Below are 57547 nucleotides of genomic sequence, written 5' to 3'. Positions count from 1 at the left end.
GTGAGGAATATTAACCCTGAATCTTTAACCAACTCACTAGTCAAGTTAAACCACCTGACTTAATCATTATTAGTAATATACTGTTTTAAAATTAAAAATGTTTTGCAGCTTCACTATAATTAATCTAATGGCATTAAACCAAGCAATGGTGAATATACGGATTATGCTAGCATTATTATAAAGCACATTTAATGATTATAAGCAGTGGCCTAATCACTATAGGACCTTATACCTGTCCCATATATCCTTAAGAAGAGTACCCCTCCTTATCTCACGTTTTGCAGTACTCTCCTTATTCACCTTCTCCATAGCCCTATTAATGACCTCGCTCATTACTTCCCTAGGCACAATAACTACGCCATTAATGTCACCGAACACTAAGTCACCTACCTTAACCTTCACATTACCTACAGTTACTTCAACCCCATGGCTCTTAAACTCACCCCTACCCTTAATGTCGTATGGTGTATGGCCTATTGCGAATACTGGGAATCCCATTCTTAAAACCTGGTTGACATCCCTAATTAGACCATGTGCAATAACACCCCTAGCGCCTCTAGCCATTGCCGCAGTACTCGTTAATTCACCCCATACAGCAGCCTTACCTCTAACATTCTCATTAACCTCAATAACTATTACTGAGTCCTCTGGAACTGCATCAACAGCTTCAATAAGTCCCCTATAAGGGTTATTGGGGTCGAAGTCATTGGCTTCACTAACGTACATTGGGTATGCGTAGCCCGCAACCACGTATTCGGGGTTAATTGGAAGTATGTTACTTGGTAATGCGTGATTATAGATGCCTAACTCATCTAAGATATCTGAAATAACCGGGGAGTAAAGTACCCTACTTAAGTAATCGAGGTTCATTAGGATTCACCTGGCTTAGCTTTACATTGCTCATTTTTAAGCATCCCACGCTTACATGGATTTACCCAATTTTAAACACAATGTCACCCTTAAAAAGGCTTAAGGGTCAGTTATGCTGGTAATTCATGGGGAAGGTGGTAATAGTTGATCATCCCCTGGCTCAGGATATATTAACGACGCTTAGGGATAAGGGGACTGGTCAAATTGAGTTTAGGAAGGGATTGGTTAGGCTTGGCAGGTTAATAGGTTATGAGATAATTAAGTCCTTTGAGACTTACAGTGTGGAGGTTGAGACTCCCCTCGGGGTTAAGGCTAGGGGGGTTAGGATTAAGGACGTTGATAAGGTCATCATAGTTCAGGTACTTAGGGCAGCTATGCCCATGGTTGAGGGTCTCCTTAAGGCTTTCCCAGCCGCCAGAATAGGTGTGGTTAGTGCAAGGAGGGTTGAGAATACTCATGTGCCTGGATCAATGGAGTTTCAAATAGACATTGGGTACTACAGGATACCTGAAATACACAGTGATGATACGTTAATTGTTGTTGACCCAATGCTGGCCACTGGATCAACAATATTATCCACCCTAGACATAGTGTATAGGCATGGGAAACCTAAGAGAACCATAACCGTGCACGTAATAGGCACTAGGTACGCCATAGAGAGGATCCTTGCCAAGTACCCTAACATTGATGTTTACCTAGTTGCCGTTGACCCGGAGTTAAATGAGAGGGGGTTCATTGTACCGGGGCTAGGGGATGCTGGAGATAGGGCTTACGGTGAAGCCTAAGACCTCCAACTCCCTCCCTTCTTACCCCCAGCCTCAAGGAAGGCTTCCACCGACTGCGCTATCCTCATGCCGTGAGACAGCGCCTTACCAATTAACGTTGGGCCATTCGTGACGTCGCCAGCAGCAAAGACACCAAGCCTAGTTGTCCTACCCTGGGCGTCAGTGTCTATAGTGCCATTGTGCCTTAACTTCACGCCACAGCACTCCTTCCTCATGGGTGGTGTTGGTATTTCACCAACCGCCGATATTAAAGTATCTATACTGAGTGTGAACTCAGAGCCAGGTATTGGCTCTGGGGCAGGTCTACCTGAGGCATCCGGTTTACCCAGCCTCATTTTAATCATCTTAACGGCCTCAACGTACTCCTTACCATTAACCTCCACCGGTAGTGTTAATTCAAGGAGCTTAACACCCCTCTGAATTAACCTATTTATCTCAGCCTTACCGGCAGGGGCCTCGTTTATAGTTCTCCTGTAGGATAAGTAAACCTCCTTAGCCCCCTCTAATTGAGACTCTATAGCAGCATCAACAGCTGTTAAACCAGCCCCAACCACCATGGACCTTAACCCAGTTTTGAAGACTTCAGACTTAGGTAAGTAACCGTGCTGGCTTGCGTATATTCTAAATAAGTAATCAAGGGCTAGGTATGATCCCTTAAGGTCCTCCCCGGGGATTTTAAGTTTCCTGGATTCCCACGTCCCCGTTGCTATTATTAAGGCATCATACTTATCTATTAACTCCTCTAGATGTATCTTACTCTTAACAAACTGGTCGCCCTCAATCCTGTACTCATCATCGCAAATAACCTTAACATTACTGAAGAAGTTAACGCCCAGTTCCCTGAGCTCCCTCACGCCGGCCCTAATGTTATTCCAAGGCAGTCTCCAGTTAGGTATGGCGAATAATGTCATTCCGCCTGGTTCAGGCATTCTATCGTAAACATCAACATCATAACCCTTGCATATTAAGTAACCAGCGGCACCTAGGCCCGCTGGCCCAGCCCCAATTATAGCTACTTTACCTTGCCTCTTACTGATCTTCTGGCCTGGGCTACACTTCAATGCAAACTTCATGAATTAGGCTCTGTTCCGCTATTTTTAATGTTTTTCACACGGCTTTTAACTTCAGCTCATGTTCATTTTATATACCTAGATGCATCATCCCTTTTCCTCAACTTGAATCCCCCTTGAGGCACAGGCCAGCTTACCGGCTTCACTAGGGTTAGTTACGTAAATTATCCTGGATGTCCTCCTATCATCAACGTAATCAGGGAAGGCTAATTCAAGCCTATCTGTTGGGAAACCTGTACCCTTAAGAACTATTGTTGGTTTACCCATGGCGTACGCCAAGAGCACCTCCATTATTGTTCCAGCAGCACCACCGAGCGCTATTACTGAGTCACTGCTCCTAACCAATACAACAGACCTTTCCCTAAACTCCATACCAGTCCTCACCACTACAGCGTCCTTAGGGGCCTCAATGTGTTCGTTCTCAATAGGTAGTATTAACACAACCCTTAATCCCCTTGAAATAGCCTCATCAGCGGCAACCTTCATTAAGCCCCAATAGCCACCTAGGAGTACTGTGGGTCTGCATTGGGTTAAGGAATCCATAACCTCCTTAACAGCCTTAACGTGCTCACCCCTGTATTCACCACTATGGGCTGCGATGGCTACCTGCATGCTACGTTAAGTAAATGGGTGGTATAAAGCATTGCTCCTCATTTTAAATCATCCGCGTCCTCTTAACATCAGATTTATTAAGGTGGAGACACAAGTGGATGATGTAGTAATGGTTGAAGAGAAGATACTGGTGCTTTGCGTAGATAGGGATAATGATGTTGGGGATAGGCTTGGTGTTAAGACTCCAGTTATCGGTAGGGATGAAGTCCTTAAGGTTGGGATAGACTTCATAGTCAGGTACCCGGATGACTCAGACGCAAACGCCATATTTGGGGCTATTAGGGTTTACGATAGTTTAAAGCCAATATACGGTAGTAACATAGAGGTGGCTTTAGTTACTGGGAGTAGTGATAGTGATGTTGAAGCTGACTTGAAGGTTATGGCTGAGTTAGATAAGGTTCTGAGCGTCTTCAACGCTGACGGCATAATACTGGTTTCAGACGGCCCCTCCGATGAAGTTGTGCTGCCCCTCATACAATCAAGGAGAACAGTAATATCGGTTAAGAGGATTGTTGTTAAGCAGACTAGGAGCGTTGAGGACTTCGCCGTACTAACTAGGTATTACCTTAGGAAGGCATTCCTTGAGCCAGGGTGGAGGCAATATACCCTTGGCTTACCTGGGTTAGTGGTTATGCTTTATGGGATATGGCTCTTGATTCCCCAAGCAATTAAGCCCATGATAGCTTCATCAATATCACTATTGATTGGCATCACGCTACTCTTCATAGCCTTCAACGCCTATAGGCCGCTTATCTTATTCATAAGGCGTTATGAGGCAACATTCTTTACGATACTAGTAACTGCAGTTATACTAGCCATGTATCTGAACGTCTACTCACCCATACTGAGGAGTAACCCATACCCACTCTTAATAGGGAAGCCATTAACCTTACCTGAAATTATAGGTATAATGTATGGTGCATTAGTGGCAGTTCTGGTTATTGAGACTTATTCGAAAACCCACAGGGTACCTTATGGTCATATAGCCTCAATATCATTGATATCACCCTTAACTGGGTTATCCTCCATAATAGTGCCTGGCTTTAACATAACATCACTCATACTGTTCCTCATAGTCTACGTGCTAATCAACATATTGGTGCTGGCGGTCATATTCGTGATTAGGAGACATATGAGGAGGATTAGTATTGAACGTTGAAATGAAGGCCTTCATTAAACTAAAGAGATTAATGGGTATTGAGTTAGCGTGCCTAGAATTAAGGACGTTGGTTAAGTTAAGTGGATTAAGAGTAAGTAATGTTGAATGCGGGGATGGTTGGGCTAAGGTGACTACTGATGGTGAACCTGAGCGATTGATAGGCGTTATTAATAGGGCGGCCTTAGTTAAGGAGATGATGATTAATAAGGTTAAGTATAAACCTACCCTAATTAAGGCGGTTTTAAGCAGCATTAGGGTTGATTTACCTCACCTGAATCCACTTCACGCACTACTTATGATTAACTTAACGGGCGTCGCTGATGGCCCAATAATTGACCCATTCGCTGGAGTAGGCACGATACCTAGGATTGCTGAGGAACTAGGCATACGTGCAATTGGGTGTGATGTGAGGAGTGTGAGTGACATTACCTGCAATGCACTAATGATGCCTATTAGGCCTGGTTCAATTAAGGCAGTGGTAACTGATCCCCCCTTCAATAGAGTGTTTAGAACAGGTTCAAGGCTCAGTAGCCTCTACATCAGATTCCTTAAATCAGCCACTGAGGTGTTGGCTAATGGTGGAAGCATTGTAATGACGCTTCCCTCGTATTTACTGGATATTGTCATTGATGAGGCTGGTTCACTAGGTTTAAATGCGTACTGCATAGGTGTTGACCATGTTCATGGCGCATTATCAAGATTCATAGTATGTTTAAGTAAATATAATGACTAAGCCTAATGCCTAGGGTAAAAGAATAAAAACAGCCCCCACATTAGGCTTAGTGCTTTTAAGTAATAGTGAGGTTGATGATGAGGCTGAGCTAAGACGATGAGTGAGTGTTTATGAGCCTACTGATCAACATGAAGGTTACCTTTCAATTAAAGCATGGTTCTCCTGGGAGAAAACCTTAAAATCACTTACCTAAAAAACCATGAAGCCCCGGTAGCTCAGCCTGGTTGGAGCGCCCAGGGGGTTACTTACCCCCGCGTAGGCCTTGTAGGTTAAAATCCAGGTGAGCGGGAGGTCCCGGGTTCGAATCCCGGCCGGGGCTCTATTACTGCATTCAACTACATGGGTATATTACGTATTAGGTTAGGCAAGGTTTTTAACTACTTAACCTCTTAATTACTGTGGAGTCTATTGTTGGCCCCATTGTTGATAAGGCTTTGGAGACTGTACTTAAGAAGATTGAGGATGGTAAGAAATTGAGTATTGAGGATTTAGTGGTCTTAATGATTGGGATGTTTCGTGAAACTAATAGGCGTATTGATGAGGCAAATAAGAGACTAGATGCCATTACTGATGCATTAAATAAACGCATTGATGCACTTGATGCTAAAATTGACGTTAAAATTAACGATGTTTATAGGAGGATTGATGAAACGAATAAGAGGATTGATGAGATCCTAAGGCTAATGGGGGATATGGAGGAACGCATTAATAAGCGCATGGATTCATTAAATGCTAGGATTAATGACATTGATAAGTCATTAAATGCCAAGATTGATGACATTGGTAAGTCATTAAGTGCCAGAATTGATGAAGTTAGTAGAAGGGTGGAGGATACTAATAGGAGGATTGATGAGACAAATAAGAGGATTGATGAAGTTCTAAAGCTAATAGGAGGCATGGAGGAACGCATTAACAGGCGTATAGATGAAACTAATAAGAGAATAGATACATTATTAGAAGCAATAGCAAAAAGTGGTCACTAAGATGCAGATAATCAATGATCTTAGGGATGCTCTTAAAGGCAAATAAGACGAGTAATTAACTAATGAGAGGTATTGTTACTTAGATTCTTAAGCAGCACGGTTAGGTAGAGGGTGCGATCCTTAATGTACCAATTCATGGTTACCGTACCATTGAATACTGAAAGTGAGTTAGGCGAAGGTAGGGTAAGCCCTGTGAAGCAGGGTAAACCGAGATTCATATTACATGGTGGAGCCCATGCAAAGGCAACTATCATTGATTTATTATGGAGAGTTAAGTTAAATATCATACTATATCCGGGATACATGGTTGCTGTACCGTTAGAGGAAACAGTGTACCCTGTACCATTATAAATGAAGTCTACTTGAAGTTGACTGAGAGAGAAGGCCTTAGGTATTGAGCATAGTGAGAACGTTGCTGAATTTTGGGTTATGTTTAAGTAATGTGGGCAATTATATTTAGTTAAGATTTAGATTTTGATTATAAGTAGTGCGAGTACTTGGAGACATGGTGATGGCTGAAACTTTAATCCATTGAGGAGCACCCAAGTGTAGTGCTAATAATATCATAATAATGATAATCATTATCCAGACCTTCACGTTCCTTAACCTCACCAATTCAGTTAATATTTTATTATTTTTTAAGATTTTCTATAGTGTTCGCATTAAGGTTCAATTCACTACATTATTTGCATTTAATAGTTAGGAATAATAGGAAAATAAACTATGATAGAATTCAGCTCATTACTAATCCCTATATAAACATCAATATAAAGGATTCTCAGTATCGCCATTAATTATTATCAATCGTTGGAATCCTTTGCAGACTTTATTAAATTACTTATGTGCTCAGCATACCTGCTTGTTACATATGTTATTAAGCCCATGTTAGCATCCCTATTAGTAACCACTATGAGTAGTAAGTCACCATAAATGTGCTCAATGTAAAGTACGTAACCACTATAGCTTACTATTATGTACTCAACATCACCTAGCTTAGTCTCACTACTAATCTTCTGCATATGGTTAATGGCCAAGGCACATAATGCTGATAGTGAATCAACATCCAGGTTAATTACAGACTTATATGCTATTGGTAAACCATTAATATCCGATATCACCACACTTACCACATCCCCCTCCATATCCCTCAGGTAAGACTCAAGTAAGTCATTAAGTTCATTAACTAGGCCCTTTCCCTGCTTCACTAAGGTATTACTGATACTAACTTTAATTACTTTTGGATAGATTTAACTTAAAAGCATTATTAAGCCTCCTGCCTAAGTAACTGAAACTAATTCTTGAATTCACTATTCTTAGTTTACCAGACTTCATTTACTTGAGGAGTGAGCTTTAAGTATAATGATAAAAACGAGCGACAAGTCTCACCCTTCTACTGTATTCATCATTCCCCATTCTTCCTCTGTCTGTAATATTTTTACGTAATTACTCATTAATTTTTAATTACGTTTAATCCTTTAATGCAAGGTAAGCTAAAATTCATGGACTCTTAATTGGAGGGTGCCGTTGTGGGGCTTGTGAGTGGGTATTGGGGAAGGCACCCAATGAAACCCCGCGTCCCCGAGGGGGAGGAGTAATGAGGCCAAGTAACTACTAACCACAATGAAGACCGAACTCTTACTTCGTCCTTATACTGAAAGAGCGTTTAGGGATTTAAAATCATACAGTATCAAATAGGTATCATAAGCATTCATAAGGCTCATATCATGCGTATGTGTGCCATTAATGCCACTATGAGGAATATTAAGGCTAGCGATGAGCTTATACCCAGTATTAGCTTATTGTTAATTACCAGGGATATTATTGCTGTGATTGAGGATACTCCTAGTATTATCCAGGAGAGCGCCTCAGTGCCTCTAATTCTTAAAGTACGCCTAACAGCCTTCTTCACCTGTCTATTAACTGGAGGTTGCTGGCTCTTCCCCCTCTTATTCCTCTCATTGATGAAGAAGGGTGGTTTAGTCTCCTGTATCGCATTCGGGAATACTACCTTTAAAACCTCAACTACGTCACCTCTAAGTCCCTGGAATTCCCCCCTCTTAATCATTAATGGGTCTACGTTAAGGTTCCTTAAAATATCCTCAACAGCCTTAACAACTTCCTCCTCACTGCAGCCTTGGTTGAGGAGGTTATACACTATTGAGGACACTCTCCTAACTAGGCTTAAGTCGCTTATAACATCCCTGAACTTAGTATACCATAGTCTAAAATCCTCGGCCTCAAGCCTAATGCTTACTGGGTCACAGCCCCTCTTATTGTTGGCCACAAGCATCAATAATGTTAACGCTTTTAAAGGTTATTACTATTACATTAAAAATCCTTTCTCTATGACTGGGGTAAGGCTTGAGATACTTTTGCCCCAAGTACTTACCCCTTATGTTCACTGTGAGGTTTAGGGCTTATGCTAGTGCTTAGGCGTTAGGGTATTGAAGGTTCAGTTAGAGTAGTGGAGCAAGCACCCTCATGCTTAAGGGGTGGAGTAACTAACTACTGGTACCTGCGTGATGGTATTTGAAGACGTAAATCTCAGCCATAATGTAGTTGGCTATGAAGCCGAATATAACTCCTATTATGTATGCTACGTAACCGTTCACGCCGAGAACGTAGTGAAGCAGGTTCGTCACAGCATATGTTACAGCTGTTCCGGTTAAACTGGCTACATGGTACTTACCTAACCCCACCCAGTAACCCACTGACCTGTCCTTAAAAGTCCACACCTTGTTTAGGGTAAAGTTATTAACAACCCCCGCCTCAATGGCTGGTATTAGGGATATGAAGTATGCTAACCCAAGCATCCTCCAGAATACGTGAAGCACAAGCTCCGATACGAATAAGCCTATTACACCAACAATGGCAAACTTAATAGGTCTATAACCACTTAGGGAAAGTAGGCTTAATGATATTGAGGCAATCTGCTTAACGTAGTTTATTATTTGCTTAGTGCCTAACTTAGATGAGCCAGCCTCCCTAGTCCTAAAAACGTAGGGAACCTCCGCAATCCTCCTAACCCTGCAGAGGGCAAGTATGTCGAGCAGGATCTTGTAGTCGCCGTGGGGCTTACCTAGACATACGGCACTCCTCTTCACTGCGAAGAAACCTGAGACAGGATCCTTAACATCCCTGGCTGTAGGCACCAGTATGTGGGCTAAGGTAACTGCTCCACGGCTTATTATCCTCCTCAGGAGGGGCCAATTACCGGCTATCCCACCACCCTTAATGTACCTAGACGCAACCGCTACATCAGCCCCGTTGGAGACGGCCTCAATTAGCTTCGGTACTACAGATGGTGGGTGCTGTAGGTCAGCATCCATCACCACAATTATGCCTCCTCTACTAGCCCTTATACCATCTATTACCGCGCTTGATAAGCCAAGTCTCCTACCCCTCTCAATAACCTTAAGGTTAACCCCAAGCCTCCTAGCAGTCTCCTCGGCAACCTTAACAGTACCGTCAGTTGACCCATCATCAACAATTATCACCTCATAATTAATACCCTTAATGTTGCTGGCTAATTCCTCAATGAGTCTACCTACATTATCAGCCTCATTAAGCGTCGGTACTACTATTGACGCATCAATTGAGTCACTCATCCTCAACTCCATCAGCAATAGGCAAGGGTACTTTAATAGTTTTTCCTTAAACCAATACTCATAAATAGTTTAACATAAACTATATTGACTCCTCAACAAGTAAGAGTTAAAAAGCTCACCACACATTCAAACCGGGCCAGGCCTGGAGGGGCGCCACCCCTCCCCCTCTCAATGAGGGCCGTAGGTAAACGGAGGCCGAAACTCCACTCCGCTACTGGTTAGTCCAGTGTCGGGCCATGGGCACCGCCATGAAGGCCAGCCCCCTGAGACGTCCACTACCCACGCCTACAGCCGTAGGGCTGTGGGTAGTGGGGCTCCGGTGAACCGGGTTAGGCCCGGGAGGGAGCGGCCCTAAGCCGGGGTGGGCGTGTTCAGGGGTCTACTGGCCCGAGCATGGGCCTATGGCTACGGCTGAGGCTAATCAGTAGTGGGGTGGGGGTTGGGCCCATGTTAATCCTAATCCCTCCAGTTAAAGAATGCGGCCGTATGTTTCTAAGCCAGTAAGCGTGAAGTTTAATGACATATACTTTGGCAATAAAGCAGGTTTAATTACTCACCTTAACTAATATGTGGGCTTCGCTTTTTGTCTTAGCGATATCATTAAGTCTAGTGAAGTATATTGCTAAGGGTCTGTAGGCTAAATGTGACCATTTCGCAAACGGCACCTCCAGTACTAGTAGTGGTGTCACGAAGCCTAAGTGAATGGTGTATATTACGTATGTTTCCAGGGGTAGGTTAAGGTACTTGAACACATCAATAAGTATGCCTGAAACTATGGTGAGGTATAGTAATGTTAGGAAGAGCCAATCAGTTGAGTGGGAGTATTGCCTTACCAATGTGTTCTTCCTTATACGGCCATAGATTCCGTAACCTGCCCCTACTATTAATGCTGCAGATGCTAAATACCCACCTAACCTTACTGGGTTATATATTGGGTAAATAATGTTTGTTTGAAATAGAGGTAAGAAAACCACCACTAGTATGAATATTGTCGCGTAACCGTACACGATCAATACATGCATAATCCAGTTTATGGTGTTTCTACTACACTTCAGCATCCTAACTTGGGTAAGGAAATGCGGTACCACTGTCCTTATGAACTCCTTTATATGCACTAAGAAAGGAATACCCTTAGCTGAAACTGTGAATCTATACATCCTGTAAATGTTAGCCAATAAAAGACCCGAAAGCACCACTAGTATCACTAGGTCACCTAACTCAACTAGGTGTGTTGGTAGGAAGGAGTCTAGGTCAACTTTTGAGAGAACTATTGGCCCATGAAGGAGGTAAATAACTGAAACTGTGAGAGCGAAGAGTAGTGCAGCTGAAATGAATTCAATGAACCTTGATTTATAGAGTCTCTTCGAGAATCCAGTTTGATCATAACGAGTTGTCAAGTACCTTCTCGTAGCCATCATGAAGCCCGCTGGGTCCGCACCCCTTGGGCATGATTGTGTACACTCGCCACAGTAATAACATAGCCAAGGCTCAGTACTTGAGACAAGCTTATCTTCAAGACCGAGGATTGCGTACCTTATTATCTTCCTTGGGAACTCATGCCCCTCTTGGACTAAGGGACAGGTTACTGTACAAATGCCACAACTATAGCAAGCCGATATATCGAATGCCCCAAGCTCCTTCAACTCATTTATTAATTTAGGATTTACCTTAGCCATGAGTCTCACCCTTCAGTCTATACCTGTAATAACCATCATCAGTCTTTTCGGTTGGTTCAATCAAGCCGTACTTGAACATTGTCATAAGGTGCCAGAGGACTACATTCTCTGGTATACTCATCTTTAGGGAAATATCCTTGACTGTTAATTCCCCATACTTTCTTAGGCAATTAATTATTTTACTTCTTATAGTCGTTACTTCCCTAACGTACTCCGTAAGCTCCTTAGGTGGCTGAATCCCCATCTCCTTCTTTAATTTATCTATCGTAAGCTCTCTCCTAGACATAGAAACCACCTGCCGCCTTTATCATATCCTCAATCTGCACGTTTCTAAGACCCTTAAGTTGAATGGCACCACTTGGGCACACGGCCGCACAAGCCCCGCAACCCTTACAAAGCGCTTCATTTACCCACGCCTTCTTACCACCTGCATAATCCTTAATTACGATAGCACCATATGGGCATTCGCTTATGCATAATCCAGAACCCTTACATTTATCCTGGTCAACAAAAGCAACAAATGGTTCCAACTCAGTGTATCCCTTCAGGACAAGTGACATAGCTTTCGCCGCAGCTGCTGATGCGGACGCTAAGGTTTCACTAATACCACGTGGTGCCTGCGCAGTGCCTGCAATAAATATTCCATTTAGCATTGTCTCCACAGGCCTAAGTTTAGGATGAATCTCCTGGAGAAATCCATCAGTGCCTTTAGATATTTTCATTTTCTCTGCAATATTCACTGTACCATCTGATGGTTCCATGCCCGTAACAAGGACTACTAAATCAACAGGTAACTCTATTTCCATGTGTTCAGTTAAAACATCCTTAACCTTAACAATAGGCTTATCATTAACATATGCGATCTGTGGTTCACCTTCATCAACATCATACTTTACGAAAACCTGCCCCTGCCTACTCGTTTCCTCATACAATAACTCATTTATACCGTAAGACCTAACATCCCTAACTATATGATATATCTTAACATCCTTCAAAAGCTCCTTAATAGCTACCGCGACATCTAGCGCGGCTATACAGCAATACCTAGAGCAGTACTCATTCACACTCTTGCCCTCCTCCCTCCTTTGCCTACTTCCCACGCAGTAAATGAATGCTATACTCCTCGGTCTCTTACCATTAATAATTACATCACCGTATTTATTAATCATCCCCACTAACTCTTGGAGAGTAATTACGTCAGGCGATCCATACTCATACTCACCCTTTTGAGACTTATATGGTTTAAACCCAGTGGCTACGATTATTGCGCCAACTCTTAGATGAACAGTCTGCGGCTTCTGAGAGAAATCAATCTTATCACACACCTTAGTACACAAACTGCATTTATCACATAATGCAATATCTATCGCTGGTATTTCAGGGTAAGCGCCATTGAACGGAGGAAGCATTATTGCAGTCCTCTCGGAGACCTCATAGCTAAACTCATCCTGGGTCTTCCTTGGACATGCCCTTCTAAGTTCCTCAACCTCTTGTTCGTCACACTTGCCCTTAAAATAACGTGGATTCACCTTAATAGTAACGTCAAAGTTGCCTACATACCCTGACACATCCTCCACCTCAGCGTTAGTGTATATTGACACGTTGCTCATCATCCTAAGCTTTTGTGTAAGTTCTCTAACTATTTCAATGGCTGTTTTCTCATAAGGGAAAACCTTAATTTTACCGATTTTGGCAGCATTGCCGCCGAGAAATGGGGTACGTTCAACAAGGTGCACAGTAATGCCAGATTCAGCTAAATCTAAGGCAGCCCTTAACCCAGCTATGCCCCCTCCAATTACAAGTACTGACTGTTCACACCTTACCCTTACCTTACTAAGTGGCTCAGCATGCCTAAGGTAGGCTATAGCCATTCTAACTTGCCTTATAGCCTTATTCGTGGCTTCTTCTTTATCATTCTCATGAACCCATGAGCACTCCTCCCTAATATCAACATGGTAATACATATACGGATTACCACCAGCCCTCGCTATTGCGGCCTTGAATGTCGCCTCATGAAGTCTTGGGGAACATGAGGCAACAACCACCGCATTTACCCTACCACTTCTTACGTCATCCTCGATCAATTTCTGACCAGCTTCAGAGCACATGAACATGAAATCCTTAGCAATAACTACATCCTTTTCCTTACGTACCTCCTCAACAACCCTCTTTACATTAACAACGTCAGAAATATTGCCACCGCAATGGCATACGTATACACCGATCCTAATCTTGTTATTTCTCTCCATCGCTGACCACTTCTACTGTCGTCATTCTTTCCTGCTTAAGCAATCTTAGATAAGCTGCGCATCTCGCTGCGGCTGATGCCGCCTCCAATATGGTATCAGGAATATCCTTAGGTCCCGTTGCGCAACCTGCCGCGAAAATGCCCTCTATGTTCGTCTGAGTAGGTGCCGATGGATCCGTTATTATAAATCCCAGTGCATCAACGGTTAATTTTGCACCATGAATTATTGAAACAACATCATTACTGCTTGGTAATAGGCCCACGGATAAAACCACTAAGTCATGTTCTGCGGACTTCACCTTTCCATCATCAATATCTTCATAAATCACCTTAACATTACCGTTAGGCAATCCCTCAATCTTAGCCACCCTACTGCGCACGAACCTAACACCCATTGCTTTAGCCTTCTGGTAAAATTCCTCGAAACCTTTACCGTAAGCCCTTATGTCCATGCAGTATATTGTTACATCAGCCAATGGTACTGCCCCTAAGATTAACTGAGCCTGCTTTATCGAATACATGCAGCAAACTTGAGAACACCTGGGGTTCCCCACAGTCTTATCCCTAGAACCAACACAGAGCACATACCCAATACTACTTGGTTCCTTACCATCGGATGGCCTTAAAACAGAATTAAATGGCCTTGTGGGGGATAATAGTCTCTCCATTTGCATTGCCGTTATTACGTTAGGTACCTTACCATAACCATAGGATTCCTTCCTCTCCGCAGGAAAAAGTCTGTAACCAGTAGTTATTATTAATGCGTGTGTCTTAACCCTATAGATCTTAGGCTTCTGAGTGAAGTCAATGGCTCCTGCGGGGCACACCCTTTCACATTGCCCACAGAAAATGCAGTTATCCACATCTACTACAGTTATCTTTGGGACGGCAGTATCAAAGGGTATGTATGCTGCCTTCCTCCCCCTAAGGCCATAATCCAACTCTCTTGGTATAACTACAGGGCATACGTCCTCGCATTTACCGCATCCAGTACATAAGGCATCATTAACAAACCTGGGTTTCTTCAGAACTGTGACTTCAAAATCACCCCTTCCCTTAACATCAATACTGGTAACCTCTGAGTAGGTCCATAATTCTATGTTAGGGTGATGAGCAGCGGCCGCCATTTTCGGAGTTGATATGCAACTAGCACAGTCAAGAGTTGGGAATACCTTACTTAGTAAAAGCATTTTACCACCTACAGTTGTCTCCTTCTCAACTAAGAGAACCTTATAATCCATTTCCGCTAAATCAAGTGCCGCCTCTATGCCCGCTATGCCACCACCTATTACTACAACATCGTAGTTAAGTGGCTCATTCACGATTTCAGCCTTCTCAAGGATCTTCCTAAACAAGTCATTCCCCACGGTAGCTCACCTTAATGGGGCCTAGTTTCATTAACCTAGAGTAAAAGTCGTTCATTAATCTAGAGAAGGCTTCCCCACATACTGAGCAAATGGCGGCCATTCTAACTCTATCGGGTTCAATACCCCTATTGCTTAATAATTCTTGAGCCTCCCTAACATGCTTCGCAGTCCTGTCTGTGCAATCACTTAAGTATGGGCAATCAGTACCATCGGCAGCAATGAATACGCCATCGAAGCCGCTTTCAATCGCTATTAGTATCCACTCTGGCCTTATCATGGAGGAACATGGAACTTTGATAATGGTTGTTTGAGCTGGGTAACTCAAGTGCATTAAGCCGGCTGAGCATATTCCAGGGTCTGAAATAATGTTTGTAGCGAAAATAAGAACCTGCGGTTTTGATTCTTTACTAGTCAATACTCAATCACCTACTTAATCACTTCATTCTCCTCACGAATATTCTCCAGTACCCAGGCTCCTCTATTGTGCCTAGGTATACATGCCCCATCTTCTTAGCCCAAAGGGGTAAGTCCCTTTTTGTACCAGGATCTGATGAGAGAGTTTCCAGTATTCCCCCAACTGGTACTTCAGTTATAGCCTGCTTAGCCGCCAGGAGAGGACCTGGGCAAGACATGCCCCTAGCGTCTACTGTCTTGTTTGGTTTAAGTTTCCTAAGCTCCTCGGGACTTAATTCACCCTTTATCTCATTCATGCCCATCACCTACACGAATAGCGTTATGTCGGCTTCTGACATTTTATCCACCCATTCACCCACACCTATTATGTCATCAACTAGATCAACGAAGTCCTCTTTCTTAGCCTTCCATATTGCAGCCGCCGTGGAGCACACATAAATTTTTAAGTTGCCCATCCTCTTAGCCTCCCTTAATAAATCAAACCATGATGGTAATTTCAATTCCTGCAACCTCTTAGCAACCTCAGAACTCAGGTTTTGAAATTCGCTAAAGTTCATGTTCTTCTGTATAACATCCTTCCTAAAGGAATATGCACCCCATAATTGAAGGAATAATTCAACCTCCATACCCATGGCCACTGCACCAGAAACAAGGATAGCCAACCCAGTTAACCTATCTATACTGCCTGAGAATACGGCTACAGCCATTTTCTTCCTTTTCTCGCCCATAGTATCACTATACCTTTTAGTTCATGAATAGTTAAAATCTTTTATTTCACACTTGATGTGCAATAAGAAAAATATTGTGAGAAAATGCTAGATTACTTTAAAATGCAATTAGTCGTAATTGGTAATTATTTTATAACTGCAAGTGTTCAACGTAACTTCATTTTATAAGGCTTATTACCTAAAACCGTAATGTACTAATAATGAGGTAAGGGTTATAGCTTCATCAAGATTAAGGCACTGAGCCATAGGTTTTTAAAGCGTGCAGCGTCTCAATGCTGGTCTAATGATTAATACTAAGGTGAGTAGGTACTTACCGTACGTGGGTTGGAGGCCTCTTCAAGCTAAGATTGCCGACTTCATATACAGTAATTTAGGGGAGGGTAGGGGTGTTGTGATTGAGGCACCCACTGGTGTGGGTAAGACTGCAGCTGCCTTGGCCGCGGCCTTAGCCTATAGTGAGGGTGAGCCTATTAAGGTTATTTACATGATTAGGACTAATAACCAGGCAATAGCCCCAATGAGGGAGTTGAGTAAGTTACTTAAGGTTAAGGGGCTCTTCATACCCTACGTCCTAGTTAGGAATAGGGCGAGGATGTGTTGCATATCATCAACGTCCAAGTTACCCTATAGGGACTTCCTAATGGAGTGTAATTACCTTAAGAGGACTGGGGAATGTAGGTATTATATTAAGTTGAGGGAGAGTGGAATTGACCATAGCCTATTCATGGATACTGTGGCTGGGTTGGAATCACCAGGTGAGTACGTTAAGTCAATATGTAAGCTTGGCGTATGCCCATATGATGCCTCAAGGATGCTCATCAGCGATGCAAAGTTAATAATCCTATCCTACTACTACTTATTCTCCCTAAACGCCCCTGAGGTTGTTGACCTAGACCTTAAGTCATCGATACTAATCATTGATGAGGCGCACAACCTCCCCTACGCAGTACTGGATCTAAACACCCAATACCTCACCGAGGCCATGGTTAAGGCCGCGGTAGTTGATGTTAGGAGGTTCGTAAGCGACATTAACGTTAAAGCGGGGGCATTAAGGGCATTAGCATCAATAAGGGCCCTCTTCAGGGACCTCTTCATAGGCGTTACCGAGCAGGGTGAGCGTAGGGTTGACTCAACCAAGGTCTTGGAGTACTTCAATGACGTTGATTACTTAAGTGAAGCCTCTGGTGAGGTTTTAGCCAGTAAAAGGAGTAGGGGTATTCTTCTGGCTGGTACACCCTTAAGTGACATAATTGATTTCTACAAGTCAGTGGTTAAGATGCCTAAGGATAAGGCCCTCTTCCTATCTATTGGTAATGATGGTAGGGCCATTGTAAGCAGGTTAATGGATCCATCGGTAGCAGCCTCTGGGGTTTTGAATAATGCCCATAGTTTCATAGTCATGAGTGGTACAATGCCCCCTACGAGGCTCTTCACAAGCCTACTGGGTGTTAAGGTTAAGGTTAGTGAGTTAAGGATTGGATTAACCGAGTACGTTAAGTCCTCTAACGTTAAGGCTGTGGTTTACGGTGAAGTAACCACAAAGTATACTGAAAGGAGTGAGGAACAGTACAGTAGGATTGCGCAGGCATTGATAAGTGTTTATGATGCCGTGAACCACAGTGTTCTAGCAGTCTTCCCATCATACGACACGCTTAAGGCCACTAGGAAGTACATTAAGCATGGGGTTGACTTAGTGGTTGAAATAGGTACAACAACCATAGAGGATGTGTTAGGGTCGATTAAAGTTAACCCACATAAGTTAATACTGGCGGTTGCCGGAGGTAAGCTTGTTGAGGGTATTGAGTTCAGGTTCAATGACATCAACTACATAGATGCAGTGGCAATAATTGGTGTACCTTACCCTGAGCCGAATGATTTCATGAATGGGTTAGTTGATGTTGTTAAGTCTAGGGCCAACTACGATGATGCGTGGCACGCAGTCTACACTTGGCAAGCCTTAGTTAAGGTTAAGCAGGCCATAGGTAGGGGGCTTAGGTCCGATAAGGATAGGGTCTTTATAATACTCATGGATTATAGGTTCAAGGATAATCCAATAATATGGAGGGAAATGACGAATTACTTACCTAACATTGAGGTTACCTCAAGTGAGGAGGAACTCGTAAGAATGCTTAAGGAGTTCACCAGTAATAACCTTAGCAAGTAGCATTAACCAGGCATTATGTCTAGTCATTAATCCTACTTAAGCAGGCTGAGGGGCTGAGCCTAACACCAAGGCACTCATCCTTAACCTCAACAAGTAACACATCCCTCTTATGCTCAATGAGGAACCTAACCATTGCGCTTGCTAACTTAAACCTAGAGTTAAGCCAAACTAGCCTACTCACCAATTTACTACTAGACACTAGTATAGGTGTACTTAAACCCCTGCCACCCCTGGATAACACTACTATGGGCCTATTGAAGGAGCTTAAGGCCCAGAGGGCTTCAGCATAGGTTTCCGGGCTTAAGTAGGGTTGACTCCCCCTAATCAGCATTATGGGTGGTTTTACGTTAACCTCAATGCATGCCTTCAGTAATCCCCTGGATGATACGTAGTTGTAGTCAACGTAGGTTGCTAAGGCCACTAACCCAGGGATTCTAGCACCCTTCAGTGGGCCACAGAACACTACATTATTTAACCCAGCCTTAGTTAGGCTGCGTTCCATGTAGCCTATTACCTTACCTAGTAATTCACCATCATTAACTGGTGGTATAACCACTATTGCAGTGACCATGCTAATGCCCACTTAGCCTCTCAAGCATTGCTATTATGCTTGAGTAGAGGACCTCCCACTGGGTTATGGGTGTTACATTAACGTTGCTTAGGTCTGAGCCTGGTTCAGTAATGTAAATCTTCACGTTACGCTGCCTCAATATGCGGTAGGATGGGTAGCATACTGAGCCATGAGCTGCAATAACCACGTTAGCGCCAAGCTCCACACACCTCTTAGCCACCGTGGGCCTTTTACTTGGGCTGAGTAGCGCTGGGTTATCCTCAACGTGTATTATATTCCTACTAGTGTCCATTAGTATGAGCTTCGTAGCCTTAGAGAAGACCTCAACCCTGTAGTCATCATTAACGGTAGTGCACACTATCATCAGGGAGGGATTGAGCTTGGATTTATAAACACTGCATTAGTTTATTTAAAATCAAGAGCAGTAATGAGTAATAGGACTGTTAGGTTTAGGGGTGTTGACGTTAGGATTGAGGTCATTGAATTACTCAGCTTAATAAGGAAGCATGGTTCATTAAGTAAGGCGGCTAAACTACTCAACATACCCTACTCCACAGCCTTCAGGATGATTAAGGAGACTGAAGCCACCTTATCGGAAGCCCTAATAGAGGGCGTTAGAGGTGGTTCCAGGGGTGGGTACAGTAGGTTAACTAGGCTTGGGGAGGAGCTTCTACTAACCTTCAATGAAGGTGGCTTAGAGGGTGGGTTGACCGTGGCGAGTAGCCATGATGAACTCCTCTCCTACATCCTAGATGATCACGCCCAGGTGACTTGGGTTGGTTCAATGAATGGCTTATCAATGCTCCTGGTTAATAAGGCCCAGGTGGCTGGGATACACTTATCGTCGATATATGGCAGCAACCTTAAGCTACTCAGCATGTTAGGTGTACTAGATGATGTTGCATTAGTGAGGGGTTACGTTAGGGTTATTGGAATTGGGTATAGTGGGGGGTTAGGTTCATTGAGCCTAAGGGACATTGCTGAGAGAATTAGGAGAGGTGAGTTAACCATGGTTAAGAGGAATCCTGGTTCAGGAACTAGGCTGCTTAGTGAACTATGGCTTAGGAGAATGGGTGTGCTTAACCCGAGGTCACTTAATGTTGTTGCCTGGACTCACGATGACGTGGCCAAGGCAATACTCAGGGGTGAGGCGGACTATGGTTTCATAACCCAGTACCATGCGGAGAAGTGGGGCTTAAACTTCATTAAGGTTATTCAGGAGGACTTCGATATAGTGGTTAGGAGGGATTCAATTAATGAGGCTGAGGGTCTCCTTAAGGAATTGAGGAGGTTGAGGGGACTTAACGTTAAGGGTTATGTAATCAATAGTGATGTTGGTGAAATTATTGCGTAATTAACGTGAGTAACATAATTAATTACTGTCTCTATATTAACTACTAGGGGTTAAGTTTAAAAACAATAAAATATAATACTATCATGAAGGCCTCAGAGCTAATAACCCGCAAAAGCCCAGTAGTGATTAAGGTTGGTTCCCCAGTTATGGACGCTGTGAGACTTATGGCTGAGAACAACGTGGGCCTAGTAGTCATAGTTGATTCACCTGAGAACAAGAGGGTTTTGGGTGTGATTAGTGAGAGGGATGTTATCAGGGCGTTAGCCAAGGGGGTTGATGTGAGTAAGGCCACTGTGGAGCAGGTGGGGACAATGGGCAACATAGTATCAGTTAAGTACTACGATTACATAACCACTGTGGCTCAATTAATGAATGAGAGGCAGGTTAGGCACGTGGTGGTTGTTGATGATAACAACAGGGTTATTAGCGTAATATCTATTAGGGATCTATTAAGAGAAAAGGAAGTTGTTAATGCACTAGCTAAAATCCGCCCCCACCCACCGGTTAGGGAATAAGTTAAATTAGTAACGTCTCCTTCAAGCATTAATGGTACTAGCGCTTAATCTCATGCTTGTTGACGCAGCCCTGGAGCCAATACCCATTGAGTTGAGGAATGATGAAGCAGTAATTAGGGTAGCGAGGAGGTTAGGCAGGGATCCAGACCACATGCCCCTGGATAAGGCACTCCACTTCAGAGCCATGGGTAGGCTCAGGAATAAGGAAGTTAGGGGTAGGCCGGATATAGTCCACAAGTTCCTCCTAGATTCATTAAACAGCCTACTGGCAGCCAAGGGAATGCTAACGGTTCACATACATACAATAAACGGTAAAGTAATAGAGGTGGCTCCAGGGGAGAGGCCCCCTCAAAACTACATAAACTTCCTTGGCCTAATGGAGCAGCTATTCAAGTACGGCTCAGTACCACCAGGCGGTAAGTGGTTGCTTAGGATCGTTGATACTACGTTGGCTGAGTTAGTTAAATCCATGAATGCGCCATTAACAATACTGCTGGAGAGGGATGGTGAACCCATAAGGATCCTTGAACTGGCGGACCTATTAACCAGAAACAGTGGTGTAGTAGTCATGGTTAGTGGAATACCCAGAGGAAGCGTAAGTAGTGAGGTCAGGATGCTTGCAGACAGGGTCTATAGCTTAGCTAATGGAGAACCATTAACCACAAGTCACGTGGTAAACTTGGTTTTGGCAGCTATGGAGATTAAGATTGGGCTAGTTTAATTCATGAATACTTTCTTCCCATTAGTAAGATTAAGAGATCAACAAATACTACTTAATTCATTAACCTAGTCATCTTAATTATTATAACATTAACCTAATGTAATAGGAGCTATGGCTTATTCCGCCTTAGAAGGTAATCTTTGAACATTGTCTTCATCTCCGTATTAGTGTAGTTTTCTTTTTTGTGATTTATTATCTTCACTCCTGCTATCCATTCAATAGTAGGCCATAGAGATCATTAGTTAGAGGTAAGTAAACTTAACTAGTAGCGATTTTAGCTAAACTAGGCAATACTTTATTAATTTAAAACAGTTATTATGCATAGAGATTAGTTACCTCGATTACAGGAGGGATCCCAAGGCGTATGTATATGCTAAAGTGCTTGACGGCCTAGTTGAGGCCAGGTTAGCCCTTGAGATGCTGAATAAGGATCTACTTCAAAACGCCTCAGCTAAGGTCATCATGAGCAGTAAGTCCATTATTAGTTCATTAATTGTTAAGAATATTGATAAGATAGTTGAGGGTAAGGATACTAGGGAAAGGGATTGGTACGAGAATGTGGGCTACTCAGCATCAACCACTGGACTCATAGGAATATCTAGGGATTTAAGGAAACTAGGCATTGATGTGAAGCTCATTGTAAGGATGGTGCTCTCCCTGCATAGATTCTCATACAATGGCCTAGACCCAAACCTTGTTGATTACAGGAACCTAAACGAGGTTAAGGAGGACTTAGTGGAGGTGCTTAAGTAGATATCAAATGTAAAGGATTTATTTAGGGATATTTGGGATGAGGAATTAGAGAATGAGGCTAGCGAATTAAGGGAATTAATCAACGCGAATCCGCCTCACCACAGCATGTGAAGTAATCGCATAAGGCATATTCACTAATGCTTATTCAATTACTCTCAACAGGAGGCAATAGGGTTCTAAGTCAATAAGGTGATTACTGATATTGAGTTCAATTCACATAGCCTTAGACCCAGGCGCAGTTAAGTCTAGTTGAGATACATTATATTGTAGAGTTAACGCTAATAAATGGCGAGGAAATTACCAATAGGGGAAACGCTATCTACTAAGGGAACTGTGGATAAATTAGTGTCAATAGTGAGGAGGATGGTGCCTGAGCATGGTAGGAGTACCTATGGTGAACCTGAACGGGTATCTAAAGGGGCTGTGGGCATAATGGATGTTGTATTAAAGAGCCCCGGGCTTAATTAGATAGGTGCATTAACTTACATTGATTTTAGGGTGCTTTGGGCCTAGGCCTTCATTTAATGTAACCCGCCAGCTTCCTAAGCATGTACGGTAGGATTCCACCATGCCTATAGTACTCAACCTCAACCTCATTATCAAGCCTAGCTACGGCTTCAACCTCCTTAACGCTTCCATCAGACTTAGTTATCCTTATTGTCAGCTTCTTCCTTGGTTCAAGTCCCTCCTCAATGCCAATAATGTCCACAGTCTCATTACCCGTTAAGCCCAGGTTCTTCCAGCTAACACCCTCAGGTAGTTGAATTGGCAACACACCCATGTCCACTAGGTTACTTCTGTGGATTCTCTCAAAGCTCTCAGCGATGACTGCCTTGACGCCAAGGAGTAACGTTGCCTTAGCTGCCCAATCCCTACTACTCCCTGAACCATACTGCTTACCAGCAAAGACAACTAGTGGAATCCCCTCACTCTGGTATTGGACTGCCGCATCGTAAACAGTCATTACTTTACCATCAGGCCAATGCACAGTGTATCCACCGTCCCTATTAACCATGAGGTTCCTGAGCTTAATGTTACTGAAGCCTCCCCTAACCATGACCTCGTGGTTACCCCTCCTGGAGCCGTACGTGTTGAACTCCTCTGGCTTAACCCCCCTCTCCATGAGGTATTTGGCTGCTGGGCTATCTAATGGTATTGAGCCTGCTGGGGAAATGTGGTCAGTGGTTATCTTATCTCCGAGGAGTAGCAGTATCCTAGCGCCCTTAATATCCCTCAGTGGCGCAGGTTCCGGGGCCACATTATCGAAGAATGGTGGTTTCCTTATGTAGGTTGATGACGGGTCCCACTGGTAAAGTACACCACTGGGTGCCTTAAGCCCCTCCCAGAATTCATCACCCTTGTACACATCCTCGTATTTCCTCCTGAACATTTCAGGAACTATCGTGTTCCTGATTATTGAATTAATCTCACTTACACTTGGCCATACATCCCGTAGGTAGACTGGCCTGCCATTAGGGTCATAACCAAGTGGTTCATTATCGAAGTCAATATCCACCCTACCAGCTAAGGCGTAGGCAACTACGAGCATTGGTGATGCTAAGTAGGCTGCCTTAACCAGTGGGTGTATCCTACCCTCATAGTTCCTATTACCGCTTAAGACCGCAACTGTGTAGATGTCATTCTCCCTAATAGCCTTAGCTATGGGTTCAGGTAATGGACCAGTATTACCTATGCACACTGTGCAACCGTACCCAGTCACGTGGAAGCCTAGGGCCTCTAGGTAAGGCATTAATCCTGCTGTTGTTAAGTAATCTGTAACAACCCTTGAACCTGGGGCTAGGCTAGTCTTAACCCAGGGCTTGGTCCTAAGGCCCTTCTCCACTGCCTTCTTGGCTATTAAGCCCGCCCCAATGAGTACTGTTGGGTTACTGGTATTAGTGCAGCTTGTTATTGCAGCTATAACAACAGCGCCGTCGCTTAACCTAACGTTTTCATCATTAAGGTTAACCAGGGTGCTTTTCTTTCCACCCCTACTGTTGGCGTATTCATCAATAAGCTTAGACACCGTTGCCTTAGCCGCCTTAAGGGGTATCTTCTCATCAGGGTTCCTTGGCCCAGCTATTGCTGGTTCAACCTCACTTAAGTCAAACTGGTAACTCTCACTGAACATGGGTTCATAATCCTCAGTGTAGAATAAGCCCACGTGCCTCAGGTACTCCTCAACAAGCTTAACGTGAGCCTCGTCCCTACCTGTTAACCTAAGGTAGCTTAGGGTTAATTCATCCACTGGGAATAAGCCAGTGGTTGCACCGTACTCTGGGGCCATATTGGACACGGTAGCCCTATCCCAGGCAGGTAGAGCCTTAATTCCTGGACCATAGTACTCAACTATCTTACCCACCACGTTCCTCTTCCTTAGGAATTCAGTAATGTTGAGGACAATATCGGTTGCAGTAACACCTTCCCTGGGCTCACCCACTAACCTAACCCCAACCACCTGGGGTACTGTTATGTAGTGGGGTTGACCAAGCATGACGGCCTCAGCCTCAATACCACCCACACCCCAGCCTAGTACACCAATGCCACTTACCATGGTTGTGTGGCTATCTGTACCAAGCACAGTATCTGGGTAAGCTGAGGCATTGTTCTGGCTAACGAAAACCACCTTGGCCAAGTACTCTATATTGACTTGGTGTATTATGCCTCTACCAGGGGGTACCACCTTGAAGTTGTTGAAGGCTGATTGAGCCCACTTAAGGAAGACGTACCTCTCCCTATTCCTCTCAAACTCAAGCTTCATGTTTAACCTTAAGGCATCAGCCGCACCAAAGTAGTCAACCTGAACAGAGTGGTCAATAACCAGGTCCACTGGGATTAGTGGGTTAACTAACCTAGGGTCCTTACCCAGCTTAGCTACTGCATCCCTCATTGCGGCTAAGTCAGCTACAAGTGGGACACCGGTGAAGTCCTGTAGTATCAACCTGGCGGGTATGAAGGGTATTTCCTTAGGGTACTGGGCCTTAGGATCCCACTTGAGCAGGGACTCCACGTCCTCAGCCTTAACAACCTTATCATCGTAATTCCTAACCACACTCTCCAGAAGTATCCTAATGCTTATGGGTAGTTTAGAAACCCTAAACCCTATTTCCTCGAACTTACTTATGTTCCAGATGCTTAATTTACCGATTGGTGAACTCCACTGCTCCTTAATATGCTCAAGGTCCTTAGCGCTGATGCTCATAGGGGCCTTAGCCTTAGGTACTTAAAAAATTACTGGCCCTAAGGTTGATTCAACAGTAAACTAATTGAAATTCTCCAGGCAATCGGCACTAGGTGATTAGTGACCTTATTCATTATTTTCACGCTCCCAGTACCTTAAGTAATACTTATTGATTAACCCAGGGTAATCAGCATAATGAACTCCACACGGAGGGTAAGGCACATGGATAGTGGGGCGGTTTCAGTATTAGCCACTACATACGTTTTATCATTAATATCCTTAATAATGCTTAATGCCTCATTCAATCCACTTAAGGCTACGTTAGTGTTCATGCTTATGCTGTTTAATGCCTTAAGCCTAACAAAGGTTCATTTAAGATTAATATCAAGGCCAAGGCCACTTGACTACGCGCTACTCATCATTAATGCACTACCTTACTCCTACCTACTCTACATTAAGTACGGGTTACTGTGGGTTACACCCTCAATTGGCTTACTTCTAATTTTCGTAATTGAGACCCTTAGGGGGAAGGGTAGGGGTGCGGTGGCTAATGTAGCTGGTACAGTACTTATGGCTTCTGTTTACTTACCCTGGTACATAATGATGGGTGGTTCACTTCATCCTGTGGTTTTCTACATTGACATAGTTTGGTTAACTTACCACGCCTTCTCATCAACGTACGTTGAAGGCAAGTTACCCTTCAGGTTAATTAAGCCCTGGGTCTCCTCATTGGTTTGGTTCACGTCACTAGTATTAGTGACTTACGTAGTAATAGGTTACCTTGACGCCAGTGTTTACTACTTCATACCGCTTATTGAACCCACCATAAGGGCCATACATGCCCTATGGGAGGATAAGCTTAATCCTAGTGAAGTTAGGTTAAGGATTAGGAGGATAGGGTGGGGTGGTCTTGCTGAATCCTTACTGCTTCTACTACTCCTGGTGCTAATTCCTCCTACAGCTTAAGGCCTTGTTACCCTTAGGGTAATGAACACAGTAGAGCCATTGCTCCTTAAACCCTTGCTTAGGTTTACCATGGTCTTAAAGTTTCATGGTATTAATGTTTATAATTCGAAGGAATCCAGGTTTAAGTATGGATATAGGCATAATTAGGCCGTATGAGGTTGAGTTTAATCAACCTGATATTGAGGACCTTGAACAAGCCGTGAGGGAATTTGGCCATAGGGTTAAGAGGGTTTACGTTAACATGGCTAGCGTTAGGTTAAGTAAGGGCAGTGTAAGTGTTTACCAGGCTATAGGGAGGGGTGTCAGGGAACCTGTCTCAATTGATGGTGGTGTGCTTAGGCACCTTGGTCTCATTAGGGACTTTGAACAGCTACTTCATAGGGTTTGGGTCGTGAGGGCTATTGAAAGCATGGGGGTTTACGTGGTTAATAGTGCAATGAATTGGCTAGTAGCCAGTGATAAGTTAGCGGCATTAATGATACTTGCTAAGAATGGCTTACCGGTTCCTGAAACTGAGTCGAGTGAAAACATGTTCATGGCGTATGACGCAGTGAAGAGGTTTAATGAGGCGGTTATCAAGGAGTTAAGGGGTTCAATGGGCTATGGGGTATTTAAGGTGAATGACCCTGACGTAGCAATGAACATATTCAGCTACCTGCTTAACTTCAGTAAACCAATGTATGTTCAAAAGTTCCTGGAGAAGAAGGGGAATGGGGACTATAGGGTAGTGGTTGTGGGTGGTCAGGTAATTGGTTCAATATTCAGGAGGGGAATAGGGTGGAAGAGTAATGTTGCCCAGGGCGCTAAGCCTGAAGCCGTCAACCCCAGCAGCGAGTTATCGGAATTAGCCGTAAAAACCTGCGAGGTTCTAGGCCTTGGCTACGCTGGGGTTGATGTGGCTGAAACCAATGAAGGATACTTCATACTTGAGGTTAATCCATCAATGTCCTGGCAAGGCTTTAAGGAAGCCACAGGAATAAACCCAGCGAGGCACATAATTAAGCATGTTATTGATAATGTTAAAAAGTGAATTAACGCCCATTCGGTTTCTAAACTATTAACCTTAAAGCTAGGGGCCGCTTCATCATTCCTGGTGCAAGATTTAATCACTAAGTATACTGAATGATACATCTGGTATTGGAGGTTAGCAGTAATGCCAAGCAGAATGGTGCTTATCTTCACTAAAAGTTGAGGTGATCGAAGGGATAGGAGATGGGTATGAAGGAAAAAAGCTGAGTTTATTTGTTTTTAATTAGGATTGGGTGATTACTTCTTCTGCTGTCCACCCTCCTTCTTCTCTTCTGTGGTCTTCTTCTTCTTCGCCACCTAAACCACCGGCTATGCTTAATCCACAGCGCTGAGATTTAAAAGTAACCTTTGCTTTTCTTGGTAGAATCTATGTGAGTGAAAACTCTTTCGATCATTAGTCTCCTCATTAATTTATTTACTACGGATGGTTGATTAATGGTGGGTAGTAATGTGAGTTCAAGGTGATTTCAACATAGGATTATCAGCTAGGATGGTGTGAAAAAGTCTCTAAATCTAAATACAGTACTCCTGCAATTTTACCAAAGTAAAGTAATCATCAGCATTATGGTTCATGAGAGCTTAAAAAGCGTTCCCTTAATTCAGCATTAATGGGAATAGTGATTAAACTAACGGGTAGGGTGTTCAATAGTGAGGAGTTAGTAAGTAAGTATGCTGATATTATAGCGGAGGAGGCAGGTAAGGGAGTTGTGGTGGTGACTGGGGGTGGTGATGTAGCTAGGAGGTACATTGAAATGGCTAGAAAGTTAACTGGACGGGAGGCTGCAGCCGACATGTTAGGCATTTGGGCAAGTAGGTTAAACGCGCTACTAATGATGTATACACTACTGGCTAGGGGTGTTAACGTTTACTTAAGCATACCTGAAACCCTTCAGGAGCTTGGTAGAGCATATTCATCATCCAAGGTCATTGTAATGGGTGGGTTGCAGCCTGGTCAATCAACAACAATGGTATCAGTACTAGCGGCTGAGTACTTAGGCATAGGCACAGTGGTGAATTGCTCCAACATTGATGCCCTCTACACTGATGATCCATCTAAAAACCCCAATGCTGTTAAGATTGGGAGAGCTAAGTTAAGTGAAGTTGAGGGTATATTAAGTAGGGAGGGTGTTAGGTCATTTGCAGGAACCTATGAGCTTATAGATGAATGGGCGTTACAAATAATGAAGAGGAGTAACGTATCAATGGTAATATTAGATAGCAGGGATCCAGGGAAGTTAATTAAGTACTTAAGATACGGCACCATTGATGGAACATTAATAACACCTTGAATTAAGTATGCTTAAAAAACCATCTGGGAAAGGTATTTTAAGCCTCAGCTACTGAAAAGGTGGAGGTGGTTAAGCCTGTCGTATGAGGAGGACTTAAGCGAATTCGAGATTGAACAGAAGAAGAAAACCATGGGTAATAACCCCAAGCAGAAGTGGATAAATAGGATAGTAGCCTCCATACAGCGTTACTACAAGAAGTGCCCGCACTACGATTTTAAGACTGGAACATGCCTAATAATGGATAGTGATAACCCAAAGTGCCCAAGGGATGGTAGGTATGAGGGTTGCCCAATATTAGAGGAGTTTCTAGGTAAAAAGTACGATTACTATAAGGCTAAGGGAATTAACCCACCCTATGACTTCAGGGACTTGGCATTAGCGTAGGTTAGTAAATAGTGAACCTAAGCCTATAGTTAATTCCCTCTAGGTTTATTAAAAAACTAAGATTAAGTACCCGTTATTTATGAACATTGATAAATCAGCATGATGATCCTCATCACCGATTAACCTAATCCTAATCGCACTTAACTTATCCTTGAATATTTAAGTGAGGTGGTGAGGCGCAGTATCCACAGGCCCCATATATTACTCCCTCATTCTGGGCAGTCTCATACGCAGGCCTTAAACCCTTATAGGGGCTGTCGGCTATGGGTATCTTAGAGCCTAGTCCATCAAAGTAGACCACTACATCATGCCCTAGTCGTTTAAGCTGGACAGCGTAATGCAAGGCATGGGCAGCCTTAATCGCCTCCGAGAGGTCCTCAGGGTTGCATAGTATTATAAAGGCATATTTACCCATGTATCATGAATGTTTAAAAATGGTATTTAAGGGTTTTTCAGAATTCACTGAAGAGTTACCTAGAGCTAATGCCTTATTTACCCTTATGCCGGGCCTATCGAATGGTTAGTGTAAGGGTAGTTTATTGTCGGCCTTGCGGATACCTAGATAGGGCTATTAAATTAGCCAAAGACGTACTGAGCGAATTAGGTTACGCTGGCGTGATGGTTACCTTAGTACCTGGCAGCAATGGAGTATTCGATGTGTATGTTGATGATAAACTCGTGTTCTCTAGGCATGAGGAAAAGAGGTTCCCTGAATCAAGCGAAATAATAGGCATAATCAAAGCCACGGTAACCCTAGCAAAACCAACCTAGGATATTTCCATGGCCTTTATGAGTTTAAACATTAATTTATTGTAGGGAGCCTCAACGCCGAGTTCTTCACCCTTATTAACGAAGACACCATTTAAGTAATCCACTTCAGTGGGCTTGTGGTTGATTATGTCCTGGTACATTGATGAGTAATGTTCCCTAGCTGACTCAGCGACTCTAATTAACTCCTCATGAGGATCAGTTGGCATTGTAATACCCATTGCATCAGTGACCCTAATACACTCATTAATTATACTATCCGCTATCCACCTTGCTTGCGCATTATCAATAACTGCACCAACCTTAGTCTTAAGAATTGCGGTAATTGGATTAATGGCTGAATTAACCATAGCCTTAAGCCACCTATACGGTTCCACATTATTAACAAGCCTAATTACCATGCCGCCTTCTGTTAATAAGTTGGCTAGTTCATGAAGTTCCTTAGGCATGATTACGTTACCTTTAACTACTAATGTTGAATCACCATTCCTATATGCTCCATAAGTTACCACGGCACTGTAGCCTAAGCCTAAATTAGCCTTAACAAGCTCTAACCCACCAATACCATTTTGAAAGACTACTGGTATACCTTTAATCTTGCTGATAATGGATGCAGTGTCATAAGCCTTAACCGCCACTAGGGTATACTTAACGTTCCCTGGGAGGTAATTCACTACCTTAACTTTCACTTGATGCTTATTGCCATTGAACTCCACTGTACAATGTTCCCTTCCCTTAGTCAATACATATGGTATGTGACCTGCCTTGTTAAGGAAATACGCTAACATGGATCCCACCGAGCCATAACCAATTATCCCAATCATGCTCAGTGCGAATGGTAATACCTTATTTTAAAGAAATAATACGGTGAATAATACTAATAGAACATATAGAGGAGGTATACTGTACCTTATAATGAATTTAAACTATGTATACTATATGGTTAGTTCATGGTTATTCAAGTTCATTCATGTTCCTCTCATTGGGAATCTCCTTAAGGTAATCTATTATTAAGTCTATTTGCGTATTAGGCTCCACGAAAACAAGTTGAACACCCATTGATGTGAAGTATGAGTGGCTTAATGGACAAGCCCCTGAGGCTATCACAATATTAACATCATTCAGTACATTATTGCGAAGCCACTCATACTTCTCGACACCATGCATTGGTACACCTATCTCACTCATGGCGCTGTGTATTGCCTCAGGATCATCTAGATCTGCAACATTACCCAGTGGATTATCCCTGGTTTCAACATGCTTTAAGTTCCCTGTCTCCTCATCGTAGTCGTATATTACGTATCTTTTCGCGTGGGCGAAGTGCCCATCACTTATGGTTTTACCGTCATTAGTGCATAGGGCTATCCTAATCATATGGAGTAAGTTTGCTTAACCTAATAAACTAATGCCTGAGCATTAAGGATTCACGAATAGTCACGGCTGGTTTATTTAATACCCTTTTAAATTCGTCTCAAATCAGATCCACTTAAAGTGGATAATTCAATACTTCTAGTTAAGTGGTTCACCAGCGCCTTAACCCTGTTAACCCCCTCCTCAACCTCCTTAACCATAGGCTTAACCTCCTCATTCCACACCTTAAATACCCTTGGGGGTAAGCTTCTGGCTAGGTAGACTGTCCTAATTACCGCATTAGCCTCAAGGGGTCTAGCCTCCCATGGCAACCTAGTTTCCTCAGTCTCCTTAATTTGAATGTACCTAGCTTTACCGTTCTCCAGGGCTTGAAGATGGTGAGAAAGGAGGTGCAGTAACGTGCTTAAGTCAGCCTTATAGTTAACTAGTATTACTGATTCACTGGCGGCATATAATCCAAGCACCGTTGAGCATGTACCTGAATCAAACCTACTGCACTCATTAACATTATTAATGGTGACTATTAACCTAGGCTTCTCAACATTAAGAGTCTCGGTGATTAACTCAATAATACCCTCCATACTGCTTTCTAAGTCACCTAGGCTTCTCAGAACATTACTCCTAATCATAGAATCAACCTGGTGAATTAACCCCCTATAGTCTAACCCCATTAATACAATTACCTGTTCCCTTTTATTAACCTTAACTCATATTAATATTGATAATAGGTTAAGATTGAAAGCTACATTAAATAGTCACCAATATTAATGATTCTTCCGTGAGTGGTAGGCGATGTAGATGATTCTAAAGGAGTAACTAGGCAATGACTTTAGTTCAGTTTATGGGAGGCTAATCTTTTAAGCCCATTTAGGGAGCCTAATTATTGAAGAAGTGATGTGGCGGTCGGTTACTGAGACTTGATGAGTAATCGCATGGGCTGATTAAGACTTATGACCCAATTTATGTGAATTACATGGTTAATAAGGTTTCCATAAATGCATTTAGGGCTTAATTAAATTCTCGAATTCGCCTAAGTCTACATTAGCAACCTTAATTATTTGCCTAGGCTTACACCTATTAGCCAAGTACCTAAGAGTCTTTAACGCCCCATCCTCAGATGATACTTCATACAACTCAATCCTAACATCCATATTGTTGGCTACAACCTCATTAGCGTTAAGCAGGTACTTTGTGTAGTCAACCTGGGGGCATAGTATAGCTATTTGGAAAACTCTACCAGGTCCCTTTCTTGCATTAATAACGGCTGAGCTTAAGGTCTTCTTAACCGCTTCCTCACCATTCTTACACACATCTATGATTACGTAATCAGTTATGCATTCCTCATGAGGCTGCTGCATGATTAGCCTTAATAGGCCTTAGTTTTAAGCGTTATTATCCAGTGTGCTTGACAGTAATGCACCGGTGACGTCATCAATTGACTTATACACCTTACCGCCGAGGCAATAAAGTGACTGCGCCACTAACTTATCGGCATGATTAAGAACTTTTATTATATTATCTACTTCAGGGTACTTGTCAAGCATTGATGAGGCAACCCTACCGCATTCCCTTAGCTTAACCCTAATTCCATCAATGGCCTGGGCCTCCGGGGTAGAGGCCACTATCCATCCAACGTCACCCCTATAGGATGAGCATAAGTCACTAACCTTAGTTTCAAGGAGGGTTTCCACTATCTTAACCTTACTTAGCCTCTCCTGGGTTCCTTGAACCAAGTAGGCGTTTAACTGCATGGATAATGCCATAACCACTGCAGCCATCGACGCTACCTTAAGTTCATTCTTGAAGTTAAGCCTAATCCCATTAGTCAAGTTAACTAACTCATCAAGGCAACCCATTAGCATTATTGCTGGTGAATCCTTCCTAAGCCTCATGGTCCTTCCAAAAACCGGTATGGTACTGTATCCGCTATCACCAGGACATGCTACGTCACCTGCTACTTCCCGGCAATCCGTAAACAGCGGTAATCTCGCCACAGGCTTAGGATCTTCACAGCGCTGCTCCTTATCCACCTCAGGCACCTAATTTAAACTCGCGCAGGCTTTAATAAGCTATTTTTTAAAATGATTACGTACCCATAGCTTAAAGTTTAACCCTACTCTGATTTACATCCACGCTTCATAATGTTGAGTGCATTAAGGTCATTATAATAATCGCAATAACACCCTACGTGTGATTAATCCTTAGCCACGTTTAGGTAAGTGCTGGTTAAGTGCCATTAGGTTTATTGTAAAGATTTATTAACTCAACATCAGCGTCTTAAAGGTGACTTATGTCTGAATGGGTTAAGGATCTTGAGGACTTCATTAGGAGTGGTGTTAAGGCTAATCATAGGAGAATCGTAGTCTTAGTTGGGTCAAATGATGATGCCGTAGCTGAATCCGCAGTGGAGGTTGTTAAGCTGTTCCTAAATTTAACCAATATGAACAATGGTGTTTACTTATATCAACCTGAGTACGGTGATGCGAGGAGGAGATTGAAAGTCTTCATGGATGGTATGGGCAGTATTAAGTTCAAGCCAATGCCCTTTAAGGACACTAAGTTGCTCCTAGGTCAAACGCTAGACTATGCAGTGGTAGACCTATTCAATGACCTTAAGCCAAACGACATTGGTAGGGTTGGCAGTGTTGTAAGGGGTGGCGGTATCTACGTGTTCTTAATGCCTCCAGTGGATAAGTGGCTTAGGTCCATTACTAAGTTTCAACTTAAGCTAATAACACCCCCTCATAAACCAGAGGAGGTTAGGCAGTACCTTAAGTTTAGGTTCTGGGAAAGCCTAATGAAGGGTGAGGGTATTTCAATATATGATATAGATGGATCTAGTTTCATTAAGCCCCCTCAACCAGTTAATACACTGGAAGTGGGTCAAGCCCAGTTAAGTATACCTAACATTAAAGGTAAGGCTATTGAAGTGTATAAGCTGGCTAAAACACAGGATCAGGTTAACGTAATATCAATGCTCGAGGGTATGATAAATGAGAAGGGTAAGGTTAATGCAGTTATAATAGCAGATAGGGGTAGGGGTAAGTCCGCAGCCGTGGGGCTTGCCGTATCATTAATTGGACATAGGTTAAGGAGGAGACGTGGGGTTGCTAGAATAGTAGTTACTGCTGAAAGCCCTGATAATGCTGAAACACTAATGGAGTTCGCTAGGAGGGGTTTCGAGGAATTAGGTTACGACGTTGAAGTTTCCAGAACCGGTGGCAGTATTGTGGGTTTATCAACAAGGGGTGTTTACGTGGATTACTACAAGCCTTACCCACTTATGTCCCTACAGAGGCCAATTGACCTAGTTGTCGTTGATGAGGCAGCCATGATGCCCCTACCGGTGCTTTACGGCATACACAATAAGTTCAATAGGGTTATCTACTCAACCACAATACATGGCTACGAGGGCGCTGGTAGAGGCTTCAGTGTTAGGTTCCTTAAGTACCTTAAGAGCAGGAGGAGTATTAGGGTTCTTGAGTATGAAATGACTGAGCCGATAAGGTATGCTAAGGATGATCCCATTGAGAAGTGGCTCTTTAAGACATTTCTACTTGATGCTGAGCCAGCCCACGTTAATGATGATGACTTGAAACTGATTAATGAAGGCAGGGTTAAGTACATTGAGCCGAACATTGATGAATTATTCCTTAAGGATGAGGAAACGTTAAGGCAATTCTTCGGTATATATGTTCAGGCCCACTACAGGAATGAACCCGACGATTTAGGAATGATGATGGATGCTCCCCATCACACGGTCAGGGCATTAACACTGGAGAATGGTAAGGTAGTGGTTTCAATTGAACTGGCTGAGGAGGGTGGTTTAGATGATGATACCATTAACAACATGGTTTTAGGCTTCAAACCCCCAGGCAATATAATACCGGATAGGATGGTTAAGTACTGGAAGATACCGGATTTCGCTAAGTTAAGGGGGTGGAGGATAGTCAGGATAGCTACCCACCCTGAACTTCAGGATAAAGGGCTTGGTTCCAGAGCCTTAGGAATGCTTGAGAATGAAGCTAGGGTAAGGGGATTAGATTGGATTGGGGTTGGCTTTGGGGTTAATGCGCAGCTCCTCAAGTTCTGGGTTAAAAACGGGTACTTACCGATACACATAAGCCCCGAGAGGAATCCAGTAAGTGGGGAGTATAGTGTACTGATGATTAAGCCTATAAGCAATACCGCTAAGGAGGCTGTTTACTACGCTAATAGGGAGTTTAGGATAAGGCTATTGAGTAGTTTAAGTGGACCCTATGTTGGACTTGAGCCTGATGTGGCCCTAATGCTACTGGCTAGTAATGAACCAGCGGCTCCACTTCAAGAATTGAACCTTACCAAGGGTCAGTTTAATAGGCTTGTAGCCTATGCCTGGGGCCCCATGACTTACGAGAACACTGTGGACGCATTAATTGAGTTATTCAAGGCGTACTTCATGAGGATTAGTAAGGTTGGCTTTAGGATACCTGAGATAATGGAAAAGGGCATTATTGCAAAGGTTTTTCAATCAAAAACCTGGAGTGCTGCGGCTAGGGAACTCGGGGTTAAGCCAACGGTTCTCATGCTTGGTTTAAGGGCCATATCGAGAGTACTGCTGGTTTACTTCTACGGTAATAGCTTCAACATACCTGTTTTCATGATTCAACCATCCAAGAGGCAGAAGCAGGCCTACTGATTGCCCTGCCCATTATTCTCAGGGCTTAGTCTCACGGGTATTATATAGGCCTTAACAGGCCTATTACCCATAAGCTCAAGTACAGTAACCCACTCAACATCCTTAATTTCCACAGGTATTGATTTAAGGATCCTTAAGTAAGCTTCCTTAGCTTCACGTACAACGTTAAGTAGTTCCTTAGAATCCAACCCAATGTTAACCATTGATTCAACATCGATTGCGCTAATTGGCTCACCCTTAGGTGCGGATTTCTTCAAAGTGGACTCTATCTCAGTAAGCTCCTTAACCATACTCTCAACAAACCTACTGAACTCACTAATACTCCTAAACACTATATAGTCAGTGCTCACTGAGTAAAAAGTAGTATTCGGTTTTTAAAATTACCCATTGTAGATCAGTCAAGCTGGTTAAGCATCCATGATTGCAACCTGTCCTTTATGGTTGAGGGGTTAAGGTAATTTAGTTGAAAGCCTAAATTCCCCTCCTTAACTTAAACTTTACTGCTTTATCATGCTCATTAAGGACAGAAAAGAGGGTTCAGTGTTTTTCAACTTGTTTCACAATGACCTATTACTGTTCCATATGGTGGAACTAAGGTTCCGGGACATGTCCCTTTAAAGCGCGTTCACCGGCTACTCACCTATGAAGCCGGTGAGCCTATTCATACTGGCTATGGCTATAGGACTAGCTACAGCGTTAGTCGCATCGCCAGTGCACTTGATGGTTAACCCAGCTGCTGCCATAAACTCAACAGTATCAAATTCAACCACGACTGAAGGCGCCCTATTAACTACTACAAGTACAACTACTACTTCACCAGCACCTGGTAATTCATCAATGGCCCAGAATGCAACCTGCACTGCAGCAATGGTTCACGTTGAGCTTAGCCTATTCTTCTACCAGAAGGTTAAGGTTCTGGCTAATGCAACTGGTGAATTAAAGCTAGTTAATTATACACTAAGTGAGGCTTACAATTTAACTAAGGTTGCTAATGAGACTTTAAGCAAGGGACTATGCTTCACAGCGTTGAAGGAGGCCATAGAGGCGATTCACTTGGAGCAGAGGGCTTGGAGCAGCGTTATTAGGGCATTTAACGTGGAGAAACATGTTAACATAACTGAAATCGCTAAGGCTGAGGCTGAGTTAAGAATGCTGAATAGGACACTTACTGTAGCCTACAGGATAGCTAATGAGACAGGTAACTATACTTTAGTAAGTAAGATAAGGAGTTTAATTAATCAAACTAAGTTAGCCGAGAAGCTGATTAAGGAAGGTAACTACACTGGAGCATTAAAGACGCTCAGTAATGTTAAGCAGAGTATGGTGCAATTAGCTAAGCAGGTTCATGAGGAGGCTAAGAAATGGGCTGAGGAGTATAAGGTCCTTCATGGCCACGGTAAAGGCAATGGGCACACTAAGCCAAGTAGTGGTAAAGGTCAGGACAACGGTAGGGGCCACTCAAGTAAAGGCCACTCCTAAAACATTAACCTCAGTCTCTTTTCTTAAAACTTTTTAATTTTTCAATACTCCCTATAAACTATGAATCTTGCTAATTCCTCAAGCTTCTTCGTGTGCTCGTTCCTAGGTATCTTGCTTAATTCATTGATGGCCTTATCCATGTACTCATTAGCCATCCTAAGGGCCTCTTCCCTAGCCTTAGTTGATGAAATAACCTCCACAGCCTCCTTAACATCATCCTGGGTTGGCCTCTGCTTAGAAAGTACACTCAACAATTTACTAGCATGCTCGCTCTCGAGGAGTGAAAGTAATATAACTAGGTTACCAACCTTATGCTCCTTAAGGTCCTTACCAATCTCCTTACCGAACTTCTTTAAGTCACCGAATATGTCAAGGACATCATCTATTATTTGGAAGGCTATACCCACGTTATGGCCGAAGTTACTTAAGGCCTTTAACTGTTCATTACTACAGCCTGCTGAGTAACCTCCAAGCCACATTGATGTCTTAAACAATGCTGCAGTCTTAAGCGAAATCATTCTTAAATAAAGGTCCCTTAGAACTGGGGTTATTTCCTTAACTAGCCTATTCTCAATGAAGTATGGGTCCCTCCTGCCTGAATACTCCATTAGGATATCAAGCCTCTCACCCTCATCAATCGCCCTTATTGTTTCAGCAACAATCCTAGCCACTTCACTGGGGTTCCTAGTATCTAACACAGCCTCCTCAATAGCCTCCCTATACCATATCCCCACCAGTATTGCTGTGTAGTCACCGTATTTCTTCCTTACCGTCGGCATATTCCTCCTCAAGTCTGCTTCGTCAATTATGTCATCGTATATGAGGGAGTAGTTATGTATTAACTCAACTATGGCAGCGTAGGGTAAGGAGGATTCAAGGGAACCACCGCAGGCTAAGGCAGATTCAATAACCATCAGTGGCCTAATTCTCTTACCGCCAGTGGCCACTTGATAGAGTACAGCATCCCTGAATGATGGGTCAACACCTATGGTTAAGTACTTTTCAATTGCCTTATTAACCAATTCTCCATACTTCTCGTGCAGTTCACTTAAAACGTCAACCATAGTCACGGAATTAAACAACGTTTTAAAGTATTAGCCACCGCGAAGTAGCGTAGCGATAAGCTCATTATCAATACTCCTAGGTGACCTAGCGAGGACAAGACTACTAACCCTACGTGCCTCCCTTATCAAGTCTGAGCCGTCTAAGTCAGCATTAACAGTGTTAAGTAGAATAGAGGTGTTGAAGGATGATGACCTAATGGGCAACATTGCTCCATCGGAGCATACAACGTCAACATTAGGTAGACTAGCTGGGTACCTTAATAAGCCGCATGCAATATCAATACAGGCGTACTGCTTCGTAATACCTGAGAGTAAACCCGCCCCAATTCCCAGCCCACACCCAATGTCAATAACCCTCACATCCCTTAACTTAACCCCCTCAATTAATGTTAAATAACCCGTAACACTTTCCACTAGGTAAAGCTCAAGGTAACTTAACCCCATTCTCTCGTAGAGTTCCCTAACTCTTACCTTACTGGTAATTGTCATCATCCGTATCTTTATTAGTTGCAGGTCTCTTAATTCTTATTTTTACGGAAGGGTATTTAACTAGGTAGGATAATTATCCTACCTATGGGAGGTTTACTTTCAGTCACCTCTCTATCAGAAACCGTATTAATCAGAAGGGTGAAGGAACTCATTATGCCAGCTGCAGGTAATATACTTATTGTTGACTGTTCACTGCGGGATATTTTAACTGCTGGTTCTTTATTATTGAATAGGAAGGGTTTATTAGGGGTGTTGCCGTAATATGGAACAGAAAGTTACTGGAGAGAGAACTATGATTACGGTAATTAAGAGAAACGGCCTAAGGGAGGAATTTAATCCAGTTAAGTTACTTAACAGTTTAAAATTAGCGGGGGCACCTGATCCGGAACGTGTACTTGAGGAGGCTACTGGCCAAATTAGGGGTAAGGGTGAAGTTAACTCAAGTGAAATATCTGATGCTGTTCAATTAATTATGCTTAACTTAATTAGTGAGGACTTTAGGTGGCATGATGCAGCTAGAAACTACCTACTCTTCAGTATTTACAAGCAGGTCTGGGGTAAGGAGGTGATTAAGAGTGTTAATTCAGGTTCATTAACATTAAGTGAAGTCTACAGGAGGGGCTTCAGGGATTGGTTCAACCACGGGCTTAACCAAGGCTTATGGAACCCTGATGCTGCTAAATTCTATGAGAAGCACTTGGATGAGTTAATGAGTAAACTGGACCCATCAAGGGACATGCTCCTAACCTATAATGGTATTAGGACACTTATGAGTAGGTACCTTATGAAGAGACTTGATGGCTCATTCTTTGAGACCCCACAGTACATGTGGATGAGGATAGCCATGGGTGTAGCCTACAGTGAGGTTAAGTACGGTAATGACCCAGTTAATTGGGTTAAGGAATTCTACGACTTAACAAGTCAATTGAAGTTTCTTCCCAATTCCCCAACAATGTTTAACGCCCTCACTAAGCTGGGTGAGTTATCGGCATGCTTCGTTATACCTGTTGATGACTGCTTAAGTAAGGATAGTAATAGGGATAATCCAAACTGCTTCTTCGGAATAATGGATGCAGCCAAGTTAGCTGCATTACTCTTCCAAGCCGGTGCTGGGGTTGGTTACCAGTTCGGTGAATTAAGGCCTGAGGGTGATGTCGTTAAATCAACGAGTGGTGTGGCCTCAGGCCCATTATCATTCATGAGGCTCTTCGATACCCTGGTGGATGTTATTAAGCAGGGTGGTAAGAGGCGTGGAGCTCAAATGGGTATGCTCTTCTGGTGGCATCCTGATGTTGAGAAGTTCATAACTTCAAAGACAGGTCAATTGAAGGATGTTCAGCTCCAGAACTTCAACATAAGCGTAACCATAGATGATTACTTCATGACCAAGGCCCTAAGGGGTGAAGACGTATATCTACTTAATCCAAGGGAATGCAATTGCCTATACCAAACTTGGGGCCAGGATTTCGTTAAATGTTATGAGGAATGCGTAAGCAAGGTTAAGGCAGGCCTGGTGAAGGTATGGAGGAGGGTTAATGCGGGTGAATTATGGAGTAAGATAGTTGAGTCAGCCTGGGATAGCGGTGACCCAGGATTATGGAATAAGGATGTGGCTAATAGTAAGATAGAGTTCATAAACAATGCGGTGTTTGATAAATATAAGGTGATAAATGGAACCAACCCATGCGGTGAAGTGGCCCTGTACCCATTTGAATCCTGCAACTTAGGTAGCATAAACTTAACCAGGTACATTAAGGATGGTTCAATTGATTGGGAATCCTTGGCTAAGGATGTGGTTCTAGCGGTCAGGTTCCTTGATGATGTTATTGACGCTAACCAGCACCCACACGAGTACCTTGATAGGGCTAATAAGGCTAGTAGGAGAATTGGCCTAGGCATTAATGGTTGGGCTGATGTACTGGTGTCACTTGACATACCTTACGATTCACCTAAGGCCATTGCATTAGCCGACGTGGTAATGGGGTTTGTAACGAGGGTTGCAGTTAGGGCCAGTGTAGAGTTAGCTAAGGAGAAGGGCCCATTCCCGCTTTGGCCATCAAGCAAGTGGAGGAGTGGCTTCCTACCCTGGAGGGCTCATGAGGAGAGGGTTTCAAAGATGCTTGAGGTTAAGGGTGTTTCAAGCGACGTGGAGGAGTACCTTGATATCCTTAAGTTAGGTTACGGTGAATTAGGTAGCCTACCCAATAAGGCTGAGGAGTACTTGGCTAAGTTAAGGGCAACTGATGATGAGTTAATTAAAGATGCATCAACAGTGGGTGTTAGGAATGGTGCCTTAATCAGCATTGCCCCAGAGGGTTCAAGAAGCCTAATTGCTGGGGTTAATTCAAGCATAGAGCCTATCTTTGCAATAGCCTACGTGAGGAATTTAAGCATTGGGAAGTTAATAGAGTATAATTACACAGCCCTCAGGAAGCTTAAGGACTCCAATGCATTGGATAATGAAACAACCTCCAAGGTGCTTGAAACCGGTATGCTGCCCAGTAACCATGTAATGCATTCACTACTCAAGACCGCTAATGAAATACACTGGAGGTGGCATGTCTTCATGCAGGTCACCTTCGCCAAGTGGAGTGACTCTGGGGTAAGCAAGACAATAAACATGCCCAGTAACGCAACTAAAGAGGATATCAACGGAGCATACAGCCTGGCCTGGGCCCTAGGAGCATTCGGTATAACGGTGTACAGGGATAAGAGTAAGTCAGTTCAAGTAATATACACTGGCGTCGAGAGGAAGGGTAAGGCCCAGAGCACTGAGTCTAAGGCAATTAAGGTTACTGTTAAGGCCATTAACCTCAATAAGGAAATCGAGGAGAATAAGCTTGAGGAAATAGGTGAAACAGATGACCCAGCGTGTAGAACAGGGGTATGTGGATAAGGCATTAACTTATTAAGCTAACCCTGATTAAAGTAGTTAATGGTGGATCAAGGAAGCGTTAAGGAGGTGGTTAAGGGCTTCTTTAAATCAAGGGGTATTGTTAACATTAGGTACATTAAGGTTCATGCCAATGAACGTGAGGGTTTAATGCACATAGGCATCTACATTGAGAAGCCCATAAGCTTAACAACCCTTGTTGACTTAACGGTGGAATTAGGCAATAGGTTTAAGTTAAGTAATTGGCAGATTTACGCGCCTCATGGTGGATTAATTAGATTAACAGGTTCAATAATTAAGTGATTCCTTACCTTCATTATTAATCCTCACTTAGCGATGTAGATGGTTAATTCATAATGAGTACCCACACCTTAGGCACCCTTGATTTGTTTGCACCACCTGGCGATAAGCCTATAATTGAACTATTATTATCATTAAGGTTTCCTTTAACTACATGAATAATACTTTAAAACTTACCCCTATTCCTTAGTTTATGGTTAGGTTGCCTGTTTTGTTTCTGGAGCCTCCTCTTGGGGCTGTGGGGTTTCCGGGTGGTCCAAGCTTTAAGTATCTTCAGGGTGGGGTTTCTGGTGAGGTTGCTTCCTGGTTTGAGACTTTTTGGAAGTGGGCTGGTGATTTTGAGTCTAGGGTTTTGAGTAGGCTTAAGGCTCTCTACCCTGATGTTGAGTTTACGCCATACTACGCTAGGAGTATTGATGATCTTGAGGATGCCTTAACCAAGGAGACTGATGCGGTGGGTTACGTTGTGGTTGATCTACAGGGCCCATCGGGGATGGTTCAGAGGGTTTTATCAGCAGGTAAGCCCGTGATCTTCATTGCTGAATCCCTAGGCGGTGGTGGGGATTACCTACTCTACAATAGGCTCCTTGAACAATACCCAGTATTAGGCATTGTGACCAGGAGTATTGACTCAGACGAAGCCCTAGGCCTGGTGAAGTACCTGGTGGCCCTGGCTAGGCTTAGGGAGACCCACGCCGTAGTCATTAGTAATAGGGACTTATCCAACTGGCTATCCCAAGTATCCAGGAATACTGGGGTTAGGTTCACTTTAATGAGTGGTGGTGAGTTTGTGGATAAGTACTACAGTAAGGTTACTAATGATGAGGCTAAGCCCATTGCCGAGGCTTGGGTTAAGGGTGCCTCACATTACCCGGAGCCCGATAAGCAGTGGCCTGAGGTTTTGAAGAGTGCTAGGCTTTATATTGCCGTTAATAGGCTTCTTGAGGATTATAAGGCTAATGCAGTAACCATTGATTGCCTAGGCCTTAGGAGTGCATCAGGTGTTGTTCTTGATGCTTGGCCATGCTTAACCTGGATGCAGCTCTGGCTTGATGGTAAGTACGTGCCAATGTGTGAGGCTGACGCCAACTCACTAATAGCAGCATTAATAGGCAAATACCTACTGAACACTGCCGGTTCAGCCACTGACCCAGTTACCGATGAGTTAACTGGTGAGGTCATATACTACCACTGCTACCTACCAATCAACCCCAAGCCGGGCATTAGGCTTAGGTACTCGATAATACCATCGCATTTAGGCACTAGGTATGCTGCGGTTAATGTGGAGTACCCTGTTGGTTCAGATTTAACGGCGGTGGGTATTGATGCGGTTAATAGGGTTATGCATATTCACGTCAGTAGGGTTACCGGTAATGAACTATCACTACCAGCATGCGGAACTAAGGTTATCGCCAAGGCTAATGTTAAGGCATTGAATGGGAAGTGGGGTGCAGGCTGGCATAGGGTGCCTCTACTGGGTGATCACAGGGATGAACTTAGGAAAGTGGCTAGACTAATGGGATTTAAGGTAATTGAGGAGGATCAATAATTAATTAATCCAAAAATCCTCATAAAGCCTAAGCCATTCACCACCAACAAGCTTATTCCTACCAACAACCTCATGTATTGGTACGTAACCATACCTTGACCCACTGTAATTAACCATAACATTACATAACTCGTTCTCCACGGCCTCATAAGCCTTAGCAGCATAGTTAACGGCTAAAACCCGATCAAACACAGATGGTTGAACACCCCTTATTGAATGACCTGGTGAAACACCCCTAGTTTCTATCCCAGTCATTTTCTCAATTAACTCAGCCAACTTATACCCAATTCCATTAGGCATGGGGTGCTTATTGGCTGTAATCATACCGTCACTCACGTTAATGCCCTCAGCTGTTACAACTAATGCGTAGTGCTTTACCTTATAGGCCTCAATAAGCTTATTAATTATGAAGTCTATTGTTAATGGGTATTCAGGTATTAGTGTTGCGTCTGCCATTGTTGCTAGTCCTGTGTGTAGTGCTACCCATCCTGCTTCCCTACCCATAACCTCAACTACGCCAATCCTCTCATGAGACACTAACGTAGTCTTAAAAGACTCAGTAACATTAACAGCAGCATTAACAGCAGAATCAAAACCAATAGTAAAATCAGTACCAAAAACATCATTATCAATAGTCTTAGGAATATGAATGACTCGTATATCCAGTTCAGTGGCCTTATAGGAGGCTTTCAATGATCCATCGCCACCAATTGCAAGCACGCAATCAAGGCCATAATTATTAATGGCTTCAACAAGTTTCCTAGCATCATCTTCATTATCAAACACATTTCTCCTCGACGTCTTAAGTACTGTGCCACCCATTGATAAATAGGGCAATATATCCATGGATTCAATTCTCCTAATGGAACCATCAATGAATCCTTCCCAACCATGAAGCACAGCGAATAATTCATGCTTCTTCTCAGCTAGCTTAATGAAGGAGTAAACTGCAATGTTTAATCCAGGGGCATCCCCACCACTGGTTAGTATTCCAATCCTCATGATTCCTCACCCCTATATTTCATGTTAATTGCCCAGTAATTTCCAATGGTGATTAAGTAATCCATAGGTAGTTACTGGGTTAAGCGAATTTAACTCTTGTGGTGTTATCCTAGGGTTGGGTTAAAATGAGTGTACTTAAGTGTACTCATTGGTAATGAGTGATTAATATTATTGAACTAGGTTTTCAAGTAATCTGGGGGTATTTATAAGCCTATGATTGTTAATGGTTTTACGCAATCATGTATAGTATCTACATTGTATGTTTAATTTGCTAAAAATAAATACGTAATGCATATATATAAGCCTTAGCGTGTGTATTGTGCGTGAACTTTCCGATAGAATATCCGCTTTAAGGGAATCACCAACCAGAAGAATTGATGCGATAAGGGAAAGGCTTAGGCGTGAAAACAGGGATATAATAGTTTTATCCGCTGGTCAACCAAGCATACCCCCACCCCCTGAGATTAGGGCAATAATGGCTGAGGAATTAGCTAAGGAAAGCATGGACCTATACGCGTACACGCCAAGTCAAGGTATAGTTGAGTTAAGGGAAGCTGTTTCTGAAGACTTGAAGAGACTTGGTTCTCTTGACGTTAAGCCTGATGACATAGTTATCGTAGCCGGTGGTCAGGAGGCCATGTTCGCAACATTAATGACTATATTGAATCCTGGTGATGAAGTAATACTAATGGATCCAACATACTTCGGTTACAAACCCCTAATAGAGTACTTCGGTGCTAGGATCAAGAGGTTAAAGTTAAGCATGGATGATGGTTTCAGGATAAACGTGGAGGCTCTTAAGGAATTAATAAGCAGTAGGACTAAGGCAGTGATCCTTGTTTCCCCAGATAATCCAACGGGTTCCATAGTTAGTGAGGATGTTGCAAAGGCCTTAGCCGACTTAGCTAAGGATAAGGACTTCTGGATAATATCGGATGAAGCCTACAGAACCCTAATCTACGAGGGTAATCACGTATACTTCTATAAGTACGCCCCAGATTACGTAATATCCTTAAACACGTTTTCAAAGGATCCTGGAATACCAGGTTGGAGGCTTGGCTTTGTTTATGGACCCAGGGAGGTTGTTTCAAGAATTAAGCTAGCCGGTGAGGAGATGACGTATTGTCCACCATCATTTGCGCAGCGCTTTGTAGCAACATACTTAAGATCTGAGGTTAGGTTAAAGCACATTAAGTACGTTGTTGAGCAGTACCGTGCTAAGAGGGATGCAGCCGTTGATGCTATTAGGAGGAATTTACCTGAGGCTAAGTTCATAGTCCCGAAGGGTTCAATGTTCATTTTCGTGGATTTGGCGAAGTACATTGATGATAGTGACAAGTTCGCTGAATTCGCCATGGAGAAGTATAGTGTTGCCTTAGTTCCGGGAAGCTACTTCAGTGAACAGTATAAGGCGGCTGTAAGGGTTTCATTTGTGTGGGAGAGGACTGACCGCCTAATTGAGGGTATTAGGAGACTGGCTGAGGCGGCCAAGGCTTATAAATCTTCATGAATCATTGCAGGGCAGTATCCTCATTAAAACTGACGTAATCGTTTAAATAGGTGATAAACTATTGTATGAAGGTTTTTAAGCATATTACGTGACTTTACCTTAATGCTAAAGTTTACACCCCCCTTGGCGTGATGCGTCAGAGTACGTGGATGTTAGGTTAAGTGAAGTGCTCTATGAGACTGACTTGGCTATTAAATTTCTGGAACAGGGCCTTTACAGGCTGCGGGCAAGGTTTTTCAAGCATGGAGGGCGATTTTAGTGGCAGCTGCGGCCCTAAATAGGGACCTAGTGGCTAAGCGTTATCCTGGTACTGTGAAGGATAGAGTTGGGGTTATTAGAAGTAGGGTGGATATGATTATAGCACTAATGCCCACGGTTAGGATGAGGGAAGTTGCTGGCATTCTCACAGATAAGTATGGGTGGGACATATTATATTTAACGGACTTAGCGTTAGGTATTCATGAGTTCCAGTACAATGGTCTTGACCCTGAGGGGATGGCAAGTAAGCATGTTGACATACATGATATGGAGAGGTACATAAGGCACTTGGCTGAAAAGGATACTGAATGGGCTAAGAGACTTGGTGAAGCCAAGAGTCATTAAATTACTAAACGTAGCTCCCTCTCCACCTAAAACAAACAGGGTGAACACTAGGCACTTAGAATATTCCTACTCCTTAAGGTGGGGATCATTTATAAACAGGTGGGTACACGGAGGTAAGGGTGTTAAGGGTGTCGACGGTTCTCAATATGGCGAAGAAGACTTTAGCCCTATTGGGTGAGCAGATTTACAAATGCCCAAGCTGTGGGTATGGTTTAACTGTCGAATCCCAGGTGGTTAGGGAGAGGGGTGATTACTATGTTGTGGAAAGGGTTCTTAGATGTAGGAAGTGTGGAGTTAGGATTAGGCAGTTAGTTTACTTAAATAAAATTAACCTACAGTAGGTTTACATTTGGTGATGAAAAACATTGCGGTTTATTTTAATTATAAAGTTACCCGCCTACTCCTCCTCCCACTCCTCAAACTCCTCTTCCTCAAACTCCTCCCACTCCTCCTCAAACTTACGTACTGCCGGTTTATTCAACTCCTTCTGCTCCTTAATCATAAGCCAAGATTAGGCCCTGAGTTTAAAAGAATTACCTTAATCTAAGTTAATCATTACTTGAGTAATACTTAAATTAATTATTCGTGGGTTTTAGTCTTGGATCAAGATCCACAAGTACTTGCCTCCTTACAGGCCCCTCTATAAGTAATGCCCTACTTCTATTCCCCATCATGTGAGGTGCTAAGCCTAGCCTAAGCCACTCAAATTCATTTTGGTCAAGCTTAAGGTAACTCATAGACTCAATTATGTAGGAATCAGGTCCACCCATCATTATGATTAGGGGCATGTTTTGAATTAGGCTACTTGATACATTAGTTAGAGTTTGTGTTATAAGCATCACACCAAGGCCCGACTTCCTAAGCCCCCTCACGTAGAGTTCCATTAACTTACTACCCATGACGTAGTACGCCTCATCAATAGCCAGTATACTGCTTAGCTTACCCATCTTACCGGCAAACATCGAGTAAAGGTATGCGGTAACCTGGTTCATCGCGAAGGCTGTTAATTCAGGGTTAGGTAATATTGACTTAAAGGATAAAACCATCCCCTGCCTTAACTCCTCAGGGGTAATAAGGCCCCTTCTGCCTAGGCTGTTAGATATAATGCTATATATGTATGAGAGTTCCACACTATACGTAGCCTCCGCTGCTTTACTAAACGTCTCCCTAAAGTCTTCATGTTCATTAAAGTCTCCTAAATCACTCAGTATTAAGTCAAGGTCACTTACATTGAATGCCTCAGATATTGACTGCGCAACCCTTAGTATAGTCTCCTTACCCTCAACCTTACTTACAGGATTAAGGAAGTCCACGAAGCGTTCAGAAACATCAATAGTGGGTAAACCTAAGTTACCGTATTCACCATGTGGATCAATTACCACAACCCTTAACCCCATTTTAATTAACCTAGCTAATATGGTCCGTGCAGCCCATGATTTACCCATACCAGTAGGCCCCAGTAGAAGCATGTGGCCTGCCGGTAAGGAATCTAGGTCAACCTCAACAGGTTTTCCAAGACTATCAACCCCAATTCTAATAACCCTACCGCCTTCACTTAACCTTAGTCTCCCCCCAATAAGCGGTATGAATACTGCAGTGTCATGGGATAGCCCATTAAGTAGGAAGCCTTCAGGAACCCATAATGCGTATGATGCAGCCTTGCTCTTAATGGTGCTAACATATTCAAAGCCTCTATTGCACAGTAGCATTAACCTTAATGGTAATTCACCCGTTGATAATCTGTCTATTACGTTCCTCCAGTATAATAAGCCTGGGTAACTCTTACCTCTTTCCTTAACCACAAGGGACTCTGAGGCTTTATGATACTCCCTAGTAGCCAGTATTGATAATTCACTGTTCCCTGATATTATAAGGGCATAATCACTAATAGTATTATGGAACGCCTTCGCCAATGAGTAAACATCAGCTGGCGTTAACTTACTCATCATAAGTTCATTCCTGGTACTAATCCTGCTGAATAAGAATCCATTATTAACAGTGAACCTTCCGCTTAAATAATGCTTAATCACTATTGTGGCGAATGTTAACCAAGGTATAATACCCAAGACCCCGAACAGTAGGGAAACTACTAATGATGCCGCTAGCACGATCACTAGGCTTGATGCAGGGTATGGTGATTGATTTATAAGGTTTCTAAGCTCATCTCCCTTAATTGGTTTAAGCATGAAGTAATCCTCTAGTACATTAACAGCATTTGCTTGAAATGCCTTGAAATCATTAAACGGTGGTTCATCAACCATAGATACCCTAATCAGCTTCCTATCGCTGGTTACTATGAATGCTACATAGCATTTATCGCATAGGTTCAACCTAAGTAGCATTTCATTAACAAGATTAACGAACCTATCTTCACTCAGCCTAAGTAAATCATGAATAGGTTCAGCAAGTAGAAATAAGTGAATAAGCTTATTAACTGGGTCATAAACGTAATTATCCCTCACCACTAATTGCGGCCCTACACCATGCTTGGTAGATAAGGTTAGTAAAACTAGGTCATTCCTGAATATTATTATTAAAACTACTAGAGCTATTAGGGCGTATCTAGTTATTAATGAGGAAAGTATTATCAGCGTTAATGCGGTAATCATTATTCTAATTCTCGTGGTGAAGATCATATTGACCTTGGGAGGAAATTCCACCTAAACATCCTGAGGGGTTTATGATTAATGTTCTTACCGTTCACTAAGCGTTCCGCAGCGTCACTACTGATCCCTAGTTCGCTCATTAGTAGTTTAACAACCTTAGCTTTATCAAATGATCCACTTGAAACGTAGTTAAGTAAATCATCTTCATTTTCAGCTAAAGCCATTAACACTATTATGTTTAATCCCTTAGCCTTAATTATTTTAAGTAAGTTAACTACATCATACCACCTATATCTACTTAACAGTTTCCTTAACTTTCTGATGCACCATTGCCTTAATTCACCGCAGTCCCTCAGGTAAATTCCCAGTTCCCTAGGTATTTTACTATCATTAATACTATACTTACGTAAGCTGGATTCCTGAGTGGCTTCGTGATCCACCAGGGAGTTAAGGGTATTATTCACGAAACTACTGTACTTGGTTATGCTTCTCTTCACCATATGGCTCACATTTACTTAACCTGAACCTTAACCAAGTCTTTATGAAGTCCGCTAATCTTGAATTATACTTACTTACTTCAACACATATGTCATCTATGGTAACCTTATTCAGTATCTTAGTTACTAACTCATCATCCTCACCGAATATTTCAGTGAAATTCTCAAGAAGCTCAATGGCTATGTCTGTTTTGCTTCTCTTAATGGATACTTGTTGATTAACTTGAGTTGCATTACCATCATCCTCCATTATTATTCTTCTAATCCTATCAATATCCTTCATCATCTAACCACCCCCATGTACATGCTGACTTGGTTAACCATGTCCTTAGTTAATTCATCAATGGACTTCTTAAACACAACAGCTTCCCTATACTTAACCGCTAATTCACCCTTCAGAGTAAGTGCCATGGCTACTGGGTCAAGTCTAACTAAGTACACCTTACCTCTTATAACATATCTATTAGCCTCCTTTGGGTAACCATCAAAGTACTCGTGGTACTTGTTAACTATAACGTTAACCATGGCCTCATCATCAACTATCTTAGTTAACCACTTGTACAATTCACTTAACACACCTACGTAAACTTGACCAGGTTCAATAACAACATTAATTATGTCGCTGTAGTAGAGTAGGAGTGGATAAAGTGGACCTAGGAACCCTGGATTTGATGGAAGGTCTATGAGCAGTATTGATAACCCACTCTTAGCTAGTAAGGCAACCATGTTTGAAAGCCTATTAGCCATGGCCTCAAGGGGCATGGAGAAAACAAGCTTAGGTATCTTTAAGCTCTTCAATGAGCCAGGTGGAATGAATTTAACGTTAGGTTCCTCCTTAGACTCAATCATGTTCAGTTCAGACCCGTAGGCAACGTAATCTATGAAACCACTAGATTCATCAGTGTACTCAACCTTATGAAGCCTACTTGCCGTTACATTACCATCGAAGCCTAAGTCAAGGATAACCACTGGTTCATCAATCATTGACGCTATGTTAGCCACTAAGGTACTCTTACCTGTGCCACCCTTTGGTCCACTAGTGAAGGCTACGGACACTGTTAACGGCCTTAAGCCTAAGCTACTTAGGCTCATTAGGCCTTTAATGCGGCTTAGGTTGATTAGGTGTGCTCACGTAAGTGTATGTTGAAAACAATAATGCCCTACATTTGGTTTAATTTTAAGTCACCTATAGTGTCTCTTCAAATCCTCATTAAATGGTAAGTTAAGTAAATCATCAATAACCTCCCTTGCCTGCTCATTACTCCTCGTCCTGGGGTCATGCATCAAAGCCTCTACCAGTAACTCCCTGCTTCCGGCTAAGTAAGCCTCAAGAGCTCTCTCGGTTACAGCTAATCTAGGGTACCAGACGTATGAGTACATTTTATTGGGTACGTTAACAATCGCCTCAGGTCTAATTGAATCACCCTTAACGTACACCGGCGCCTCAACTATGGCATCACTCGGTAGCCTGGGTAATATACCATTATTGGGTACGTTTAGTATTATTCTCCTCTCAACGCCATTAAGTACACTATCAATGAAATCTACAATATGCTCCCCACTCTTAACAGGTGGGTAAACGTCAGTGGCCTTAACGCTTGAATTGAATGCAGTCCTTTCAAGCCTATTTTCATTCTCCTGATTCAACAGCATCCTAATACCCCACCCTACCTCAGAATCGATACCACCTACGGGCCCATACCAGTAGATCTTAGTTTTAAGATCCCTATGGTACTTCCACGTCCCACTCCTAGCAGTATCACCAAGTGGGTATAGGCCATAAAGCCTATACATGTCCACTGCAGCCCTACTCAGCGTCTCCTCCCATGGACCAGGCACGTAATTGGCCCAGAATTCCTCAGACTTCTTTTCAATCCACTCATCAATTAGGTGGTAAGCGTCCTCCCCATTATACTTAAGCCTAGTTAGGAAGACCACGTGGTTTAAGCCAACGGCCTGCCACTCAATTTTACTGGTATCAAGCCCAAGGGCCTTACTTGCCAACTGCTCAACACCGTGTGCTGCACCATGGCAGTAACCCACTAGTTTAAGCTTAGGGTACTGCATGTGAAGTATCGTTGTTGTTTCAAGGACTGGATTAGAGACTTGAATCATCCAAGCATCCTTAGCGTATTCACTAATTAGCTCAGCTACGTTTAAGGCAACCACGTACTGCTTATAGCCTGTTAGGGTTGGGTAACAGCAGACCATGTTCCATTCTGTGGAGTCAACGCCTCTATAGTATCCATGCTTCTCAGCAGTCTCAACCATCATACCATAATGGTCGTAACCTATCGCGAAGGCTAGGTTAATAATGAAGGAGGAGCCTTCAACACAGGCTTTAGTATCCATGGTCCTCTCAATGTTAATTGGAACCTTAAGTTCACTGAAGTACTTCTGGGCTAGTATATAGGACCTAGTTAACCTATGTTCATCAATGTCCATTAAGGCTAATGTAATGCCATGAAGGCTACTGGTTAAGGCGAAATCCCTAAGGAGGCTCGCTATGAAGGCCTTACTACCAGCACCAATGACGCATACTTTAACACCCTTAACATTTGGATTAACAGCAGCCATGAGGTAAATGATTATGGATACTTTTAAGTATTACGTATAGCTTAAAAATCGTTCATGCCGAATTAACAGTATGGATTCCCCTAGGGTTAACCTAGCATGGTTATACGCGATAACGAAGTACGGTTACCCACCAAGCATAAGTAACTTCTACGATTTCGTGAACGATGCCGTTAGGCTTGGTTTCAAGGCAATTGAGCTTGAGGTTTACGGTGAGGATAATTTAAAGGCTGTTGAGAGTGAGAAGGTTAAGTTAAGGGACTTTATTGAATCCCGTGGATTGAAGGTTATTAATGTTGCTGGAATATTCCCACAACTACTATCGGCAATTGATGGAGTTAGGGAGAGGGGGCTTGAATTATTCAGGAGGAGTACCGAGTTAGCGGTATTCTTTAACGCTGGCCTAACTCAAACAGACACCTTCACTCCACCAGTTGAGTTCATTGGTTCTAGGCCCTATTCAACGGCAATAGTGTTTGCTGAAAGGTATAGGGTTAGGATTCCCGCAGGATTCTCATGGAGGAGCTTTTGGAGACTGCTGGTTGAGGTTATGAGGGAGTGTTCAAGGATTGCCCTTGACCATGGCTTAAGGTTCACCATTGAGCCTAGGGTTGGGGAAACTGTGGCTAATAGTGATGCTATGCTTAGGTTAATTGATGAGGTTAACATGGATAATTTTGGGGCTGTATTAGACGTTGGGCATCTTAATGCGGCTAAGGAATTGGTTCCATTATCCATAGAGAAACTTAATGGTAAGATCTTCTACGTTCACGCCTCGGATAATGATGGTAAGGATAATTACCACTGGAGTCCAGGTAGGGGTATTGTGGATTGGGATGCGGTGTTTGAGGAGTTGAGGAAATTCAACTTCAGTGGTTACGTAGCTATTGATGTTGGTGGGCAGGACATTAAGGAGAGGCTTGATGATGAGGTTATGCAGGCTAGGAGGTTTATTGAGGAGATTGGCGTTAAGCATGGGTTATGGTGAGTTTAATTAAGGCCAGTGGTAACTGTTAAATACTGGAGCACCGCTAATAACCAGGATGTTTAACCCTAATGAGGTTAAGAGAATGCTTAAGAGAATGGGGATTAACGTTAACGTTAAGGACGTTGACGCAGTTAAGGTAATAGTGGAGTTAAAGGACGGCAGCAGTATTGAGTTAAGTAATCCAACTGTTGTGCTCCTTGAAATGCCGGGTGGCGTTTTACTTTACCAGGTTCAGGTTGATAAGAGGGATGTTAAGGCTAATCAACCGCAGGCGCCACCAAGAGTGGTTGTTAAGGCGCAATCGCCAAAGTATAGTGAGGATGACATTAGGCTTATCATGGATCAGACAGGGGTAAGTAGGGATGAGGCTATTAAAGCCCTTGAGGAGGCTAACGGAGACTTAGCTGAGGCAATATTAAAACTACAGAGGTCGGGTTTCCATCCCTAAGTTAACCCTTACCGGCATTAAGCCTAGCAAGGCGGCATTGATTACGTAGTGGGCATTCGCCGCATCTTGGTTTCCCCCTAAGGCACCACTCCTTTCCAGTAGTTACCACACCAGCGTGGAAAAGCTTATACTCATATAGTGCCTTGGGCAGTAGGCTCATTAGTCTAATTCTCCACTCCTCGTAATCCCCATAGAGTACCCCACTAATCCTATTAATGACCCTAATTGTGTACGTTGAGACAGGTAACGTTAACCTATTTAGGGCGAAGAGCATTATTGAGTCGGCAGTTTCGTGACCAACACCATCCATTGATAGCAGTATTCCCCTAACATCATCGTCACTAAGCTTGCTTAAAGCCTCTAATCCACCTATGGATACGATATTTTTCGCAATCTCCACCAACCTATTAGCCTTAGTAAACCTGAAGTTTATTCCAGTCAACATGTTGGCTAAGTTAACTGGGTTAAGTTCAGCAAGTGCCCTGAGCGTGTTTAACCCACTTCGCCTAAGCTTAACCATGGCCCCAACAACCCTCTCCCATCTGGTTTGCTGAACCAGTATGGCGGATATGATAACCTCCTCAGGGCTTAAGGCACCACCCCACCAGCTGGGGGATTCAGGCTTATCAATAAACCATCCATTCTCCCTAAGCCTATCACTGATTCCCTCAAACACCTTAAGTAACTTCACAATATCCCCCATTGCACTGACTACAACTGCGTAAGACTTAACACTTACCTCAATTCTAGTGATTAATCACCCACATTTAAGCTATCTATTCATCTCAATGGCTTAGGTGGGAGGCGCTTCATTCAATTTTAGGTGGTTTAACGTAATGCTCCAGGTAATCTGGTATGGCCTTTTGCCTAGCTATCTCCCTCATGACCAGGGCACTTGGCCTAAAGTACCTCCTCTTGGTCGTGTAATCCACGTAAACTAACCCAAACCTCATCCTATATCCTGCAGCCCACTCAAGATTATCTATCAGGTTCCAGTGGAAGTAACCCCTAATATCCGCTCCCTCCTCCATGGCTCTGTGGATTTGATATAAGTGCGACACTATGAACCATGACCTCCACTTATCATGTTCATCAGCTATGCCGTTTTCAGTAACATACATAGGCATCCTATACCTCCTCCAAAGATCCATTAAAACATTGTAAATTCCCTCAGGGTATATTTCCCAACCAAAATCACTACATGGCCTCCTATCACCAGATACGCCTCCAGGTTCACAGGAGTAGCCGAATCCATCTACCGCAATTACGCTTACCCGGCCAGCATCCTGCCTACTCCTCAGCACAGCCCTAGTGTAGTAATTCACACCAATCCAGTCAAGCCTACCCTTCAAGTCATCCCTAGTGACTCCCATGAATTCACCCTTAATTGGAGCATCAAAGAATGAGTAATCCAATCCCTTAGCCTCCTTAACAGCAGCCTCATCACCCTGCTTAAGTGGTTGATAATCAGCGAAGGAGTAGACTAGGCCCACTGGCTTCTTTGAATAAGACTTAATGGCATCATAGGCCCTGGCATGAGCCTCAACCAAGTGCTTACCCGCGGTGGCTAGGGAGTTTAAGTCTAGGTAACCTGGCGGGAAACCTGACTTAACGTAAAGGTAACCCTCAGTTATCACTACCCCTGGCTCATTCATCGTATACCACATGTCAGCTAAGTCCCCTAACTCATGGGCTATGAAGGCTGCGAACTTCGTGAACTCGACTATAGACTTCTTATCAAGCCAACCAGAAGGTGCCCTATCAGGTCCATTCTTCCTAACGGCTATTGGGTCATGAAGCCACGTTGGCATAGCCCAGTGGTAAAGATTAATCACCAGTAACCCACCCCTAGCCTTCCAATCACTCAATATCTCCCTATAATGGTTAACCGCACTCATGTTAGCTAACTTACGTAACTCATCCAATGCAGTATCATTAACTTCAATGTTCACGACGTTACCCTTACCATCCTCATCAACCTTAACCTTAACATCAAAGGTTGGTTTAGGGAATATTCTAGCCCACTCAACAGTTACCCATACTGCATCAAGCCCAAGATCCCTGGCTATTGAATGATCCTGCTTATACAGATCCCAGTAGCCTGGCCCATGCTCAGGTAAGTCACCGCTAACTAGCCCTGACGCAATGTTTTCAGGATCATGAAGCCACACGTACCAGTCACTTACGAATTCGGAACCAGGAGTACCCATTTCATGCTGAGTACCCACCGTGGAGAAGCCGAACCTGAAGTCGCTTGGGAACTTAATCATAGGTTTAACTAATACTTTGAGTTTAATAATGTTTCTATAAATAAGTCATAGTGTTAAATAAATAAATTATAAAGGCATAATATTTGCCCTTTAACCTTTCCTTTATGAGAGGGATTACGTGATTCTTAATTCAAATGCTCATTATAATGTTTACGCTATTTTGCTTCCTTACCCTGAAGTATCATTTCTATTCCATTATACAAGTATCTTTACGGGATCAGCATCACTTACCGGCATTGGAGCTGAGACTCCAGCTCATAGCCCATTAAGCCAAACTCAACATTATTAAGCTAGGATGGTAAAAGTTGAGGATTAGGATACTTAATTCAGTTTCATGAAAGGAGGACTGAATACTGTATCATTAACATACCCATGGTAAACTTAACTTTAGAGAGTCATGTACTCACATGGTTTATTGAAATGTGTACTAAGTTCTGCCTATGCATTGGGTTTAATTTAAAAATACACGCATGAAGATGCTGGTCAATGAGGGAATTAATAGTGTTGATTGATAATGTATCCAGTGTAGCTAGGGCTGTGGAATTCGCTAAGGTGGTTTACGGCTTCGGCATAAAGAACCTAGTGCTAACTCATGTTTACGGTTCAGCAGCCCAACAAGGTGTACCAGAGGCCTTTAAGATAGCTCTAAGGTACTCATCAAGCTTAATAGTACTGCCAACTATTAAGGATGCAGTGGACTTGTTTAAGCCTGATAATATACTCGTCATTAGGAGAATTGGGCCGCAAGTTAAGCCTTTGGCCGAGTTTATTAGCATCAGCGGAAGAATAATGCTTGCAGTAGATGGTTCAGACCAGGACATTAGAATTGAGGGAAATAATATTAGTTACATTACCCCAATTACGCATGACATAGGTGGTCTAGGTCAGCTTACGATAGCCCTATGTTTCTTAGTGAGCAAATGTACATTATCCACCTAAGAATGTAGCTATACTTTTATTAAATTCAGAAGAATCATAATGCAAATATACACTAGCTCAATCTTTACTAATGGTCCAAAGAACTATATCTTTATTATTTTCTTAAATTATTGATTTAAAATAAAAACTTTAATTTTAAATTAAAAATGCATTAATTCTTATCTTCTTCTTAGTGCTATAATGGCGGTTACTGCTGCTATTACTATGACTATTACTATTATTCCTGCTATTAGGGCTGTGCTAATTACTGGTTTTGTGATTGTTACTGTTGATACTGCTGTTGTTGTGGTTGTTACTGTGCTCACAGCAGTAGTGGTTGATGTGACTGTCGTAGTGGCT

General features: G+C 42.9%; 61 protein-coding genes, 1 tRNA gene, 1 other RNA gene and 2 pseudogenes (1 of these 65 cut by a window edge). 29 read left to right on the top strand and 36 right to left on the bottom strand.

The window, feature by feature from the left end; translation table 11 throughout:
- Together Q0C29_RS10285 and Q0C29_RS10280 are read right to left on the bottom strand one after the other, a co-directional pair.
- Nucleotides 1-44, bottom strand: the start of a protein-coding gene (locus Q0C29_RS10285) for a radical SAM protein (RefSeq protein WP_292000574.1). Its footprint begins 1111 nt before the window's first position; the window shows 44 of its 1155 coding nt (coding positions 1-44); its start codon is at nt 42-44; the stop codon falls past the left edge of the window.
- A gap of 172 nt (nt 45-216) precedes the next feature.
- Nucleotides 217-870: an RraA family protein gene (locus tag Q0C29_RS10280; protein WP_292000573.1), complete on the bottom strand. Its 654-nt coding sequence runs from the start codon at nt 868-870 to the stop codon at nt 217-219.
- Between the two features lie 125 nt (nt 871-995).
- On the opposite strand from Q0C29_RS10280, the gene upp reads away from it, so the two are divergent.
- Nucleotides 996-1655, top strand: a complete 660-nt coding sequence (upp, locus tag Q0C29_RS10275; protein ID WP_292000572.1) for a uracil phosphoribosyltransferase — start codon at nt 996-998, stop codon at nt 1653-1655.
- Here upp and Q0C29_RS10270 read toward each other — a convergent pair.
- Together Q0C29_RS10270 and Q0C29_RS10265 are read right to left on the bottom strand one after the other, a co-directional pair.
- Nucleotides 1652-2728 (bottom strand): FAD-dependent oxidoreductase, encoded by a 1077-nt coding sequence (locus Q0C29_RS10270; protein ID WP_292000571.1) that lies wholly within the window; start codon nt 2726-2728, stop codon nt 1652-1654. The genes upp and Q0C29_RS10270 overlap by 4 nt on opposite strands.
- Before the next feature lie 84 nt (nt 2729-2812).
- On the bottom strand, nt 2813-3337 hold the full coding sequence (locus tag Q0C29_RS10265; protein ID WP_292000570.1) for an LOG family protein: 525 nt from the start codon (nt 3335-3337) through the stop codon (nt 2813-2815).
- Nucleotides 3338-3431: 94 nt separating this feature from the next.
- Between Q0C29_RS10265 and Q0C29_RS10260 the strand changes: the two genes are divergently transcribed.
- From Q0C29_RS10260 to Q0C29_RS10240, 5 genes are all read left to right on the top strand, one after another.
- On the top strand, nt 3432-4496 hold the full coding sequence (locus Q0C29_RS10260) for a DUF373 family protein (RefSeq protein WP_292000569.1): 1065 nt from the start codon (nt 3432-3434) through the stop codon (nt 4494-4496).
- Complete coding sequence (locus tag Q0C29_RS10255) at nt 4486-5229, top strand: hypothetical protein (RefSeq protein ID WP_292000568.1); 744 nt, start codon at nt 4486-4488, stop codon at nt 5227-5229. The genes Q0C29_RS10260 and Q0C29_RS10255 overlap by 11 nt, the downstream gene beginning before the upstream one ends.
- A gap of 204 nt (nt 5230-5433) precedes the next feature.
- Nucleotides 5434-5548: transfer RNA gene (locus Q0C29_RS10250), tRNA-Thr, on the top strand.
- 79 nt (nt 5549-5627) lie between these two features.
- Nucleotides 5628-6212 (top strand): syntaxin domain-containing protein, encoded by a 585-nt coding sequence (locus tag Q0C29_RS10245; RefSeq protein ID WP_292000567.1) that lies wholly within the window; start codon nt 5628-5630, stop codon nt 6210-6212.
- Nucleotides 6213-6335: 123 nt separating this feature from the next.
- A complete protein-coding gene (locus Q0C29_RS10240) occupies nt 6336-6563 on the top strand; it encodes a hypothetical protein (RefSeq protein WP_292000566.1) in 228 nt (75 codons plus the stop codon).
- A 449-nt stretch (nt 6564-7012) separates the two neighbouring features.
- Here Q0C29_RS10240 and Q0C29_RS10235 read toward each other — a convergent pair whose 3' ends face one another.
- From Q0C29_RS10235 to Q0C29_RS10225, 3 genes are all read right to left on the bottom strand, one after another.
- Entirely contained in the window at nt 7013-7417 is a 405-nt protein-coding gene (locus Q0C29_RS10235) for a roadblock/LC7 domain-containing protein (RefSeq protein ID WP_292000565.1), read from the bottom strand.
- Between the two features lie 512 nt (nt 7418-7929).
- Nucleotides 7930-8496, bottom strand: coding sequence for a hypothetical protein (locus Q0C29_RS10230; RefSeq protein WP_292000564.1), 567 nt, complete (start codon nt 8494-8496; stop codon nt 7930-7932).
- Between the two features lie 217 nt (nt 8497-8713).
- Nucleotides 8714-9832, bottom strand: coding sequence for a glycosyltransferase family 2 protein (locus tag Q0C29_RS10225; protein ID WP_292000563.1), 1119 nt, complete (start codon nt 9830-9832; stop codon nt 8714-8716).
- A 117-nt stretch (nt 9833-9949) separates the two neighbouring features.
- On the opposite strand from Q0C29_RS10225, the gene ffs reads away from it, so the two are divergent.
- An RNA gene (gene ffs / locus Q0C29_RS10220) (signal recognition particle sRNA) lies at nt 9950-10272 on the top strand.
- Between the two features lie 93 nt (nt 10273-10365).
- On the opposite strand, the gene Q0C29_RS10215 is transcribed toward ffs, so the two are convergent.
- Genes Q0C29_RS10215 through Q0C29_RS10185 form a run of 7 tightly spaced genes read right to left on the bottom strand, consistent with a single transcriptional unit; the run spans nt 10366 to nt 16253 of the window.
- On the bottom strand, nt 10366-11496 hold the full coding sequence (locus Q0C29_RS10215) for a 4Fe-4S dicluster domain-containing protein (protein WP_292000562.1): 1131 nt from the start codon (nt 11494-11496) through the stop codon (nt 10366-10368).
- Nucleotides 11489-11782 (bottom strand): hypothetical protein, encoded by a 294-nt coding sequence (locus Q0C29_RS10210; protein WP_292000561.1) that lies wholly within the window; start codon nt 11780-11782, stop codon nt 11489-11491. Before Q0C29_RS10210 ends, Q0C29_RS10215 begins: the two co-directional genes overlap by 8 nt.
- A complete protein-coding gene (locus Q0C29_RS10205) occupies nt 11775-13745 on the bottom strand; it encodes a CoB--CoM heterodisulfide reductase iron-sulfur subunit A family protein (RefSeq protein WP_292000560.1) in 1971 nt (656 codons plus the stop codon). Before Q0C29_RS10205 ends, Q0C29_RS10210 begins: the two co-directional genes overlap by 8 nt.
- Nucleotides 13732-15111, bottom strand: a complete 1380-nt coding sequence (locus Q0C29_RS10200; protein WP_292000559.1) for a CoB--CoM heterodisulfide reductase iron-sulfur subunit A family protein — start codon at nt 15109-15111, stop codon at nt 13732-13734. The genes Q0C29_RS10205 and Q0C29_RS10200 overlap by 14 nt, the downstream gene beginning before the upstream one ends.
- Complete coding sequence (locus Q0C29_RS10195; RefSeq protein ID WP_292000558.1) at nt 15101-15526, bottom strand: hydrogenase iron-sulfur subunit; 426 nt, start codon at nt 15524-15526, stop codon at nt 15101-15103. The genes Q0C29_RS10200 and Q0C29_RS10195 overlap by 11 nt, the downstream gene beginning before the upstream one ends.
- Before the next feature lie 19 nt (nt 15527-15545).
- Nucleotides 15546-15821: a sulfurtransferase TusA family protein gene (locus Q0C29_RS10190; RefSeq protein WP_292000557.1), complete on the bottom strand. Its 276-nt coding sequence runs from the start codon at nt 15819-15821 to the stop codon at nt 15546-15548.
- Between the two features lie 9 nt (nt 15822-15830).
- Nucleotides 15831-16253, bottom strand: a complete 423-nt coding sequence (locus tag Q0C29_RS10185) for a DsrE/DsrF/DrsH-like family protein (protein ID WP_292000556.1) — start codon at nt 16251-16253, stop codon at nt 15831-15833.
- A 283-nt stretch (nt 16254-16536) separates the two neighbouring features.
- Here Q0C29_RS10185 and Q0C29_RS10180 point away from each other — a divergent pair, with 283 nt between their 5' ends.
- Entirely contained in the window at nt 16537-18417 is a 1881-nt protein-coding gene (locus Q0C29_RS10180; RefSeq protein WP_292000555.1) for an ATP-dependent DNA helicase, read from the top strand.
- A gap of 19 nt (nt 18418-18436) precedes the next feature.
- Here Q0C29_RS10180 and Q0C29_RS10175 read toward each other — a convergent pair whose 3' ends face one another.
- Together Q0C29_RS10175 and Q0C29_RS10170 are read right to left on the bottom strand one after the other, a co-directional pair.
- Nucleotides 18437-19000 carry a hypothetical protein gene (locus tag Q0C29_RS10175; protein WP_292000554.1) on the bottom strand — a complete coding sequence of 188 codons (564 nt, stop codon included), beginning with the start codon at nt 18998-19000 and terminating at the stop codon, nt 18437-18439.
- Nucleotides 18990-19352, bottom strand: coding sequence for a hypothetical protein (locus Q0C29_RS10170; RefSeq protein WP_292000553.1), 363 nt, complete (start codon nt 19350-19352; stop codon nt 18990-18992). Before Q0C29_RS10170 ends, Q0C29_RS10175 begins: the two co-directional genes overlap by 11 nt.
- A gap of 63 nt (nt 19353-19415) precedes the next feature.
- Between Q0C29_RS10170 and Q0C29_RS10165 the strand changes: the two genes are divergently transcribed.
- The 5 genes and pseudogenes from Q0C29_RS10165 (at nt 19416) to Q0C29_RS10145 (ending at nt 22799) form a co-directional block, all read left to right on the top strand.
- Entirely contained in the window at nt 19416-20342 is a 927-nt protein-coding gene (locus tag Q0C29_RS10165; protein ID WP_292000552.1) for a substrate-binding domain-containing protein, read from the top strand.
- An 83-nt stretch (nt 20343-20425) separates the two neighbouring features.
- On the top strand, nt 20426-20857 hold the full coding sequence (locus Q0C29_RS10160; RefSeq protein WP_292000551.1) for a CBS domain-containing protein: 432 nt from the start codon (nt 20426-20428) through the stop codon (nt 20855-20857).
- Nucleotides 20858-20888: 31 nt separating this feature from the next.
- Nucleotides 20889-21578 carry a ribosome biogenesis protein gene (locus Q0C29_RS10155; RefSeq protein ID WP_292000550.1) on the top strand — a complete coding sequence of 230 codons (690 nt, stop codon included), beginning with the start codon at nt 20889-20891 and terminating at the stop codon, nt 21576-21578.
- 321 nt (nt 21579-21899) lie between these two features.
- Nucleotides 21900-22442, top strand: a pseudogene (locus Q0C29_RS10150) (PaREP1 family protein).
- A gap of 174 nt (nt 22443-22616) precedes the next feature.
- Nucleotides 22617-22799 (top strand): hypothetical protein, encoded by a 183-nt coding sequence (locus Q0C29_RS10145; RefSeq protein ID WP_292000548.1) that lies wholly within the window; start codon nt 22617-22619, stop codon nt 22797-22799.
- A gap of 49 nt (nt 22800-22848) precedes the next feature.
- On the opposite strand, the gene acnA is transcribed toward Q0C29_RS10145, so the two are convergent.
- Nucleotides 22849-25533 carry an aconitate hydratase AcnA gene (gene acnA / locus Q0C29_RS10140; RefSeq protein WP_292000547.1) on the bottom strand — a complete coding sequence of 895 codons (2685 nt, stop codon included), beginning with the start codon at nt 25531-25533 and terminating at the stop codon, nt 22849-22851.
- Nucleotides 25534-25707: 174 nt separating this feature from the next.
- Here acnA and Q0C29_RS10135 point away from each other — a divergent pair, with 174 nt between their 5' ends.
- From Q0C29_RS10135 to Q0C29_RS10120, 4 genes are all read left to right on the top strand, one after another.
- Nucleotides 25708-26478: a hypothetical protein gene (locus Q0C29_RS10135; protein ID WP_292000546.1), complete on the top strand. Its 771-nt coding sequence runs from the start codon at nt 25708-25710 to the stop codon at nt 26476-26478.
- Nucleotides 26479-26605: 127 nt separating this feature from the next.
- Nucleotides 26606-27508 (top strand): RimK family alpha-L-glutamate ligase, encoded by a 903-nt coding sequence (locus tag Q0C29_RS10130; protein ID WP_292000545.1) that lies wholly within the window; start codon nt 26606-26608, stop codon nt 27506-27508.
- Nucleotides 27509-28115: 607 nt separating this feature from the next.
- A complete protein-coding gene (pyrH, locus tag Q0C29_RS10125) occupies nt 28116-28796 on the top strand; it encodes a UMP kinase (RefSeq protein ID WP_292000544.1) in 681 nt (226 codons plus the stop codon).
- Nucleotides 28797-28925: 129 nt separating this feature from the next.
- Complete coding sequence (locus Q0C29_RS10120) at nt 28926-29180, top strand: hypothetical protein (RefSeq protein ID WP_291767426.1); 255 nt, start codon at nt 28926-28928, stop codon at nt 29178-29180.
- A 48-nt stretch (nt 29181-29228) separates the two neighbouring features.
- Here Q0C29_RS10120 and Q0C29_RS10115 read toward each other — a convergent pair.
- Nucleotides 29229-29595 (bottom strand): annotated as a pseudogene (locus tag Q0C29_RS10115) (hypothetical protein).
- A gap of 101 nt (nt 29596-29696) precedes the next feature.
- Between Q0C29_RS10115 and Q0C29_RS10110 the strand changes: the two are divergent.
- Nucleotides 29697-29951: a SelT/SelW/SelH family protein gene (locus tag Q0C29_RS10110; protein WP_292000542.1), complete on the top strand. Its 255-nt coding sequence runs from the start codon at nt 29697-29699 to the stop codon at nt 29949-29951.
- Here the strand turns inward: Q0C29_RS10110 and Q0C29_RS10105 are convergent.
- The 5 genes from Q0C29_RS10105 to Q0C29_RS10085 form a co-directional block, all read right to left on the bottom strand.
- Nucleotides 29948-30772, bottom strand: coding sequence for a ketopantoate reductase family protein (locus Q0C29_RS10105; protein ID WP_292000541.1), 825 nt, complete (start codon nt 30770-30772; stop codon nt 29948-29950). The two genes, Q0C29_RS10110 and Q0C29_RS10105, sit on opposite strands and share 4 nt — an antisense overlap.
- A 130-nt stretch (nt 30773-30902) precedes the next feature.
- Nucleotides 30903-31322, bottom strand: a complete 420-nt coding sequence (locus Q0C29_RS10100; protein ID WP_292000540.1) for a NifB/NifX family molybdenum-iron cluster-binding protein — start codon at nt 31320-31322, stop codon at nt 30903-30905.
- Between the two features lie 86 nt (nt 31323-31408).
- On the bottom strand, nt 31409-31990 hold the full coding sequence (locus tag Q0C29_RS10095) for a hypothetical protein (protein WP_292000539.1): 582 nt from the start codon (nt 31988-31990) through the stop codon (nt 31409-31411).
- A gap of 330 nt (nt 31991-32320) precedes the next feature.
- Nucleotides 32321-32677, bottom strand: a complete 357-nt coding sequence (locus tag Q0C29_RS10090; RefSeq protein WP_292000538.1) for a hypothetical protein — start codon at nt 32675-32677, stop codon at nt 32321-32323.
- Nucleotides 32678-32701: 24 nt separating this feature from the next.
- Nucleotides 32702-33358 carry a cobalamin adenosyltransferase gene (locus tag Q0C29_RS10085; RefSeq protein WP_292000537.1) on the bottom strand — a complete coding sequence of 219 codons (657 nt, stop codon included), beginning with the start codon at nt 33356-33358 and terminating at the stop codon, nt 32702-32704.
- 251 nt (nt 33359-33609) lie between these two features.
- On the opposite strand from Q0C29_RS10085, the gene Q0C29_RS10080 reads away from it, so the two are divergent.
- Nucleotides 33610-35997 carry a tRNA(Met) cytidine acetyltransferase TmcA gene (locus Q0C29_RS10080; protein WP_292000536.1) on the top strand — a complete coding sequence of 796 codons (2388 nt, stop codon included), beginning with the start codon at nt 33610-33612 and terminating at the stop codon, nt 35995-35997.
- On the opposite strand, the gene Q0C29_RS10075 is transcribed toward Q0C29_RS10080, so the two are convergent.
- Nucleotides 35991-36347 (bottom strand): hypothetical protein, encoded by a 357-nt coding sequence (locus tag Q0C29_RS10075; protein WP_292000535.1) that lies wholly within the window; start codon nt 36345-36347, stop codon nt 35991-35993. The two genes, Q0C29_RS10080 and Q0C29_RS10075, sit on opposite strands and share 7 nt — an antisense overlap.
- A 282-nt stretch (nt 36348-36629) precedes the next feature.
- A complete protein-coding gene (locus Q0C29_RS10070) occupies nt 36630-36857 on the bottom strand; it encodes a hypothetical protein (protein ID WP_292000534.1) in 228 nt (75 codons plus the stop codon).
- Here Q0C29_RS10070 and Q0C29_RS10065 point away from each other — a divergent pair.
- Nucleotides 36835-37476, top strand: a complete 642-nt coding sequence (locus Q0C29_RS10065) for a hypothetical protein (protein ID WP_292000533.1) — start codon at nt 36835-36837, stop codon at nt 37474-37476. The two genes, Q0C29_RS10070 and Q0C29_RS10065, sit on opposite strands and share 23 nt — an antisense overlap.
- A gap of 41 nt (nt 37477-37517) precedes the next feature.
- On the opposite strand, the gene Q0C29_RS10060 is transcribed toward Q0C29_RS10065, so the two are convergent.
- The gene (locus Q0C29_RS10060; protein ID WP_292000532.1) at nt 37518-38540 is read right to left on the bottom strand and encodes a polyprenyl synthetase family protein; all 1023 of its coding nucleotides are present in this window, start codon (nt 38538-38540) and stop codon (nt 37518-37520) included.
- A gap of 30 nt (nt 38541-38570) precedes the next feature.
- Entirely contained in the window at nt 38571-39032 is a 462-nt protein-coding gene (locus tag Q0C29_RS10055; protein WP_292000531.1) for a methyltransferase domain-containing protein, read from the bottom strand.
- Between the two features lie 259 nt (nt 39033-39291).
- On the opposite strand from Q0C29_RS10055, the gene Q0C29_RS10050 reads away from it, so the two are divergent.
- From Q0C29_RS10050 to Q0C29_RS10040, 3 genes are all read left to right on the top strand, one after another.
- The gene (locus tag Q0C29_RS10050) at nt 39292-41925 is read left to right on the top strand and encodes an adenosylcobalamin-dependent ribonucleoside-diphosphate reductase (protein WP_292000530.1); all 2634 of its coding nucleotides are present in this window, start codon (nt 39292-39294) and stop codon (nt 41923-41925) included.
- A 39-nt stretch (nt 41926-41964) separates the two neighbouring features.
- Nucleotides 41965-42225 (top strand): hypothetical protein, encoded by a 261-nt coding sequence (locus Q0C29_RS10045; protein ID WP_292000529.1) that lies wholly within the window; start codon nt 41965-41967, stop codon nt 42223-42225.
- A gap of 190 nt (nt 42226-42415) precedes the next feature.
- Complete coding sequence (locus Q0C29_RS10040) at nt 42416-43771, top strand: hypothetical protein (protein WP_292000528.1); 1356 nt, start codon at nt 42416-42418, stop codon at nt 43769-43771.
- On the opposite strand, the gene Q0C29_RS10035 is transcribed toward Q0C29_RS10040, so the two are convergent.
- On the bottom strand, nt 43772-44773 hold the full coding sequence (locus Q0C29_RS10035) for an ATP-dependent 6-phosphofructokinase (protein ID WP_292000527.1): 1002 nt from the start codon (nt 44771-44773) through the stop codon (nt 43772-43774).
- Nucleotides 44774-45092: 319 nt separating this feature from the next.
- On the opposite strand from Q0C29_RS10035, the gene Q0C29_RS10030 reads away from it, so the two are divergent.
- The 3 genes from Q0C29_RS10030 (at nt 45093) to Q0C29_RS10020 (ending at nt 47227) form a co-directional block, all read left to right on the top strand.
- Nucleotides 45093-46283, top strand: coding sequence for a pyridoxal phosphate-dependent aminotransferase (locus Q0C29_RS10030; protein ID WP_292000526.1), 1191 nt, complete (start codon nt 45093-45095; stop codon nt 46281-46283).
- Between the two features lie 258 nt (nt 46284-46541).
- Complete coding sequence (locus Q0C29_RS10025) at nt 46542-46886, top strand: hypothetical protein (RefSeq protein WP_292000525.1); 345 nt, start codon at nt 46542-46544, stop codon at nt 46884-46886.
- A gap of 128 nt (nt 46887-47014) precedes the next feature.
- A complete protein-coding gene (locus tag Q0C29_RS10020) occupies nt 47015-47227 on the top strand; it encodes a hypothetical protein (protein WP_292000524.1) in 213 nt (70 codons plus the stop codon).
- Nucleotides 47228-47461: 234 nt separating this feature from the next.
- Here the strand turns inward: Q0C29_RS10020 and Q0C29_RS10015 are convergent, their stop codons facing one another.
- From Q0C29_RS10015 to Q0C29_RS09995, 5 genes are all read right to left on the bottom strand, one after another.
- Complete coding sequence (locus tag Q0C29_RS10015) at nt 47462-49546, bottom strand: DUF87 domain-containing protein (RefSeq protein ID WP_292000523.1); 2085 nt, start codon at nt 49544-49546, stop codon at nt 47462-47464.
- A complete protein-coding gene (locus Q0C29_RS10010) occupies nt 49519-50001 on the bottom strand; it encodes a hypothetical protein (protein WP_292000522.1) in 483 nt (160 codons plus the stop codon). The genes Q0C29_RS10015 and Q0C29_RS10010 overlap by 28 nt, the downstream gene beginning before the upstream one ends.
- Complete coding sequence (locus Q0C29_RS10005; protein WP_292000521.1) at nt 49961-50272, bottom strand: hypothetical protein; 312 nt, start codon at nt 50270-50272, stop codon at nt 49961-49963. Before Q0C29_RS10005 ends, Q0C29_RS10010 begins: the two co-directional genes overlap by 41 nt.
- Nucleotides 50272-51081 (bottom strand): hypothetical protein, encoded by an 810-nt coding sequence (locus Q0C29_RS10000; protein WP_292000520.1) that lies wholly within the window; start codon nt 51079-51081, stop codon nt 50272-50274. Before Q0C29_RS10000 ends, Q0C29_RS10005 begins: the two co-directional genes overlap by 1 nt.
- Nucleotides 51082-51171: 90 nt before the next feature.
- Nucleotides 51172-52566: an alpha-glucosidase/alpha-galactosidase gene (locus Q0C29_RS09995; protein WP_292000519.1), complete on the bottom strand. Its 1395-nt coding sequence runs from the start codon at nt 52564-52566 to the stop codon at nt 51172-51174.
- Between the two features lie 70 nt (nt 52567-52636).
- Here Q0C29_RS09995 and Q0C29_RS09990 point away from each other — a divergent pair, with 70 nt between their 5' ends.
- A complete protein-coding gene (locus Q0C29_RS09990) occupies nt 52637-53551 on the top strand; it encodes a sugar phosphate isomerase/epimerase (RefSeq protein WP_292000518.1) in 915 nt (304 codons plus the stop codon).
- Nucleotides 53552-53606: 55 nt separating this feature from the next.
- On the top strand, nt 53607-53999 hold the full coding sequence (locus Q0C29_RS09985; protein WP_292000517.1) for a nascent polypeptide-associated complex protein: 393 nt from the start codon (nt 53607-53609) through the stop codon (nt 53997-53999).
- Between the two features lies 1 nt (nt 54000).
- On the opposite strand, the gene Q0C29_RS09980 is transcribed toward Q0C29_RS09985, so the two are convergent.
- A complete protein-coding gene (locus Q0C29_RS09980; protein WP_292000516.1) occupies nt 54001-54690 on the bottom strand; it encodes a DNA repair protein in 690 nt (229 codons plus the stop codon).
- A gap of 118 nt (nt 54691-54808) precedes the next feature.
- On the bottom strand, nt 54809-56269 hold the full coding sequence (gene bgaS / locus Q0C29_RS09975; RefSeq protein ID WP_292000515.1) for a beta-galactosidase BgaS: 1461 nt from the start codon (nt 56267-56269) through the stop codon (nt 54809-54811).
- A 486-nt stretch (nt 56270-56755) separates the two neighbouring features.
- Here bgaS and Q0C29_RS09970 point away from each other — a divergent pair, with 486 nt between their 5' ends.
- On the top strand, nt 56756-57208 hold the full coding sequence (locus Q0C29_RS09970; RefSeq protein ID WP_292000514.1) for a RecB-family nuclease: 453 nt from the start codon (nt 56756-56758) through the stop codon (nt 57206-57208).
- Between the two features lie 158 nt (nt 57209-57366).
- On the opposite strand, the gene Q0C29_RS09965 is transcribed toward Q0C29_RS09970, so the two are convergent.
- Nucleotides 57367-57547: hypothetical protein (locus Q0C29_RS09965; RefSeq protein WP_292000513.1), on the bottom strand; the 181-nt coding region annotated here is incomplete at its 5' end.

Source organism: Caldivirga sp., assembly GCF_023256255.1.
Taxonomy (GTDB): Archaea; Thermoproteota; Thermoprotei; order Thermoproteales; family Thermocladiaceae; genus Caldivirga.
The sequence above is the reverse complement of the archived record's forward strand: the minus strand, read 5'-3'. Positions and strand labels throughout refer to the sequence as shown.

Coding starts and splice junctions, on each gene's coding strand:
- Q0C29_RS10280 (WP_292000573.1), bottom strand. CDS start 870: ATGAACCTCGATTACTTAAGTAGGGTACTTTACTCCCCGGTTATTTCA.
- Q0C29_RS10215 (WP_292000562.1), bottom strand. CDS start 11,496: ATGGCTAAGGTAAATCCTAAATTAATAAATGAGTTGAAGGAGCTTGGG.
- Q0C29_RS10205 (WP_292000560.1), bottom strand. CDS start 13,745: ATGGAGAGAAATAACAAGATTAGGATCGGTGTATACGTATGCCATTGC.
- Q0C29_RS10180 (WP_292000555.1), top strand. CDS start 16,537: ATGATTAATACTAAGGTGAGTAGGTACTTACCGTACGTGGGTTGGAGG.
- Q0C29_RS10035 (WP_292000527.1), bottom strand. CDS start 44,773: ATGAGGATTGGAATACTAACCAGTGGTGGGGATGCCCCTGGATTAAAC.
- Q0C29_RS10225 (WP_292000563.1), bottom strand. CDS start 9,832: ATGGAGTTGAGGATGAGTGACTCAATTGATGCGTCAATAGTAGTACCG.
- Q0C29_RS10090 (WP_292000538.1), bottom strand. CDS start 32,677: ATGCAGCAGCCTCATGAGGAATGCATAACTGATTACGTAATCATAGAT.
- Q0C29_RS10060 (WP_292000532.1), bottom strand. CDS start 38,540: ATGGTTGACGTTTTAAGTGAACTGCACGAGAAGTATGGAGAATTGGTT.
- Q0C29_RS10095 (WP_292000539.1), bottom strand. CDS start 31,990: ATGGGGTTAGACTATAGGGGGTTAATTCACCAGGTTGATTCTATGATT.
- Q0C29_RS10170 (WP_292000553.1), bottom strand. CDS start 19,352: ATGATAGTGTGCACTACCGTTAATGATGACTACAGGGTTGAGGTCTTC.
- Q0C29_RS09970 (WP_292000514.1), top strand. CDS start 56,756: ATGAGGGAATTAATAGTGTTGATTGATAATGTATCCAGTGTAGCTAGG.
- Q0C29_RS10130 (WP_292000545.1), top strand. CDS start 26,606: ATGGATATAGGCATAATTAGGCCGTATGAGGTTGAGTTTAATCAACCT.
- Q0C29_RS10165 (WP_292000552.1), top strand. CDS start 19,416: ATGAGTAATAGGACTGTTAGGTTTAGGGGTGTTGACGTTAGGATTGAG.
- Q0C29_RS10045 (WP_292000529.1), top strand. CDS start 41,965: ATGGTGGATCAAGGAAGCGTTAAGGAGGTGGTTAAGGGCTTCTTTAAA.
- Q0C29_RS10145 (WP_292000548.1), top strand. CDS start 22,617: ATGGCGAGGAAATTACCAATAGGGGAAACGCTATCTACTAAGGGAACT.
- Q0C29_RS10050 (WP_292000530.1), top strand. CDS start 39,292: ATGGAACAGAAAGTTACTGGAGAGAGAACTATGATTACGGTAATTAAG.
- Q0C29_RS09985 (WP_292000517.1), top strand. CDS start 53,607: ATGTTTAACCCTAATGAGGTTAAGAGAATGCTTAAGAGAATGGGGATT.
- Q0C29_RS10155 (WP_292000550.1), top strand. CDS start 20,889: ATGGTACTAGCGCTTAATCTCATGCTTGTTGACGCAGCCCTGGAGCCA.
- Q0C29_RS10185 (WP_292000556.1), bottom strand. CDS start 16,253: ATGGGCGAGAAAAGGAAGAAAATGGCTGTAGCCGTATTCTCAGGCAGT.
- Q0C29_RS10135 (WP_292000546.1), top strand. CDS start 25,708: ATGAACTCCACACGGAGGGTAAGGCACATGGATAGTGGGGCGGTTTCA.
- Q0C29_RS10110 (WP_292000542.1), top strand. CDS start 29,697: ATGGTTAGTGTAAGGGTAGTTTATTGTCGGCCTTGCGGATACCTAGAT.
- Q0C29_RS09990 (WP_292000518.1), top strand. CDS start 52,637: ATGGATTCCCCTAGGGTTAACCTAGCATGGTTATACGCGATAACGAAG.
- Q0C29_RS10005 (WP_292000521.1), bottom strand. CDS start 50,272: ATGAAGGATATTGATAGGATTAGAAGAATAATAATGGAGGATGATGGT.
- Q0C29_RS10100 (WP_292000540.1), bottom strand. CDS start 31,322: ATGATTAGGATAGCCCTATGCACTAATGACGGTAAAACCATAAGTGAT.
- upp (WP_292000572.1), top strand. CDS start 996: ATGGGGAAGGTGGTAATAGTTGATCATCCCCTGGCTCAGGATATATTA.
- Q0C29_RS10105 (WP_292000541.1), bottom strand. CDS start 30,772: ATGATTGGGATAATTGGTTATGGCTCGGTGGGATCCATGTTAGCGTAT.
- Q0C29_RS10120 (WP_291767426.1), top strand. CDS start 28,926: ATGGGTAATAACCCCAAGCAGAAGTGGATAAATAGGATAGTAGCCTCC.
- Q0C29_RS10055 (WP_292000531.1), bottom strand. CDS start 39,032: ATGATGACAATTACCAGTAAGGTAAGAGTTAGGGAACTCTACGAGAGA.
- pyrH (WP_292000544.1), top strand. CDS start 28,116: ATGGGAATAGTGATTAAACTAACGGGTAGGGTGTTCAATAGTGAGGAG.
- Q0C29_RS10270 (WP_292000571.1), bottom strand. CDS start 2,728: ATGAAGTTTGCATTGAAGTGTAGCCCAGGCCAGAAGATCAGTAAGAGG.
- Q0C29_RS10265 (WP_292000570.1), bottom strand. CDS start 3,337: ATGCAGGTAGCCATCGCAGCCCATAGTGGTGAATACAGGGGTGAGCAC.
- Q0C29_RS10190 (WP_292000557.1), bottom strand. CDS start 15,821: ATGAATGAGATAAAGGGTGAATTAAGTCCCGAGGAGCTTAGGAAACTT.
- Q0C29_RS10080 (WP_292000536.1), top strand. CDS start 33,610: ATGTCTGAATGGGTTAAGGATCTTGAGGACTTCATTAGGAGTGGTGTT.
- Q0C29_RS10065 (WP_292000533.1), top strand. CDS start 36,835: ATGGCCCAGAATGCAACCTGCACTGCAGCAATGGTTCACGTTGAGCTT.
- Q0C29_RS10160 (WP_292000551.1), top strand. CDS start 20,426: ATGAAGGCCTCAGAGCTAATAACCCGCAAAAGCCCAGTAGTGATTAAG.
- Q0C29_RS09995 (WP_292000519.1), bottom strand. CDS start 52,566: ATGGCTGCTGTTAATCCAAATGTTAAGGGTGTTAAAGTATGCGTCATT.
- acnA (WP_292000547.1), bottom strand. CDS start 25,533: ATGAGCATCAGCGCTAAGGACCTTGAGCATATTAAGGAGCAGTGGAGT.
- Q0C29_RS10210 (WP_292000561.1), bottom strand. CDS start 11,782: ATGTCTAGGAGAGAGCTTACGATAGATAAATTAAAGAAGGAGATGGGG.
- Q0C29_RS10040 (WP_292000528.1), top strand. CDS start 42,416: ATGGTTAGGTTGCCTGTTTTGTTTCTGGAGCCTCCTCTTGGGGCTGTG.
- bgaS (WP_292000515.1), bottom strand. CDS start 56,269: ATGATTAAGTTCCCAAGCGACTTCAGGTTCGGCTTCTCCACGGTGGGT.
- Q0C29_RS10240 (WP_292000566.1), top strand. CDS start 6,336: ATGTACCAATTCATGGTTACCGTACCATTGAATACTGAAAGTGAGTTA.
- Q0C29_RS10000 (WP_292000520.1), bottom strand. CDS start 51,081: ATGAGCCTAAGTAGCTTAGGCTTAAGGCCGTTAACAGTGTCCGTAGCC.